Annotated in this window: 46 protein-coding genes, 1 tRNA gene and 3 pseudogenes; 21 read left to right on the top strand and 29 right to left on the bottom strand. The window is 63.4% G+C overall.

What is annotated here, in order from left to right; translation table 11 throughout:
- Positions 1-940: HAMP domain-containing sensor histidine kinase (locus N5C25_RS01755; protein ID WP_279936222.1), on the top strand; the 940-nt coding region annotated here is incomplete at its 5' end.
- Positions 941-1,213: 273 nt separating this feature from the next.
- Here the strand turns inward: N5C25_RS01755 and N5C25_RS01750 are convergent.
- Positions 1,214-1,534: a DUF6122 family protein gene (locus N5C25_RS01750; RefSeq protein ID WP_005411369.1), complete on the bottom strand. Its 321-nt coding sequence runs from the start codon at positions 1,532-1,534 to the stop codon at positions 1,214-1,216.
- A 37-nt stretch (positions 1,535-1,571) separates the two neighbouring features.
- Entirely contained in the window at positions 1,572-3,461 is a 1,890-nt protein-coding gene (gene speA, locus N5C25_RS01745; RefSeq protein ID WP_279936221.1) for an arginine decarboxylase, read from the bottom strand.
- Between the two features lie 191 nt (positions 3,462-3,652).
- Here speA and speE point away from each other — a divergent pair, with 191 nt between their 5' ends.
- Entirely contained in the window at positions 3,653-4,504 is an 852-nt protein-coding gene (gene speE / locus N5C25_RS01740) for a polyamine aminopropyltransferase (protein WP_251102148.1), read from the top strand.
- 118 nt (positions 4,505-4,622) lie between these two features.
- Here the strand turns inward: speE and N5C25_RS01735 are convergent, their stop codons facing one another.
- A complete protein-coding gene (locus N5C25_RS01735) occupies positions 4,623-5,528 on the bottom strand; it encodes an aspartyl/asparaginyl beta-hydroxylase domain-containing protein (protein WP_279936223.1) in 906 nt (301 codons plus the stop codon).
- A gap of 435 nt (positions 5,529-5,963) precedes the next feature.
- Here N5C25_RS01735 and N5C25_RS01730 point away from each other — a divergent pair, with 435 nt between their 5' ends.
- The 3 genes from N5C25_RS01730 to N5C25_RS01720 all read left to right on the top strand — a co-directional run bounded on the left by N5C25_RS01730 (position 5,964) and on the right by N5C25_RS01720 (position 8,289).
- Positions 5,964-6,623: an RIO1 family regulatory kinase/ATPase gene (locus N5C25_RS01730; protein ID WP_279936220.1), complete on the top strand. Its 660-nt coding sequence runs from the start codon at positions 5,964-5,966 to the stop codon at positions 6,621-6,623.
- A 117-nt stretch (positions 6,624-6,740) separates the two neighbouring features.
- Positions 6,741-7,388 carry a hypothetical protein gene (locus tag N5C25_RS01725; RefSeq protein WP_279936219.1) on the top strand — a complete coding sequence of 216 codons (648 nt, stop codon included), beginning with the start codon at positions 6,741-6,743 and terminating at the stop codon, positions 7,386-7,388.
- 91 nt (positions 7,389-7,479) lie between these two features.
- Positions 7,480-8,289, top strand: a complete 810-nt coding sequence (locus tag N5C25_RS01720; protein WP_279936218.1) for a trypsin-like serine protease — start codon at positions 7,480-7,482, stop codon at positions 8,287-8,289.
- A 216-nt stretch (positions 8,290-8,505) separates the two neighbouring features.
- Here the strand turns inward: N5C25_RS01720 and N5C25_RS01715 are convergent, their stop codons facing one another.
- Complete coding sequence (locus N5C25_RS01715) at positions 8,506-8,844, bottom strand: P-II family nitrogen regulator (protein WP_005411374.1); 339 nt, start codon at positions 8,842-8,844, stop codon at positions 8,506-8,508.
- A gap of 155 nt (positions 8,845-8,999) precedes the next feature.
- On the opposite strand from N5C25_RS01715, the gene N5C25_RS01710 reads away from it, so the two are divergent.
- Positions 9,000-9,251, top strand: a complete 252-nt coding sequence (locus N5C25_RS01710) for an accessory factor UbiK family protein (protein WP_005411375.1) — start codon at positions 9,000-9,002, stop codon at positions 9,249-9,251.
- A 126-nt stretch (positions 9,252-9,377) separates the two neighbouring features.
- The gene (arr, locus tag N5C25_RS01705) at positions 9,378-9,812 is read left to right on the top strand and encodes an NAD(+)--rifampin ADP-ribosyltransferase (protein WP_180870399.1); all 435 of its coding nucleotides are present in this window, start codon (positions 9,378-9,380) and stop codon (positions 9,810-9,812) included.
- 520 nt (positions 9,813-10,332) lie between these two features.
- Here the strand turns inward: arr and N5C25_RS01700 are convergent.
- From N5C25_RS01700 to N5C25_RS01690, 3 genes are all read right to left on the bottom strand, one after another.
- The gene (locus N5C25_RS01700) at positions 10,333-10,617 is read right to left on the bottom strand and encodes a hypothetical protein (RefSeq protein ID WP_180870395.1); all 285 of its coding nucleotides are present in this window, start codon (positions 10,615-10,617) and stop codon (positions 10,333-10,335) included.
- 314 nt (positions 10,618-10,931) lie between these two features.
- A complete protein-coding gene (locus N5C25_RS01695) occupies positions 10,932-11,297 on the bottom strand; it encodes a hypothetical protein (RefSeq protein ID WP_279936217.1) in 366 nt (121 codons plus the stop codon).
- 55 nt (positions 11,298-11,352) lie between these two features.
- A complete protein-coding gene (locus N5C25_RS01690) occupies positions 11,353-11,955 on the bottom strand; it encodes a DUF998 domain-containing protein (protein WP_279936216.1) in 603 nt (200 codons plus the stop codon).
- Between the two features lie 643 nt (positions 11,956-12,598).
- On the opposite strand from N5C25_RS01690, the gene N5C25_RS01685 reads away from it, so the two are divergent.
- Positions 12,599-12,955, top strand: coding sequence for a hypothetical protein (locus tag N5C25_RS01685; protein ID WP_279936215.1), 357 nt, complete (start codon positions 12,599-12,601; stop codon positions 12,953-12,955).
- Positions 12,956-13,000: 45 nt separating this feature from the next.
- Positions 13,001-13,530, top strand: a pseudogene (locus N5C25_RS01680) (cold-shock protein).
- 587 nt (positions 13,531-14,117) lie between these two features.
- Here N5C25_RS01680 and N5C25_RS01675 read toward each other — a convergent pair.
- Entirely contained in the window at positions 14,118-15,041 is a 924-nt protein-coding gene (locus N5C25_RS01675; RefSeq protein ID WP_251102154.1) for an RHS repeat-associated core domain-containing protein, read from the bottom strand.
- A gap of 540 nt (positions 15,042-15,581) precedes the next feature.
- Between N5C25_RS01675 and N5C25_RS01670 the strand changes: the two are divergent.
- Positions 15,582-16,488, top strand: a pseudogene (locus N5C25_RS01670) (YifB family Mg chelatase-like AAA ATPase); the annotation flags it as partial.
- Between the two features lie 402 nt (positions 16,489-16,890).
- Here N5C25_RS01670 and N5C25_RS01665 read toward each other — a convergent pair.
- The 4 genes from N5C25_RS01665 to N5C25_RS01650 all read right to left on the bottom strand — a co-directional run bounded on the left by N5C25_RS01665 (position 16,891) and on the right by N5C25_RS01650 (position 22,136).
- Positions 16,891-17,757 carry a S41 family peptidase gene (locus N5C25_RS01665; RefSeq protein WP_080398753.1) on the bottom strand — a complete coding sequence of 289 codons (867 nt, stop codon included), beginning with the start codon at positions 17,755-17,757 and terminating at the stop codon, positions 16,891-16,893.
- Positions 17,758-17,897: 140 nt separating this feature from the next.
- A complete protein-coding gene (locus tag N5C25_RS01660) occupies positions 17,898-20,303 on the bottom strand; it encodes a lantibiotic dehydratase (protein ID WP_279936214.1) in 2,406 nt (801 codons plus the stop codon).
- A 368-nt stretch (positions 20,304-20,671) separates the two neighbouring features.
- The gene (locus N5C25_RS01655; RefSeq protein ID WP_080398755.1) at positions 20,672-21,757 is read right to left on the bottom strand and encodes a lanthionine synthetase LanC family protein; all 1,086 of its coding nucleotides are present in this window, start codon (positions 21,755-21,757) and stop codon (positions 20,672-20,674) included.
- Positions 21,758-21,869: 112 nt separating this feature from the next.
- The gene (locus tag N5C25_RS01650; RefSeq protein ID WP_058978957.1) at positions 21,870-22,136 is read right to left on the bottom strand and encodes a hypothetical protein; all 267 of its coding nucleotides are present in this window, start codon (positions 22,134-22,136) and stop codon (positions 21,870-21,872) included.
- A gap of 397 nt (positions 22,137-22,533) precedes the next feature.
- Between N5C25_RS01650 and N5C25_RS01645 the strand changes: the two genes are divergently transcribed.
- The 3 genes from N5C25_RS01645 (at position 22,534) to N5C25_RS01635 (ending at position 28,015) form a co-directional block, all read left to right on the top strand.
- Entirely contained in the window at positions 22,534-24,642 is a 2,109-nt protein-coding gene (locus N5C25_RS01645) for a peptidase domain-containing ABC transporter (RefSeq protein ID WP_262214396.1), read from the top strand.
- Positions 24,639-25,883, top strand: coding sequence for an HlyD family secretion protein (locus N5C25_RS01640; RefSeq protein ID WP_262214397.1), 1,245 nt, complete (start codon positions 24,639-24,641; stop codon positions 25,881-25,883). Before N5C25_RS01645 ends, N5C25_RS01640 begins: the two co-directional genes overlap by 4 nt.
- A gap of 632 nt (positions 25,884-26,515) precedes the next feature.
- Complete coding sequence (locus N5C25_RS01635; RefSeq protein ID WP_279936213.1) at positions 26,516-28,015, top strand: YifB family Mg chelatase-like AAA ATPase; 1,500 nt, start codon at positions 26,516-26,518, stop codon at positions 28,013-28,015.
- 124 nt (positions 28,016-28,139) lie between these two features.
- Here N5C25_RS01635 and N5C25_RS01630 read toward each other — a convergent pair whose 3' ends face one another.
- The 3 genes from N5C25_RS01630 to yidA all read right to left on the bottom strand — a co-directional run bounded on the left by N5C25_RS01630 (position 28,140) and on the right by yidA (position 32,147).
- On the bottom strand, positions 28,140-28,526 hold the full coding sequence (locus tag N5C25_RS01630; protein ID WP_155030261.1) for a hypothetical protein: 387 nt from the start codon (positions 28,524-28,526) through the stop codon (positions 28,140-28,142).
- 95 nt (positions 28,527-28,621) lie between these two features.
- Positions 28,622-30,934, bottom strand: a complete 2,313-nt coding sequence (locus tag N5C25_RS01625; protein WP_279936212.1) for a TonB-dependent receptor — start codon at positions 30,932-30,934, stop codon at positions 28,622-28,624.
- Between the two features lie 379 nt (positions 30,935-31,313).
- Positions 31,314-32,147 carry a sugar-phosphatase gene (gene yidA / locus N5C25_RS01620; RefSeq protein ID WP_279936211.1) on the bottom strand — a complete coding sequence of 278 codons (834 nt, stop codon included), beginning with the start codon at positions 32,145-32,147 and terminating at the stop codon, positions 31,314-31,316.
- Positions 32,148-32,296: 149 nt separating this feature from the next.
- Between yidA and N5C25_RS01615 the strand changes: the two genes are divergently transcribed.
- Positions 32,297-32,959 carry an exopolysaccharide biosynthesis protein gene (locus tag N5C25_RS01615; protein WP_111097120.1) on the top strand — a complete coding sequence of 221 codons (663 nt, stop codon included), beginning with the start codon at positions 32,297-32,299 and terminating at the stop codon, positions 32,957-32,959.
- Between the two features lie 131 nt (positions 32,960-33,090).
- Here N5C25_RS01615 and N5C25_RS01610 read toward each other — a convergent pair whose 3' ends face one another.
- Both N5C25_RS01610 and N5C25_RS01605 read right to left on the bottom strand, forming a co-directional pair.
- Positions 33,091-34,401 (bottom strand): sorbosone dehydrogenase family protein, encoded by a 1,311-nt coding sequence (locus N5C25_RS01610; RefSeq protein WP_279936210.1) that lies wholly within the window; start codon positions 34,399-34,401, stop codon positions 33,091-33,093.
- Positions 34,394-34,834 carry a DUF2231 domain-containing protein gene (locus N5C25_RS01605; protein WP_279936209.1) on the bottom strand — a complete coding sequence of 147 codons (441 nt, stop codon included), beginning with the start codon at positions 34,832-34,834 and terminating at the stop codon, positions 34,394-34,396. Before N5C25_RS01605 ends, N5C25_RS01610 begins: the two co-directional genes overlap by 8 nt.
- A gap of 309 nt (positions 34,835-35,143) precedes the next feature.
- On the opposite strand from N5C25_RS01605, the gene N5C25_RS01600 reads away from it, so the two are divergent.
- Together N5C25_RS01600 and N5C25_RS01595 are read left to right on the top strand one after the other, a co-directional pair.
- Positions 35,144-36,910, top strand: coding sequence for a S8 family serine peptidase (locus N5C25_RS01600; RefSeq protein WP_279936208.1), 1,767 nt, complete (start codon positions 35,144-35,146; stop codon positions 36,908-36,910).
- A complete protein-coding gene (locus N5C25_RS01595) occupies positions 36,910-37,488 on the top strand; it encodes a DNA breaking-rejoining protein (RefSeq protein ID WP_345781904.1) in 579 nt (192 codons plus the stop codon). Before N5C25_RS01600 ends, N5C25_RS01595 begins: the two co-directional genes overlap by 1 nt.
- Before the next feature lie 164 nt (positions 37,489-37,652).
- Here the strand turns inward: N5C25_RS01595 and N5C25_RS01590 are convergent, their stop codons facing one another.
- Both N5C25_RS01590 and N5C25_RS01585 read right to left on the bottom strand, forming a co-directional pair.
- Entirely contained in the window at positions 37,653-38,954 is a 1,302-nt protein-coding gene (locus N5C25_RS01590) for an aminotransferase class V-fold PLP-dependent enzyme (RefSeq protein ID WP_279936206.1), read from the bottom strand.
- Positions 38,954-41,356: a TonB-dependent receptor gene (locus tag N5C25_RS01585; protein WP_279936205.1), complete on the bottom strand. Its 2,403-nt coding sequence runs from the start codon at positions 41,354-41,356 to the stop codon at positions 38,954-38,956. Before N5C25_RS01585 ends, N5C25_RS01590 begins: the two co-directional genes overlap by 1 nt.
- A 201-nt stretch (positions 41,357-41,557) precedes the next feature.
- Between N5C25_RS01585 and N5C25_RS01580 the strand changes: the two genes are divergently transcribed.
- Genes N5C25_RS01580 through N5C25_RS01570 form a run of 3 tightly spaced genes read left to right on the top strand, consistent with a single transcriptional unit; the run spans position 41,558 to position 44,204 of the window.
- Positions 41,558-42,385, top strand: a complete 828-nt coding sequence (locus N5C25_RS01580) for an AraC family transcriptional regulator (RefSeq protein WP_019661612.1) — start codon at positions 41,558-41,560, stop codon at positions 42,383-42,385.
- Positions 42,386-42,398: 13 nt separating this feature from the next.
- Entirely contained in the window at positions 42,399-43,478 is a 1,080-nt protein-coding gene (locus N5C25_RS01575) for an alpha/beta fold hydrolase (RefSeq protein ID WP_279936204.1), read from the top strand.
- Between the two features lie 54 nt (positions 43,479-43,532).
- Positions 43,533-44,204, top strand: coding sequence for a VOC family protein (locus N5C25_RS01570; RefSeq protein ID WP_279936203.1), 672 nt, complete (start codon positions 43,533-43,535; stop codon positions 44,202-44,204).
- 1 nt (position 44,205) lies between these two features.
- Here the strand turns inward: N5C25_RS01570 and N5C25_RS01565 are convergent, their stop codons facing one another.
- The 4 genes from N5C25_RS01565 to N5C25_RS01550 all read right to left on the bottom strand — a co-directional run bounded on the left by N5C25_RS01565 (position 44,206) and on the right by N5C25_RS01550 (position 48,759).
- On the bottom strand, positions 44,206-45,618 hold the full coding sequence (locus tag N5C25_RS01565) for a TPM domain-containing protein (RefSeq protein WP_279936202.1): 1,413 nt from the start codon (positions 45,616-45,618) through the stop codon (positions 44,206-44,208).
- Between the two features lie 141 nt (positions 45,619-45,759).
- Complete coding sequence (locus N5C25_RS01560) at positions 45,760-47,484, bottom strand: peptidoglycan-binding protein (RefSeq protein ID WP_207048857.1); 1,725 nt, start codon at positions 47,482-47,484, stop codon at positions 45,760-45,762.
- A 122-nt stretch (positions 47,485-47,606) separates the two neighbouring features.
- Entirely contained in the window at positions 47,607-48,182 is a 576-nt protein-coding gene (locus tag N5C25_RS01555; RefSeq protein ID WP_279936201.1) for a hypothetical protein, read from the bottom strand.
- A 52-nt stretch (positions 48,183-48,234) separates the two neighbouring features.
- Positions 48,235-48,759 carry a hypothetical protein gene (locus N5C25_RS01550; RefSeq protein ID WP_019661618.1) on the bottom strand — a complete coding sequence of 175 codons (525 nt, stop codon included), beginning with the start codon at positions 48,757-48,759 and terminating at the stop codon, positions 48,235-48,237.
- 206 nt (positions 48,760-48,965) lie between these two features.
- Between N5C25_RS01550 and N5C25_RS01545 the strand changes: the two genes are divergently transcribed.
- Complete coding sequence (locus tag N5C25_RS01545) at positions 48,966-49,592, top strand: YiiX/YebB-like N1pC/P60 family cysteine hydrolase (protein ID WP_019661619.1); 627 nt, start codon at positions 48,966-48,968, stop codon at positions 49,590-49,592.
- A gap of 55 nt (positions 49,593-49,647) precedes the next feature.
- On the opposite strand, the gene N5C25_RS01540 is transcribed toward N5C25_RS01545, so the two are convergent.
- The 3 genes from N5C25_RS01540 to ubiA form a co-directional block, all read right to left on the bottom strand.
- A complete protein-coding gene (locus tag N5C25_RS01540) occupies positions 49,648-49,812 on the bottom strand; it encodes a hypothetical protein (protein WP_005414774.1) in 165 nt (54 codons plus the stop codon).
- A gap of 273 nt (positions 49,813-50,085) precedes the next feature.
- Positions 50,086-51,510 carry a TIGR00366 family protein gene (locus N5C25_RS01535; RefSeq protein WP_170935760.1) on the bottom strand — a complete coding sequence of 475 codons (1,425 nt, stop codon included), beginning with the start codon at positions 51,508-51,510 and terminating at the stop codon, positions 50,086-50,088.
- Between the two features lie 272 nt (positions 51,511-51,782).
- The gene (gene ubiA, locus N5C25_RS01530) at positions 51,783-52,676 is read right to left on the bottom strand and encodes a 4-hydroxybenzoate octaprenyltransferase (protein WP_021201974.1); all 894 of its coding nucleotides are present in this window, start codon (positions 52,674-52,676) and stop codon (positions 51,783-51,785) included.
- Between the two features lie 149 nt (positions 52,677-52,825).
- Between ubiA and N5C25_RS01525 the strand changes: the two genes are divergently transcribed.
- Positions 52,826-52,902 (top strand) — tRNA-Arg (locus N5C25_RS01525).
- A gap of 122 nt (positions 52,903-53,024) precedes the next feature.
- Here N5C25_RS01525 and N5C25_RS01520 read toward each other — a convergent pair.
- The 3 genes and pseudogenes from N5C25_RS01520 to N5C25_RS01510 all read right to left on the bottom strand — a co-directional run.
- Positions 53,025-53,483 (bottom strand): annotated as a pseudogene (locus N5C25_RS01520) (RHS repeat protein); the annotation flags it as partial.
- Positions 53,484-53,558: 75 nt separating this feature from the next.
- Positions 53,559-53,894 (bottom strand): hypothetical protein, encoded by a 336-nt coding sequence (locus N5C25_RS01515; RefSeq protein WP_152904907.1) that lies wholly within the window; start codon positions 53,892-53,894, stop codon positions 53,559-53,561.
- Positions 53,895-55,362: 1,468 nt separating this feature from the next.
- On the bottom strand, positions 55,363-55,692 hold the full coding sequence (locus N5C25_RS01510) for a hypothetical protein (RefSeq protein ID WP_239667442.1): 330 nt from the start codon (positions 55,690-55,692) through the stop codon (positions 55,363-55,365).
- Between the last annotated feature and the right edge of the window lie 2 nt (positions 55,693-55,694).

Below are 55,694 nucleotides of genomic sequence, written 5' to 3'. Positions count from 1 at the left end.
CGCACGCGTGCAGCAGGTGCGACTGCCACGCGCCAGCGAACCGCTCGTAGCCGTGGTCGCCACCGATCGCAGCGCGCTGGATGCCGATGTCGCCGCGTTCCGCAAGCGCACCGCCATCGCGCTGGGCGTGCTGGTCGCTGCGTGGCTGGCGGTGCTGGCCAGCCAGGTGCGCTTCGGCCTGCGCCCGCTGCATCGCCTCGGTGTGCAGCTGGAACAGGTACGGCGCGGCGATGCGCAGCGCATCGATACGCAGGGATTGGGCGCGGAGGTCGCGCCGCTGGGTGAAGAACTCAACGCGCTGCTGGACCACCAGCAGCGCATGGTCGCGCGTGCGCGCACCAGTGCACAGGATCTGGCGCATGCGCTGAAGACACCACTGAGCGTATTGGCCACCGAGGCCGACGGCGACGGTACGCACTGGCGCGCCACCGTGCGCGAACAGAGCGCACGCATGCAGGCCAGTGTTGACCGTTACCTGGCGGCAGGGTTGGCCGCAGACCATCGCCAGCGCAGCGACGTTGCGACTGTCGCGCAGGCGCTATGCCGGTTGATGGCACGCGTGCATGGCGAACGCGGCATTGCGTTCACGGCAGCAGGTATCGATCCAGCGTTGCAGTTCGCCGGCGCCAGTGCGGATCTGGAGGAGATGCTGGGCAACCTGCTGGACAACGCCGGGCGCTGGGCACAGCGGCAGGTCCAGGTCAGCGCGGAAGCCGACGACGGCCAGTTGTGCATTGAGGTCCGCGACGACGGCCCCGGCCTGGCTGCAGACGCGCTGGAACGGGTCACCCAGCGTGGCGTGCGGCTGGATGAGCGCGAGGGCAGCAGTGGATTGGGACTGGCGATCGTGGAGGATATCGCCGCCAGTTATGGCGGGCGCCTGGCGCTGGAAAATGCGCAGCCCGGCCTGCGCGCAACGTTGTGGTTGCCGGTGGGGTGACGCGACCAACCCAACAGTGGGTAGTGCCGGCCGCTGGCCGGCATCTCCGTGGTCGCCAGGAACGCCCTGCGGAAGCCGGCCAGCGGCCGGCTCTACCAAGCGCCAATCCGACCGGTCGCCGTGCACCCGGTAGGTGTCGACCTTGGCCAACCCAACGGTGGGTAGTGCCGGCCGCTGGCCGGCAACCACGTGGTCGCCGGGAACGCCTTGGGGAAGCCGGCCAGCGGCCGGCTCTACCAAGCGCCAATCCGACCGGTCGCCGTACACCAAGCATCAACGGTGATGCATCCACCAGCAATCAATCGCGTCCAGCACGATGTGGATGATCAGACCGATACCGAACAACCGCGTTTTCTTCGGCACGCACAGCCCGGCATAGACCGCGATGGCCGGTGCGGTGTGCAGCGGGTGGAACCCGATGCTGCAGCGGTTTGGTGCATAGATCGGGTCGGCCAGCAGATGGTCCAGGTCGATGATCCAGCCCAGCAGCATCAGCAGCCACGCCGAGGCAAAGCGCTTGCGCCAGAACAGCCATGCCAGCAGGGCTGGCACGGCGGCATGCAGGAACAGGTGGAAGATCGCGCGCGCGCTCATCGGCAACGGTGGCACCGGGCGGGCCCGGTGCCGTCCATCACACCAGCGGTTCGTCGGACAGGTAGGTGTAACCGGTCAGGCCGGCTTCCAGCGCGTCCGACAGTTCCTGCGCGCGTTCCGGCGACAGCTGGGCCTCGGCCACGCGCTGCGCATAGGTCGCACGCAGTTCGTCCAGGCGGTAACCCACGTAATCCAGCATCACGTCGGTGGTGTCACCACGGCGCTGCTGGGTGATGGCGTATCCATCGGCATCGGCCAGCACTTCCACCGCGTCGGTATCGCCGAACAGGTTGTGGATGTCGCCCAGGATTTCCTGGTAGGCACCGACCATGAAGAAGCCGATGCGATAGCTCTCGCCCGGCTTCATCTTGTGCAACGGCAGCGAGCTGTCCAGGCTCTCGTTCTCGACATAGGTTTCCACCATGCCGTCCGAGTCGCAGGTCATGTCGGCGATGATGCCGCGACGGTCCGGAGCTTCGTCCAGGCGCTCGATCGGCACGATCGGGAACACCTGGTCGATTGCCCACACGTCCGGGATCGATTCGAACACGCTGAAGTTGACGAAGTACTTGTCGACCAAGCGCTCGTTCAGTTCGTCCAGCACCGGGCGATGGCTCTTCTCGTCATAGCTCAGGCGCGCACGCACGCCGTGGGCAATGGCGTAGAACAGATCGTCGATGCGCGCACGCTGCGGCAGGTCGATCTGGCCCAGCGCGTAGCTGGCCAGGCCTTCGGCATGGAAATGCTGCGCTTCCTGGAACAGCTCCACCGCCGGGCGCACGTCCAGTTCGTCGTGGATTTCGCGCAGGTGGCGGATCGCCGCCGGTTCGTCGTCGTGCTGGTCCGGCACGCGGCCTTCCTGCGCCTCTTCCACTTCCGAGACGTTGGCGATCAGCACCGCGTGGTGCGCGGTCATCGCGCGGCCGCACTCGGTGACGATGCGCGGCGGGGTCAGGCCGAACTCTTCGCACGCATTGGCCAGCGGCTGCACGATGTTGCTGGCGTAGGAATGCAGGCCGTAGTTGATCGAGCAGAAGCTGCGCGAACGGGTGCCTTCATAATCCACGCCCAGGCCACCGCCCACGTCGACGTGGGTGATCTTCGCGCCCAGGCGCGACAGCTCCACGAAGTAGCGGGTGGCTTCGCGCATGCCGTTGGCGATGTCGCGCACGTTGGAGATCTGCGAGCCCATGTGGAAGTGCAGCAGGTTCAGGCAGTCAGCGTACTCGGTGTCACGCAGCGACTTCCACAGGTCCAGCAGCTGGCGCGGTGACAGGCCGAACTTGGCCTTGTCGCCACCGCTGTTCTGCCACTTGCCGGCGCCCAGCGAGGCCAGGCGCATGCGCACGCCCAGGCCCGGCTTCACGTCCAGCGCCTTGGACTCTTCCAGCACCAGCTTCAGCTCGGACGGCTTCTCGATGACGATGAAGGTCTGCAGGCCCAGCTTGCGACCGATCAGGGCCAGGCGGATGTACTCGCGGTCCTTGTAGCCGTTGCAGACGATCAGGCCACCCGGGCGCGACAGCGCCAGCACGGCCATCAGCTCGGGCTTGCTGCCCGCTTCCAGGCCGAAGCCCTCGCCGTGGTGGCCGGCCAGGGTGCCGGCCACGCCGCGGGTCTGGTTGACCTTGATCGGGTACACGGCGGTATAGCCGCCGCTGTACTCCCAGTCCTGCTGGGCCTGGGCGAAGGCCGCCTGCAGCTTGCCCAGGCGCTGGCCGAGGATGTCCGGGAAGCGCACCAGCAGCGGCAGCTTGGCACCGGCCGCGCGCGCCGCGTCCACCACCTTGGGCAGCGATACCACCGGGCCGTCCGCCCCGGTCGGTCTCACCACCATGTGCCCGGCCTGATCCACGTCGAAGTAACCGTCCGCCCAATGCGGGATCGAGTAGGTCTTGCGGGCTTGGTCGAGGGACCAATCGGTCATTTCAGTCGGCCTTGTTGGCAATAAAAGGGGGGGCATGATAACGCCTATGTGCCCACAGGTTCGTTATCATGCGCGCCCGCGCCCGTGACAGGTTCCAACCTGAACGGGCCGATCCGTCCGGATGTGGCATCTGTGCCACGCGGCCCCGCCCGCCAGCCCGGCTCCACCCCTCCGAACAGGACTGTTTTCCCATGACTGACAGCAACAACTGGTACATCGAACACTTCGAGCGCACCGGCTCGGCCATCGGCTACCGCATCACCGGCAAGCTGGACGAGGTCCAGTCGCCGTTCCAGAAGATCGAGATCTTCCAGACCACCGACTGGGGCAACCTGATGACCATCGACGGGGCCATCATGCTGACCAGCAAGGACAACTTCTTCTACCATGAGATGATCAGCCACCCGGTGCTGTTCACCCATGCCGCGCCCAAGCGCGTGGTGATCATCGGTGGCGGCGACTGCGGCACCCTGCGCGAAGTGCTCAAGCACAGCGGCGTGGAGAGCGTGACCCAGTGCGACATCGACGAGCAGGTCACCGTGATGGCGCGCAAGCACTTCCCGGAACTGTGCGACTCCAACGACGACGCCCGCGCCGAACTGCTGTTCGACGACGGCGTGGCTTACATGGCCAACTGCCCGGCCGGCAGCGTGGACGTGGTGATCGTCGATTCGACCGACCCGGTCGGCCCGGGTGAAGGCCTGTTCAACAAGGCCTTCTACGAGAGCTGCTTCAAGGCCCTGAAGGACGACGGCATCCTGGTGCAGCAGTCCGAGTCGCCGCTGATGCAGCTGGAGCTGATCAACGAAATGCGCACCGAGATGGGCAAGGCTGGCTTCGGCTCGTTCAAGACCCTGCCGTTCCCGCAGCCGTGCTACCCCACCGGCTGGTGGAGCGTGACCATGGCGCGCAAGGGCGACAGCAGCTTCGACTTCCGCCAGGCCGACTCGGCCGCCAAGACCTTCAACACCCTGTACTACACCGCCGCGCTGCACACCGGCGTGCTGGTGACCCCGCCGTTCGTGCAGGCGGCACTGAAGTAAGGCGTGCCGACCAACGGTCGGCATCCACCCATGCAAAAGAAAAACCCGCGCTGGCGACAGCGCGGGTTTTTTCATGTTCCGGTAGTGCCGGCCGCTGGCCGGCAACCTCATGTAACGATCAAAGCGCCCAGATACCGGCTATCAACGCCACCACCAGGCCCCACTTGATCAGCTGGTAGGCCACCACGCTGCGCTCGCGCAGCGCCTTGGCCTTCAGGCGCACCTTGTAGACGCTGCCAAAGGCCTTGTTGACGCCGCCGGTCGGGTCACCCGGCAGGTTCGGCGAGGCACCGCCGGCCAGCAGCGTGGCCGCCACCGCACGATTGAACAGGCTCGGCAGGCCGAAGCGCAGCGGGCGGGCGATGTCGCAGAACAGGATCACGCGGTCATCGGGCGTCTCGTTGTGCGCGTGGTGGATGTAGGTCTCGTCGAACATCATCCACTCGCCATCGCGCCAGCTCTTCTTGATGCCGTCCACTTCGATGTAGCAGCCGTCGTTGTTCGGCGTGGCCAGGCCCAGGTGCAGGCGCAGCGAACCGGCGAACGGATCGCGGTGCGGACGCAGTTCGCTGCCCGACGGCAGCTGCGCGAACATCGCCGCGCGCACGTCCGGCAGCGACTCCAGCAACGCCGTGGTCTTCGGGCACATCGCCTTCGCCGACGGGTGCGACGGGCCGTACCACTTCAGGTAGAAGCGCTTCCAGCCACGACGGAAGAACGAATTGAAGCCGGCATCGTTGAACGTGCTGGAGGCGGCGATCTTCTGCGCGTCGCGCAGCGCCAGCGCCTCGTCGCGGATCATCTGCCAGTTCTGGCGCAGCGGCTCCAGCTGCGGGAACTCCTTGCCCGGGTCCAGGAACGGCGTGGTCGGTACCTTCGAGAACATGTACATGACCACGTTGATCGGGGCCATGAAACTGGAGTGGTCCAGCAGCTGGCGCGACCAGCGCGCGCGGACCTTGCCACGGAAGTGGATGTACAGCACGCAGGCCACGAACAGCGCTGCAATGACGATTTTGATGATCAAAGCACTTTCCTCCAGCCGCGGCCGGAACGGGAAACGGGGCGATGCACGGCCAGGCGGCCAGCACCGGTGGGGAACGCGGCAGGGGACGGGGACGTGCCGGAGGGGGCGGCCGCCGATGTCGCGGATTAACAGCTTATGGTCGGCAGGCCGTGCGCCGGGGTCAAGTTGCCCGTGCGCCGTGTTCATCCGGTTGCGAAGGAGGCGCAGGGCTGGGCGCGCAAGCTGTTGATGCTAAAGGCCAACCGGAATAAGTGAGACAGAATTGTCCGATTCTGCGCGACGAACTGTTCCAGCCACGACCCCGACATTTCTCCGACAAATCGTGGAATAGCGAACTGGCGAGTACTAAAATTAACGAAAACTTAGTAACTCCCTGTAACACCGGTTCGCTTGACGCATTGCGCCACCCACCGGGTCGTCCGAGACCCCGACATGCATCTTCCTGCCCTGCCATCCTCCTCCTGCGGCGATGACGCCGCCTCCCCGCTGCTGCTCAAGCGCGGCGAGCGTTTCCTGGCCCCCGACGTCTACCGCACCTGCCTGGACGGGCGCGAGGCGGTCATCAAGGACTATTCCCGTTACCGCGGCACTCCCGTTTCGCTGATCGCGCGACTGATGGTGCGCCGGGAAGCCCGCATGCTGCAGCGCCTGGGCGGCTGGAAGCACGCCCCCGCGCTGCTCGGCACCCTGGGTGGCCTGGCACTGGGCATGGAGTTCATCCCGGGCCAGACCCTGAGCAGCGCGCAGGCCGTGGGCAATGAAGTGTTCGAGCAGCTGCAGCACGCGCTCAGCCGCCTGCACGCCGCCGGCATCACCCACAACGACCTGCATGGCACCAACGTGGTGGTCAGCGGCGGCGTGCCGGTGCTGCTGGACTTCACCTCCGCCTGGCGCGCCCCGCGCTGGCTGCGCCGCAACCCACTGAGCCGGCAGATGCGCCGCAGCGACATGAAGAACCTGCTGAAGATGCGCCAGCGCGTGACCGGCCAGGCCCCGAGTGCCGCGCAGGCCGCGCTGGTGGCCGACCCGGGCTGGGTCGCCGCCGTGCGCCAGGGCTGGAAGCGGTTCTACAAGTGGGCCAAGCGGCGGTAAGCGCTGTTCGCCCTGCATTGCTTGCGCGACTGCGGTTTGCCCCTGCGTTTGCCCCGGGCCACACGCCCGATGTGCTCTGCGATACTCGTCGGCACGCCACTCGCAAGGATGCTGGGGATGCCGACACCTGAACACACCCGCCTGCTGACTGCAGCCGCAAGATCCATACTGCGCCCCTTGGGCTGCGTGCAGAAAGGCCGTTCGCGCACCTGGCTTGACGACCAAGGCTGGTGGGTCGGGGTGGTCGAGTTCCAGCCTTCGGCATGGGACAGGGGCAGCTATCTCAATGTCGGCGCCTGCTGGCTCTGGGAAGAAAAGGACTACCTGTCCTTCGATGTGGGCGGCCGCGTTGCCGGATTCCAACGCTTCACCGAAACCGCCGAGTTTGCCTCGGCCGCACAGACACTGGCCGAGCGGGCCGCAGCCGAGGTACTGGCGCTGCGTGACCGCTTTCCCACCCCGGGGCACGTGCGTACATTGATGAGTCATCACCCCAAACCGGGCATCCGCGAACACATCCATGCAGGCATCACCGCCGGGCTGGCGGGGGCTTATGACGAGGGTCGCAGGCACTTCGCACTGGCCGCTACGGAGACCCACCCAGCGCCATGGGTCGAGGTGCTGAAGCAACGCTGTGCTGAACTCACGCCGCTGCTGCAACCTGATCGCGGCTTCGAGGCAGAGATCGGCGCCATCGTGACGCGTACCCGCCGCGCGCTCGGTCTGCCGGAGTGGCGGTCGTCACCCCTCATTCCGCCCGGTTGATCACGCCGGGACGGCACTTCGTCGCACACGGGTGTTCGCGCCATCCGATCCCGGCTAGGGTCATCGCCTTCCACGCACAAGACTGCGAACCATGCGCCGCTGGCTCCTTCTCGCCTGGGCTACCCTGCCCTTCTCCGCCGACGCCATTGTCATCCGCAGCGATGTGGATGACAGCGCCTACCGCGTATCGGCATCCTCATTCCCGGCCTTGGCCGACCTGCCCGGGGAGGGCCACGGCGTCCTGATCGCGCCGCGCTGGGTGGTGACCGCCGCACACGCCGCGCCCATGGAAGGCATGGACGCCGAGGTGCAGATCAACGGTCGCCCGTACCGTGTCGAGCGCGTGTTCGTGCATCCCGGTTACCGGCGCATGCCCGAAGCGCTTGGCCAGGCGGCGCTGGTGTCAGGCAACCCAGGCCCCATCCACGCCTTCCTGGCCGCCTCCGATGACATCGCCCTGATTCAGCTGGCCGCACCGGTCAGCGACGTTGCGCCGGTTCGCCTCTATCGCGGGCAGGCCGAAGCGGGAAAGATCGCTACTCTGGTCGGCAAAGGGGCCACGGGCACCGGCATGACCGGGCTGGCGCCGGGTGGATCGCACCGCGGCGTACTGCGCCGCGCCGAAAACGCAGTGACAGGTGGCAATGGCCGCTATCTCTGGTATCGATTCGACGGGCCGGACGGCGGCCTGCCACTGGAGGGCGTGCTCGGCAGCGGTGACAGCGGCGGCCCATTGATGATCCACGGCGCTCATGGCTGGGAGCTGATCGGCCTGGGCTCGTGGATTACCGCAGTGCCGGAGCATGCGCTTGAAGCCGGCTACTACGGGCAGGTGGTGCACAACGTGCGCATCTCGCGCTATGCCGACTGGATCGACACCATGATACACACCGCTCCGTAGAGTCGAGCCTGCTCGACTCAAGCAACCCGCCGGCCAAGCGACAGAGCCGTATAGCCTGGTGGCATTGAATGCCTGACGGGGTACAGCCGACTGCTAGTCGACTGCTCTTCCCGTCCGTGACCGAAATGCCCGCGCTGTGCGCGATAGTCGACTAACAGTCGACTCTACCCCGCAGCGTTCCCGGGACCAGTCGCGTTCGCGCATCCGGCGATGCGCTTACAACGCGTCCGCGTCCAGCTCACCGGTACGAATACGCACCACGCTGCCCAGGTCGTACACGAACACCTTGCCGTCGCCAATCTTGCCGGTGCCGGCGGCCTTCACGATGGCCTCAACCACCGCCTCCACCTGGTCATCGGTCACCGCCACTTCCAGCTTCACCTTCGGCAGGAAATCGACCACATACTCCGCGCCACGGTACAGCTCGGTGTGGCCCTTCTGGCGACCAAAGCCCTTCACTTCCGTCACCGTGATGCCGGTGACCCCACGCTCGGCCAGCGCTTCGCGCACGTCGTCGAGCTTGAACGGCTTGATCACCGCCATGACCATCTTCATCGTCTATCTCCTGTCTTCCGGCGTGGAGGATAGCGCCTGAACGCGGCCCGTGCGAAGCCGCTGCCGCCTGTCCGGGCAGTGGGTGCCGGCAGTATCCTTGTGCCCGAATGGCCTGCCCGCGCCGGATGCACGGGCCCACCCCCACGGAGCACCCCATGATCGACCTGAATCAAATCGATGACCTCGCCCGTCGCCTCAGCGACCTGGTGCCGCCGGGCCTGCGCGAATCGCGCGAGGAACTGCAGGCCACCTTCAAGAGCGCGCTGCAGGCCGGCTTGGCCAAGCTCGACCTGGTCACCCGCGAGGAGTTCGAAGTGCAGCGCGCCGTGCTGCTGAAGACCCGCGAAAAGCTGGACGCGCTGGAAACGGCCGTGCGCGAGCTGGAAGGACGCGGCGCGGCAGAATAAAAAAGGGAGGCGCACCGCGCCTCCCGTTTACAGATTATTTCCCGGATAGGGCCTTGCAGCAAGGCCCACCGGGCGCCCTAGACTCGCCGGCCTGTCGATCCGGCAGGACACGCAGGGGCAGTGCCGATGGCGCAGGACACCGAATGGACACCCGTTTCGCATGACACCTGCGACCAGATCGCCGGGCCGTTCTATCACGGCACCCGCGCTGACCTCGCCGTGGGCGAGCTGCTGAGCGCTGGCTTCCGCTCCAATTATCGCGACAGTGTGGTGATGAACCACATCTACTTCACCACCATTGCCAAGGGCGCCGGGTTGGCTGCGGAGATGGCCCGCGGTGAAGGGCGGCCGCGTGTGTATGTGGTCGAGCCGACCGGGCCGTTTGAGGACGACCCGAATGTGACCAACAAGAAGTTTCCCGGGAACCCGACGCGGTCGTATCGGAGTGCGCAGCCGTTGCGGATTGTGGGGGAGATTGTGGAGTGGGAGCTCTACGACGCGGAGTTCGTTCGGCAGTTGAAGGCGTTTGTTGCTTCGGGGAGTGGGGAGATCATTAATTGATGGAGTGACGACGCCCGATTTGACCCGCGGGAGAGCAACAAAGCAGCTTTTCGGCTGGAAGCAGTCGTTCGCAGCAGACACTTAGGCGCGAGCCGCGAAGCGGCCTAGGCTTGAACGAATTGTTAGGCGGTGGGCGCAAAGAACTCACTTATGCGTGCCGGGTCGCCTCGGTCTAAGGCATGACTCTCAAGAATATGTTGCAGCGAATGAGAGCCTGATGCCAGCCAATCCTCTACGAGCTGGTCAAACGCGGGCGTGCGCTCGATGTCCGGAGCCAGCCGACGGATATAAGCATCCGCAATAGTTTGGTAGTCAACGCCACGTTGCTTGGCGATCTGACGGACTACCCGAACCCTCACCCTACGAAGAGGCTCAGGTTTTTCGGGTTGGTAGCCACTACGGATACCTTCAAGAACCCGAAGAACGTCCTCTATTTTTTGACTCATCGTCACGACCTCTACAAGCTGCCCAACGCCTGAGTTAAGGCGAGCCACGAAGTGGCTTCGCCTTGAACGATTTTTCAGCCCGGGAAGTAGCCAACGATCTCGGTGATCGCCTCCTCACTGAAACCTTCTTCAGTGAGTTGCTCCCGCACCTCGTCAATAGTCTCTCCGTCAATGTCTATGGGGCTTCCTTTGGAGCTCGGGGGAATAATCAACGTACTAGAATCATCGCCAAAAACGTCACCTGCGTCGTCCTCCCCTTGCGTTGTCTTAACGCGATATCCACCGTCTGAGTACGTTTGAACGATGACGCGACGCTCCTCAACAAAGCCGTCGTGGTGTGTGATCCATGTTCCGGACATAAGCAATCGATCTCCATTTATTGCCATAAAAAGGCCTAACCAACTAATAGACGTATCCATAGGCACAGCTATACGATTTATCTACAAGGCAGCGTACGGCAAGCTATCCCCTTGTCACGGCTCGATCTTAAGACGGCCGGGACCGGCTAACAACACCACGTAAAACCAGACTGGCAGCGTGCTAGGGTATAACTCTCGGGCAAGTGTCTTCTTTGGGCGCATGGCGCTCTGCGCGCAGGACCGGACGCTCGCAATGCCAGAATCAGGCCGAGCCACCAAGCGGGTTGGTCTCAAAAGATGTGCTGGGCCAGCCCCTACTTGAACATCTCCAACAGATCCTTGTCTTCATGCCGCTGCTCCCACGTGGAGAGAAAACAGAAGCTCACACCACCTTGCATGGCAGCCTTCTGAAACCCCGCCAGTTCATCCTTCGTAACCGGGTACTCAACCGGATCAAAGTGCAGAATCCCCCACGGCTTGACGAAAGAGAACCCGGGCATGAGTTCCGAGAAGATCGCCTTGAGCAGGGGCCGGATATTCGAAAAGTCCTTGATTGGGCCCGCGCGATTGCCAAGGGCATGACACTGGCGACGGATGGTCCTGTCTCCACCGACCAAGCGCGCAGTGAAATGGTCCTGGTGCACTTGGACGTAGATCAGCTGGCGGCGAAAAATCCTCATCCTGTTCTCAACTCCACACGCCTAATAGTCGTCCCTGTGCCTGCGTGCCTATCCATCAATGCGCAGGCTGCGTCCGCAGCGCGCTTGAACCGCGGCGCACCAGGTACCACGCAACCAGGAACGGCCACAGCGAGTTGATCGACGAGAACAGGCGCTGGGTCAGCCCCCTGAACCCATCCGGATCCGCTCCCACCACGTTCAACCAGAGATAGACGATGCCCGCGATGCTCACCATAGCAGTCACGGCGTACGCCCTTCGGTTGGCAGACCACGCGCTCAGTTCGATGTGCGACATCGCCGGTGCAATGATGTTGGCGATACCGATGGTGTAGAAGCCGTGCATCGGATGGCCCATGGGCCAGAGCCCGTTGGTCAGCATGGAAATGCCAAAGACCAACCAGCAGATTGCACCTACTGCAATCCGGCGACCGGACTCCCGCCATACCCCGATGGAGAACGCCACGAAGCCCATACCGGAGCCGATAGCCGCAATCCTGCCGCAGATGCTTGCAAGCGTTGGCGCCTGCAGCAGCTCGCTGGCGTGCTGTGCAAGCGGGTTGTAGCCCGGCGCGAATACGGCGGCAACGCTGGTCCAGAACAGGAACCAGGGAAGCGGGACCAGACCCGCGCAGAGAAGCAGTCGGCTGCGGCGTGACACGTGCAGTGGTCCTTGTTTGGCCTGCGCCAGTGGGTGGAATCCAATCGAACACTGCAGAACCTTCCTACTGCGGGCAGGACGATCTTGATTGACTACAGCAGTAGTCAGATTGCGCGTGGCGCTCGATAGGTTCAATAGGCAAGAAGTCATCTAAACCAACTAGCGGGTGTCGCAGCGGTTCGGTTGCATGGGCGATCACACATGTCCGATGGGCGAGTACTGTCGCATTTGCCGCGCCTTGCATCTCTGGCGGAAGGTTCTGACGACTCCGTTCCAGAAGTGCCGTTCCGCTTGGCACGCCAAGGCTCTCGCCGCTTCCGGTGCTATGCGACAATGCCAAAAGCGTCTCGGGTTTTGGCGGCATTGACCCCTACCCGTTGGCATTCCGAACAACAGCAGGTAATCGTTACTGCGCCACCGTGCATCGGTGGTCGGGACTCGAAAGCCCGTTTTGTTGGGAAGTAGTTTGCGCTTGCCAGCCGGCACCACCGCGCGTGGTGCCGGCTGGCAATCCGTCTGCCGGCTATGGCGGGCGGGGCGTGGGGGTCTTGTACCCGCCGGTTCCCAACATCCGGTTTTCGAGCCACGCTCTGCCCGCCACCTTTATCGGTGGCGGCGTCCGCCTGCTTGCACGGAGCCCGCCATGACCACACCGCACTCCCCTCCTCCACGCCCCATCCAGGAAGCACCGTCACCCGCGCCTGCGCTGGACCCCAACAGCCTCATCGCCGTCCTGCACGCCATCGGTGCGGGCGCTGCGGCCGACGGCCAGCCCTGGCCCGAGCGGCACCACCTGCGCAGCCGGCAGATCGCGTTGTCCGACGCCGACTGCGCGCTCACCGGCCAGCGCATCGTGCAGGAGATCCTGCTGGCGGCCGAGCGCACGCGCCAGAACAGCGAGCCGGAGCAGTACGTGGGCGACCGGGTGATGGAGGGGCTGGTGATGGCCGATCTGGCGCTGACCGCCTTCATCCACGAGCGGATGCGCCCCAAGGACTGAGCGCGCTTATGGCGCGGACCTTTCTGCCTGTGTGCGGGGTGACGTATGAAGATGCAGGGCGTGGCCGCTGCGGTGGTGTGCATCGCAGTGATCGGCGCGATGTGGGTAGAGCGGCCCGAGCCCGCGGGCGATCAGGTGTGGGCCTACCAGAAGCTGCAGCCGGCCGATTACCGCCTGCTGCACAGTGATGCGCTCGGCTTCGTGACCGCGAAGGCCCGCGAGGGCTTTGAACTGCACACGCGCCATGCCGGGGCGACGTCCTTCGAGATCCGGTGCAAGGCGTGCTGGTGATGGAGGTGGAGAACGCGCCCTCGCGCGTGCTGATCCGCATGCCTGCCGATGCCCGCTGGCGGGCACCGAATATCGAACGTCTGCGCATCAGCTTCGAGCGCTGGCTGGATCTGCACCAGAGCCAAGGGCGGTTGCTGGTGGAAAGCGCGGGGCCTTCGTGGGTTGAGGCCCGGTTTGGGCGCTTCAATGGGTTGGTGCAGGATGAGCAGCGGTGTCTGCTTGGGGCCCGAGGACACCGCCAAGCCGATCCCACCAACTACTTCAGCGCTGAAGTGCCATCGTAGGCTGACGCTCACAGTGGCGCTGCGTCTGAACAGCAAGGGGCCGCCCGATGCTCGATCGCGAGGGGCCAAGCTCCGCCACAACTACTTCAGGAGGCTGGCGGTCGAAGCCCTTGTAGGCGGTGCACGTCTCTCCCGTCTGGCCAATGGGATACGTTGAACTCTCCACCTCTTCCCCGCACCCCGGCAGGCCCATGGCGAGCGAGAGGGCCATCAGTACTCGCAAGCCGCCAGGGACTTGAAGTGAACGCAGCTTTTCCAGCAGCCAATGTGGAGATTGGCATGCTTTCACTTGAAGGCCGGTGAACCTCCCCGCAAAAAGCACAAGCCGCCCATTGGGCGACTTGTTCTCTAGTGCAAACGAGATCACGGAAGGGGGCACGCCTATCGCCTTCGACGCGAATTTTCCCACCACTGCTTCAGCGCAAGAAACAGATGAAGGAATAGGAAGATCACCGCGAAGTAGCCCCAAATACGCAATCCCGTATGCATAGCGTCCGGGTAATTGCGGTACGTGAGAACTGCGAAGTAAGAAACGCCAAAGACCGCAGCGAGAAGCTGAGTGCCTATGAGGCCTTTCAACAAGGGACTCATTTTTTCTTCTCCAGTTCCTTCTGCACGATAGTCGCCCCTGCTCCCGCCAGGCCCTGACCCGCTTGGGACGCCGCACCCTGGAGTGCCGATTGCCTGGGAATGGCAGTTCCGGTTGACGCAGTGGCACTTGCCATGTTCGGCCCACCTGGGCCGCGGGATTGACTCAGCCGTTGGAGTGATCCGCGTGCAGCTGGGCCTGCGAAATCACCCATGGCAACGCCAACCCCGGAGGCTGCCAATCCACCCGCTGCACTGCCAATCGCATTTGAAGCGACGCCCTCCGCCGTGATGGGTTGCCCTTTGATTGCGCTCTCTGCGGCGGAGCCAGCACCGCCCGCCACCGCATTGACCACGGTCTGTATGGCAACCGCACGCCCTACCGAAATCGTGCCGGAACCCACTGCCGCAACGGCCACTCCACCAGCGCCTCCGGAGACTGAGCCAACCGCAGCAGCAATGCCAGCCTCCACTTTGTCGATAGGCTTATCCGGATTCATGGCTTTCTGGACCGCGATGTCTGCGAGGCCGCCCAGGACGGCGCCGTAGATGAATGGCATTACCGGAACCCTTCCGTCCGGATCGGTGAAGGAGTACGGATTGCCATAAGCGTAGCTGTATCGATTGAAGTGTTTCGTGCTTGAATGCGTAGAGATCGGATCCACCGAGAGGAAGAGTCCCAACTGGGGATCATAGTAGCGCTGCTGCATGTAGCTCAGCCCAGTGGCAGCGTCGCTCACGTGTCCCGTATATCCAGGTCCATCCGCAACCTGCCCGCCAACAACGGCCCCATAGGGTTCGTAGTCATAGCGCTTGACCACGTTGCCATTGGCGTCGGTCTCGGCAACCACCGAACCAAGCGCATCGGTATGAATGTAGGTGACCGTCTCGGCACTTGCCGATGGCGTCAGCGCCAGGCTCATCATTAGTGTGCAACAGAGTCAGGCCCCCACGGGGCCCCGTTCGGGAATGCGCTTCGCCACCCCCCAAAGGACGAGGGAAACACGACGATCAGCCTCCTCAAACGTTTCCATTCCCCCCATCCCCTTGAAAGAGCCTTCCAGCAAGATTCCGTCTTCATATCACAGCCCCCGATGGCTGGGGAAGTCACATTGAAAACCAATGCGAGTCGATGTGAATCAAGCGGTGGCTGTTGCCACGCTGTTTTTCCAGAAGCATCCATGGTTGCACCACCTGGATGCCCCAAGTGGAATTGGCGTAGCGCTTGGAAATGCGTGGCCATGTGTAACCGACGCTATTCAATTTGAGTAGCACGTCAATTTGAGTAGCACGGCGAATTGGCGTCCATCGTTCACTTGATGGCCGAATCTTGCTTCCGCAGAGGAGGAAGGCATGCCCCAACCGTCTGCCGGAATCCCCCTAGCCGCTTCACCAGCAATTCCCGATGGTTGGCCGCAGCTCACCTGCCGCACCATCGAACATCCATCTGCAGGAAACCTTACATGAGCCTGGCGCTGGTCCACAGCCGTGCACGCGCCGGGGTCGATGCCCCGCTGGTGCGGGTGGAAGTGCATCTCTCCGGCGGCCTGCCTGTCACCCAGATCGTGGGCCTGGCGGAAACCAGCGTGCGCGAATCCCGCGAGCGCGTGCGAGCCGCCCTGCTCTGCGCGCGCTTCGACTTTCCGCAGCGGCGCATCACGTTGAACCTGGCGCCTGCGGACCTGCCCAAGGAAGGTGGTCGCTACGACCTGGCGATTGCCTTGGGAATTCTTGCGGCCAGCGGACAGGTCGATCCGCAGTCGCTGCTGCAATACGAGTTCCTGGGCGAGCTTGGCCTGACCGGTGAGCTGCGGCCGGTGGCCGGTGCGCTGCCCGCCGCGATTGCAGCCGCCGAAGCCGGGCGCATTCTGGTGGTGCCGCCGGGGAATGCCGCAGAGGCCGCGTTGGCCGAGCACGCTGATGTGCGTGTGGCGCGTACGTTGCTGGAATGCTGCGCCGGGCTGGGCAATCCGCGCCTGTTGCCACCCGTGGAGCGCGTGGACACGACACCATTGCCACTGCCCGATCTGGCCGACGTGCGCGGGCAGGCGCATGCACGGCGCGCGTTGGAAGTGGCCGCTGCCGGTGGGCACCATCTGTTGTTGATCGGTAGTCCTGGCTGCGGCAAGACACTGTTGGCCTCGCGCCTGCCCAGCCTGTTGCCGGATACCGAAGAGACTGAGGCGCTGCAGCTTGCCGCGATTGCGTCGGTGAGTGGCGAAGGGCTGGACCCAAGACGTTGGCGGCAGCGGCCCTTTAGAGCGCCCCATCACAGCGCGAGCGCGGCGGCGCTGGTGGGTGGGGGCAACCCGCCCTGCCCCCGGTGAAATATCACTGGCCTACCATGGAGTCCTGTTCCTTGATGAGCTCACCCTTAGGCTGTCAAGTTGTATGACAACCATTTTCGCATTGCGCACTCTCGGCCCGTTACAGAAGCAGAACAGCCTTCTCGAGTGGACCGCGATCCATGTGGAGTTGGTAGACACTGATGAAGCCCCTCCTCGCACTTGGTCCAAGCAACTGTGCAACGACAGCTACTTGAGGCACTTCCCCTTCGAGGCGTCATCTCGGCGAACCGCACGGGCGAGCGGACATGCCCTTCTTGTTCGTTGAAAGAAATTTCGCCGTTCAGGACATGGGTCCCCTTGACCGGTATCGGCCAAGGGATGCTTACCGGACGCAGCAATCGACCCTTCCTACCGCTCTAGCGAAAGGCGACCAGCTGCTATGGTTGAGTAATGCTAGTGGAGATCTACATCGCGCCCTAACGGTCTATCGACAGCCGCTTTGAAGCCATTCTTCGGCGGCGACAAGGGTGAGATCCTTCTCTTCAGATCGTTCCTGAGAGATCCAAACGTCGGGCCTTAGACGACCAGGAACGGTAACCCCATCACGACCGGCAAGCCTGGCCGTAGTAAGGAAAAGAATACTCCCGTCTCCCAAAGAGAATGCCTCCCTAGCGTCAGCCATTCCTCCGGTAGGCTGGCCAAACAAGCGTGCCTTGCTGCGCGTAGAGAAGACAGAGGCAACGACTTCGCCGGAGCTCAGCGTACCGGGTCCAATGAGCACAGCCACCGGCAAATCGGAAAGCATGGATTTCCCATAAGCCGGAATTGCACCCATCGACTTCTCCCCAAGAAAAGCTCTGTTCTCCCGGATCCCCCAAGCCTGGCGCGTACCATCCCCAGAAACAAAGTATCCGAGTCGCCCCTCGCCTACGAGCGGTGCGATCGCAGAAATCATTTTCCACATGCTGCCTCCGCCATTCTCACGAAGATCCAGAATCACCCCGCATTCCGCCGCAGCGCCCCCATTGCTGACATCAGCGTTGGCTTTCGCGGCAATCGCTTCGTCGAACTCAGTGAGTGTAGGCAACTTGACGTACATATAGTCGTCGATCGAAGCCACTTCAATCCGCCTAGGGGTACCGTCGCCCTTGAAGGCAGACATCTTCTCCTTGACGGTCACAGGATCAACCAGCATGGAGTGCTCATCACCTAGAAGACGCAAAGTCGCATTGATCTTCAGAATGACATCGGACTTCGTGGCCCCCATACTCACCAAATGCCGAAGCTCGCTCTTGGCCACATTCCAGCGAGGGTCAGCAGCATACGGAGAGCGCTCATCAATTTTCTCCATCGCAACACCGGCGAATCCCGCTGGGGTTCGAGTGCGGATTCTATCCTGAAACACCAAAGCCGCAGCCAGTATGACGGCGACAGCCGCGGAAATTGAAGCTACTGATAATCTATTAATGTTAATTAGTCCGAGACTAGGATTTATGATGCGCGTGTTGCGCCTGAAATTTGCTGAACAAGCGAATGGATAGTCTCGTAGGCTGCCCATTCCCGCCTTCTAGGATTCGCACCCGAGAGGCGTGCGACAGAAATGTGAGCTATCTCGTGAAAAAAGACTTCGATTGCATTAGCGCGGGACTCAAGATGCTCGTCGTCTTCCACGATTGAACGGTCCGACTCTGCACCACAAAGCCGACCTACCAGATCGAGGACGTCGGCACTGCCACGAGTGGAGTTCCGCACCTCCCGCAGATAGGCCCTATCTTCTTCGGATAGACCAAACTCCTGCTGGAAGTATCGGCGGGCCCGCAGCAATCTGTCGACCAACTTCGCTCGCCCGCATCTGAGATCTTGCGCGACCTGGAGCACAGCACGAACTGCTGAAAGCGAGTGATCTTTCGCGACATCAGCGCGCAGCCCAGCAAGCCGTCTCTCGCTGTCAAATGTCCAGTAATCCTCCACCTCATCAATAAGGCTGCCATACCTCGAAAACTCGGGAAGATAGCGCCTCTCGGAAACGTCAAGCATCGACAGCCCGCCAGCGCCAATACAGCTACGAAGGACAGCCTCCCTAACCCTTTGATGAAGACAACGAGAAATATGGATACGAAATCTCAACGTGACCCCATAGAATAGGTAGTGCCATTTCGGGCGAGTAACTCCGGAATCTCGCACCGTAGCCAGGGCCTCTGAAATTGCTCTCGCGCCGCAAGCGCGGAGGCCAGCGCTTGTGCCCTTCATCTCAAAGAACAGCCAGTCTTCATCCCCTGATCTCTGGAACTGATCAAAACGCCCCCCCCGTCCTTTAATCATTCCGGCAAAGTCGCAAACGACGTATTCGCCGTGATCGGAAGAGACGGAGTACGGGTTCTGATTTGGGCTCTTCTCAATCCAGAGCTCACCCTTTCGTTCCAGCTCTTCGTGGAAGACCGAGATCGAGTGATGCGACTTCCGATCAAGAGTGAGAACCCTATCTCCGCCGCCGTAGCGCAGGAATCTGGGCAGCGCCCTCCCATGCAATACGTTAGGCAACTCCATTCGGCCATCACGGATGAAGTCAGAAGCAGCCACCTTCCATTGCTCGGGGGATAACTGAATCGAGCCAAACAGGATGGATGGGTGGTACTCAGCCGAACTTACTGATCGTATCCAGTCATCGGAGAATCCCCGCGCTTCCTGAATTTCGATGAGGTTGAGAAACGAGGATACAGCTCCGCCATCCAAGCCAGGAGTAAGTGCATTCCCTAGCAATGGAACGACCTGAGTCGACGTACCTGCGAGCCTAAGTACGACATGGCCAGAGCAAACGCTGACCTCCAATTGGCCCAATGAAATTCGACTTTGACTAGGACCCGAATTAGTACCCGAGATATCAATGACGTGGCTTGTGAAATTTGGATAGCGCGCGATGTCCGCCACCGAGTCTGGCGCGATATCCACCACTTCGGCAAATACGAGGTCAGACCTCTCATGGGAGGCGATCGCTCTTCGAATCTCCAACAAGCGGGAGTCATCCTCCGAAAGTCCGCGCATGACCGGCCTGAAGATGCCTGCGCTCGACCACCGCCGTAGTGTGTATACCTCACGCCCCCCTGAGTTCTTTTCAAGCAAGCTTATGCCGCCGGTGGCGCTACCGCCCCTACGCATGACGTCTTTGATGATGTCGTCAATACGAATCTCGAACTCGTTCGTAAGCCGGTCCAACCGAGATCGGACTCTACTGGCAACTTCGCTCGCGCTCGCAGAGAGGTCTGATGAGCGTGTGTAAACCTTGGCGAGCTTTGGCGAGAAGGGTAGACCAACTTCGGCATCAAGGACCATAAGAAGTGGAACCCAAGCGCCGCCGTGCCTGTGCTCAAAGTCCGCTTTGAAACGCGCAAGTGGATCAGAGCAACTATGGATCGCCGCCGTTGCCTGCCTCACTTCTTCCGCAATATGGGAGGGCGGGGGCTCGGCTGCAGATGACAATCGAGAAATCACGTGGAGCGGCCGTTTGCTTGAAAAGTCCTGCCCCCCCAAGGCAGTCTCTTCTTGATCCAAGAGAGACACGACTGAAGGGAAAGCTTGGCCCGAATCAATGGTGAATAAGCGCAGAGGCTTCCCGAGACCGGGCTTCTTCGCCTTAAGCTCGACGAGCAGGCCACGCTTCTCGAGAGAGCAAACATACTTACTAGCGTCCTCAATAGAGCAATCTGCTAGCTCCGACACGAAGGTACGCATATCATCGAAAGTGACCTTGTGGCTGTCGCTGAGATGCTTAAGTATGAGGTCGAGAACTTCCGTGCGTGAGATGCACTCAAGAACCTCTGTTCTCGCCTCGTCCTTCTCTCGGCAATAGTATCTGACCTCGCCATCAACTACATAGGCAGTTGGGCTGAGGATGAGCATTCTTTTGACATCGGTGTTTAAGGCACCCTGCCCGCCTGCGACAGACGAGGAATGGTGAACTTCGACGTATCCTTCAGCATGGACGCTAGATGCATGATCAAACCAACCAAGCATTCCAGTGGGCGTCGCCCGGAACGCAAATCTAGATGCATACTTGACCAAGGATGCCAAGGATCGGCGATCCAGATCTCCTGAGAGAAGGCGACCATGAAGGGAAGGGTTCGCCAATGAAAGGCTGGCCCTAAAGTCTTGGTAATCCCAGAGATCACTCTCAACAAGACCATCATGGAGGGGAATACTGCCTCCGGCGTCGGAGAGAATTCTGCTCGCAGCGTAACCACTCCATCGACGCTGGAAAATTAGCGACATTACATGTCTCCTACGAATAGAGCTTTCCAGTACGCTGGCGCCTCCGGGAACCGCTGGGTGATCCACCACAGCAGGAGGCCCCACTGCCCTCCCAGGAGACTGAACTCACCACATGATTGATCTGGACCCAAGCTGATTATCTGAGACTGAAGGATGCCGGTCGCAGTGTCCGTTGCCTCATTGATAGCCAGCTTCGTTGAGCTGAAGGATCCGCCCGTGAGGCGCTCTATCTCGGAGAGCATCAGAGCAACCCCTGCGATTCCATGGCAGAGACCATAGTCCTCGACGCCCCATAGATGCCTTTCCCGCCCATCTACTCCGCGCATGATCTCCATTGCCGCCGAAGTGAAGCGCACTTCGCTGAACAGGACTCCTGCCCCAGCAAGAACTAGTGCCGAGCACAGCGGGCCGTAGCACCACGCTAGCCGCCCAAACTTTCCATCGTTAGCGCTGTAACCGACAACGAATTTCTGTTCCTCGATCACCGAGCAATAATCTTCACAAGCCCGGCGCAGCGCGGCACAGAAGCGATCCGACACATCGGCCGCCTTTCGGCGCGCCACCGTAATGCTGGCAAGCAACGTGCCCGCCACGCCATGGGAAATACCGAGATCCTCACCAGGACGAACAGGCCTATGCAACATCGTCTCAAGCTCGAGAGCACAGGCCTTTGAGAGTTGTGACTTCTCACTGGTTGCCGCGTAGATGGCAATTCCGCTCAATCCAGTGATCATATCCAAAGGCGCGTGAAGTAGCCGCTTGGGAAGTAGAATGCTGTCGTAGCCGTCCAATTGATGCTGGATCGCTGCGGAAGCGGCGAAGTGCCTTAGCGTCCAGAAGGCTCCCGCGAGCCCAGTGAAGAGTGCCGGCCCCATTTCAGCGTCTTTCAGTTGTTGCAGCACACGGTCGATCTCCTTGGAAAGGAGAGCTAACTCATCGCGTCCTCCATCTAGAGCAAGACACGTTCCTAGCAGCACGACTCTACCTGAATCCCCTCGCGCTAGTTCGGCGGTCCTACTGGGTGGCGAATGTGCCACCGCTCGCGCGATCGCTGCCACAACCGATGCGCTATCTTGGATGTTCATCAAGAAATTCCAGAACTACTCAACGCAACTCGGGCGGGACCAGCGGATGATCAAGCTGTCCGGCCGCGAGGAAGGGGGCAGGACGCCCCCTCCCAAATGGACTAATTGCTAATTAGGCGGGACCAGGGCTGCAGACATTCATCGTGGTCGGTGCCGGGCTATCGTTATCGCCTCCACCACTGCTACCGCCACCGTTACCGCCGCTGCCGCCGCCGCCACCGAAAGCGGTGCACCAAGCAGTGGGTTGGTCGCCACCACAGCTGAAGACCGACGGCGTACCGATGATGTCGGTGAGCCAGCCTCCACCAGCAACCTGCTTCATTTCCTCTTCGCTCAACCCCTGCAGACTGCGCGCATTCAACTCAAGCTTCTTGTTCATGACAACTCCTTTTTCTTGGACAAAACGTCCCTGCATTCGCCAGTCCATCTGGCAAATTGGTGGCGGCCAGAGCTATGGCCTGAGATCAAAGCATGGAGCTGGCCTCGGTGGGCGACAGCGAATCTTCTGTGTGATGCCGACTGGGACTACGCCTAGTCTGTGTACTACACACATGGCACTCCTTGCATGTTCTTTCGGCGTCCGTGCCGCGCATCATTAGGTTCGCTATGAACCTACGAGATCACCTTCGAGAACGCAAGGAAAAATTGAAGTTGACACCAGCACTGTGATGCTCAAGAGTGGCTGCCGGCTTGTCACGCAAGGGCCGGAGTTCGATCGCGATTAGCGGCAAGTGCGCCGCAAGCCGCGGACTCCATCAGCAGTTGGAGCAGAGTACATGGATGTTGTGAGGCAATCAGAGTCGGCCGAGTGCGGGCTGGCTTGTATGGCAATGGTCTGCAGTCATTTCGGAAGAAAGGTGTCCTTGCGAGAAGCGCGCCTTTCCTATCCCAATGCGGCTCGGGGCATGACTTTGCATGGCCTTGTTGAGCTTGGTGGTCGGCTGGGGCTTGACTGTCGTCCCCTGAGGGTGGACATGGATCAGCTCAAGCTGCTTGCACTTCCATGCATTCTGCACTGGGAGTTCAATCACTTCGTTGTTCTTGTCGACGTCGGGCGGCGATCGGCAACGTTGCTGGACCCCGCGATTGGTCGGTACAAGGTGCCTCTCGCTGAGTTCTCTAGAAAGTTCACTGGCATTGCTCTTGAAGCTTCACCATCGACGAACTTTCAAGCGGCTCCAGCACCGCGCCGGGTCTCGTTGCGACAACTGACTGGAAACTTAGTTGGACTCAAGCGTGCCCTCGCATTGATCCTCGGCATATCCATCGCACTCCAGACGTTGGCGATGGTTGCACCCTTCTACATGCAGTGGGTGGTCGACTACGTATTATTGTCAGCGGACAGCGATCTTCTAACCATCCTTGGCGTGGCTTTCGGAGCATTGGTTGTTCTTCAGGTTGCGACTGGCATCTGTCGAGGCTGGGCGATTACGCATCTATCCAGCACCGTCAACATGCAGTGGACGGTAAGCGTGTTCCGACACTTGACTCGACTTCCGCTCGATTTCTTTGAGAAGCGGCAGTTGGGCGATGTAGTGTCGCGCATGGGCAGCATCCAGGCGATCCAGAAGACCATGACGACGACCTTCGTCGAAGTATTTGTTGATGGCCTGATGGCGACCATCACGCTGCTAATAATGGCCATCTACAGCTGGAAGTTGACTCTTGTCACATTGCTAGCACTGTGCACGTACTTTATCGCCCGCCTTGCTTCCTTCATGCCCCTACGATCAGGCACTGAAGCGCAACTAGTGGCTGGAGCAAAGCAGCAAAGCTTTCTGCTGGAGTCTATTCGTGGCATCCAGTCAATCAAGATCGGTGGCAAGGAAGGCAGCCGAAAGTCTGGGTTCCAGAACCTGGTCAGCGAATCAATAGGACGTGATCTTTGGGTCTCGAGATTCTCGCTTTTGTTTACCGGCGCGAATCAGCTGATCTTCGGTCTGGAGAAGGTCGCGGTCATCTGGATCGGCGCCTCACTTGCAATGAAGGGAGTGTTCTCCGTCGGCATGCTTGTAGCTTATCTCGCGTATAAGGACCAGTTCGCATTGCGCGTATCGGCACTTATTGATCGCGCCGTTGAGTTCAGGATGTTGCGCTTGCATGGAGAGAGACTCGCGGAGGTCGTTCTCACCGAACCGGAAACAGACGATCGACCCGGATATGGAATTGATCTAAGTAGTGGCGTAAAACTTGAGATTGAAGGGCTGAGCTTCCGCTATGGAGATGGTGAACCTTGGATTGTAAGGAACTGCTCCTTCACGGTAGAGCCCGGTCAGTCTGTCGCGATCATTGGCGCTTCCGGTGCGGGGAAGACAACGCTTATAAAACTACTCCTCAGCGTCCTTAGACCAATCGAAGGAACAATCAAGGTCAATGGCCACAACATCGATGACATGGGTGTATCAAGATACCGCTCATTGATTGGTGCAGTAATGCAGGATGACCAGCTTTTCGCAGGATCGATTCGCGAGAACATTTCGTTCTTCGATGACAACATCGATGAGAACAGGATCCTTGAAGTGGCGAGGCTTGCAGCCATTCATGAGGACATAAGCGGACTGCCAATGGGTTATGAAACTCTGATTGGTGATATGGGAAGCACACTATCGGGTGGCCAGAAGCAGAGGATTGTTCTAGCACGTGCTCTTTACAGAAAACCGAAACTGCTGATCCTGGATGAAGCCACGAGTCACCTCGATGTGCGTCGAGAGCACTTGGTGAACGAGGCTGTTAAACAGATGGACCTAAGTCGCATCATTGTGGCTCATCGCCCAGAGACGATTGCTAGCGCTGATCGCGTCATTGTTCTTGAGAACGGACTGGTAAGCGATGTCGCTCAGTACGATCGTTCGCCCCTCAGATTTGTGGAGGAGGCGACGTCATGAGCGCACTTTTTCGAAGGGAGGCGATAGACGCTAGACGCGATTCATGGCTTGGAACGATATCTGTCTCGCAGCCCCTGAAACTCTGGGTACTAATGCTGATTTCACTAGCTGCCGCGATAGGCATCATCTCCATCGGATGGTTTGGGGAATACAGCAAAAGATCCCGGGTGACGGGACAACTTGTGCCTGACTTGGGTTTGGCTACGGTGGTGGCACCCTCAGGTGGTCTCGTATCGAGCGTGGCCGTCGAGGAAGGTGGGTCTGTGCGGAGCGGTGCAGCCCTTGTCCTGATGAGCATTCCTCGTGCTATTGCCTCAGGCGAGGATTCTCTCGATGTGGTTCAGAAGCAGATGACTATTAGGCAGAACGAACTTGGTGAAAGCATGAAGGCTCAATCGAGCCAGATCATACTGCAGCGAACCGGCCTGCTGGATCGCGAGCAGGGGCTTGCTAGAGAGATCGCTAACCTTGACCTCGAAATTGGGACTAGGCGGGAGCAGGTCCGGATCGGCAATGAGGTCCTGGGCCGCTATCGGCAGCTTGTGGGCCAGCAGTACGTGAGCATTGTGCAGCTGAATCAGCAAGAGCAATCCGTGCTTGAACTGACGAATGCCATGCAGGTCCTTGAGCGACAGAAGATTGCGTTAAGTAGAGAACTGAGTGATGTTCGCCAATCCATCCACGAGATACCATTTCGCCAGCGAGCTCTTTCCGCCGGAGCAAACGGCGACTTGGCACAGCTTCGTCAGGAGCAGGTGCAGACACGCGCCGGCGGAGAGGTTTTGGTTCGAGCGCCAGTAGCAGGTTTGATTGCCAGCAGGCTGGTAGAGCCAGGGAAGTCGGTTGTTGCAGGCGAACCCCTCCTGAGTCTTTTGCCTGAAGGGTCTATGTTACAAGCTCAGCTTCTTGTTCCTAGCTCGGGAATAGGCTTTGTCCGGGAAGGGGACTTAGTCCTTCTGCGTTATCAGGCCTACCCCTACCAGAAATTTGGAGCCCATGAAGGTCGCGTTCTGAAGATCTCCAGAAGCGCGATCAGCTCTGCGGAGGCTTCTGTATCAGAACCGGTTTACAAGGTTCTTGTTTCCCTGCGCAGCCAGACCGTCCAAGCCTATGGGCTACAAGAGCCGCTAAGGCCGGGTATGCGGGTTGACGCTGACATCGTTGGCGATAGACGAAAGATCTACGAATGGGTGCTGGAACCTCTTTACTCTGTCTCTGGGCGCCTGTTCGGCGCCAGTTAGAACTAGCACGCAGAGGCCCGGCGATTCCTTCCGCTTACCTCTAGCAATGCTGCAGGTTTGGCCCGAGGGGGCCGATACGACATCCACGCTGAGGCGTCACTTGGGGCCCAGTGATTCAGAAGCAGACTGACATGGCAAAGCCCTCCCCTCAGTAGAGGGCTCTGGAAGCGAGTTTTCATTGTGGCGGATCCGGCCCACAATTGCTGGGCGTCGGCGGCTGGCATCAGCCCACCTAAAATCTCCCTCGGTCGTTCCTTGTAGCATTCTCATCGCTCCAGCATTGGCGTCCTGCATCTACTCAGCTGCCGCTCGTGCTGCGTGTGTACGCCCTCCGACATTGCTGGCAGGGCGTTCCCCAATCTGCGCTTGCATTCCTCAAGCCAGTCCGCAAATTCCCCCCTAGCAGATCAAACTAGCAGCTAGCACCAGCCACAGCCACAGCCACAGCCATCCTAGATCGATGGCGCGATCTTGGCACTTCAGCGAGGCGACTCCTGATGCGCAGCGATATCTGTTCAGGGAAAAGGATCGCCCTTGACCAGAATCCCCCTAGGCGTCTCACCCGCAATGCCCGATGGCGCCATGCCGAATGCCTGCCGCACCATCGAACATCCATCTGCAGGAAACCACACATGAGCCTGGCGCTGGTCCACAGCCGTGCACGCGCCGGGGTCGATGCCCCGCTGGTGCGGGTGGAAGTGCATCTCTCTGGCGGCCTACCCGCCACCCAGATTGTCGGCCTGGCCGAGACCAGCGTGCGCGAATCACGCGAGCGCGTGCGTGCCGCCCTGCTCTGCGCGCGCTTCGACTTTCCGCAGCGACGCATCACGCTGAACCTCGCACCCGCCGACCTGCCCAAGGAAGGCGGGCGTTACGACCTCGCCATCGCGCTGGGCATCCTGGCGGCCAGTGGCCAGGTCGATCCGCAGTCGCTGCTGCAGTACGAGTTCCTGGGCGAGCTGGGGCTGACCGGCGAGCTGCGACCGGTGGCCGGAGCGCTGCCGGCGGCGATTGCTGCGGCAGACGCCGGGCGCATTCTGGTGGTGCCGCCAGGGAATGCCGCCGAGGCGGCGCTGGCCGAGCACGCTGATGTGCGCGTGGCGCGCACGCTACTGGAGTGCTGTGCCGGGCTGGGCAATCCGCGCCTGCTGCCACCCGTGGAGCGCGTGGACACGTCACCGTTGCCGCTGCCCGATCTGGCCGACGTGCGCGGGCAGGCGCATGCACGGCGCGCGTTGGAAGTGGCCGCTGCCGGTGGGCACCATCTGTTGTTGATCGGTAGTCCTGGCTGCGGCAAGACACTGTTGGCCTCGCGCCTGCCCAGCCTGTTGCCGGATACCGAAGAGACTGAGGCGCTGCAGCTTGCCGCGATTGCGTCGGTGAGTGGCGAAGGGCTGGACCCAAGACGTTGGCGGCAGCGGCCCTTTAGAGCGCCCCATCACAGCGCGAGCGCGGCGGCGCTGGTGGGTGGGGGCAACCCGCCCTGCCCCGGTGAAATATCACTGGCCCACCATGGAGTCCTGTTCCTTGATGAGCTCCCAGAATGGAACCGCAGCGCGCTGGAAACCCTGCGCGAGCCACTGGAGTCCGGCCACATCCGCATCGCCCGCGCGGCGCGCAGCGTGCAGTACCCCGCGCGGTTCCAACTGGTGGCTGCGATGAATCCCTGCCCGTGCGGCTGGGCCGGTGACCGCAGCAACCGTTGCCTTTGCAGCGACGAGCGGATCAACCGCTACCGTGCGCGGGTGTCCGGTCCGTTGCTGGACCGCATCGATCTGCATATCGGCGTAACGCGAATGGACGCGGTGGAGCTGCGGGAGAGCACGCCGCTGGGTGAGCCCAGTGCTGCGGTACGTGCACGGGTGGAAGCCGCCCATGCCCGGCAGCAGGCACGTGGCGGGCTCAATGCACATCTGCCGCCGGCGGCGCTGCGGGCGTGCACGAAGCTGAGCGAGGCCGATCAGGATCTACTTGAGCAGGCGATTGAACGTCTGCAGCTTTCCGCACGGGCGATGCACCGGATTCTGCGCGTGGCGCGCACGATTGCGGATCTGGCGGGTTGTGAAACGATCCAGACGGCGCATCTGGCTGAGGCGATTGGCTATCGGCAGTTGGATCGGGGAAAGCCTTAGAAATGCCGGTCGGGTTGGCTATTGGTAGAGTCGACCGTTGGTCGACTCTCGCGCGAAGCGCGGCCTTCTGAGAGGTAGATGCGAAGAGCGGTCGACTAACAGTCGACCCCACCAAGGGCAGGCATCAGGCTGCCGAATGCAACCGTCCCCGCTTCGCCAGCAGCGCCACCCGACGGCTGACCAGCGCGTGCAGCTCCGCCAGCTCCGACGCCCGGCCAGCCGTCATGTTCCCGCCAAACAGCACCCGCGACAACGCCGCCTCGTCGCTGTCGTCCGGGTGCTGCCAACGGTCGCGATACACCTTCTGGCACACCAGCCACGCTTGAGGCAGCCCCCCGCCGGGTAGCGGGCGGACCATGCGTTCGTAGACCTGCCAGAACTGGTATTCGGCCCGCAGGTCGAATGCGAGCGCCACGGACAGCGCTTGCCGGGGCCGTACTGGGCCTCGGATGCCGAACAACCGGGTTGGCGGGGTCTGCTGTGCCATGCCAACAGAATGACCCAGCAACATTGTGGGAACCTTGCGTCGCCGTCAGAAAATCCCTGTTGATTGCGCAAGGCGTGCTTCTGGCAGGGGTCAGCTATCCACGCATGGCGTGGATCTACTCAGAAGGTCATCGAGGTACTGAACATCAGCTGTCGTGGCGCGCTGCGCTGCAGGGTCTGGTAATCCCCCGAGAACGACGAGCCGGCAATGGTGGCGGTGCCGATGTTGTGGCGGTTGAACAGGTTGCTCACGTCCAGCCGCAGCTCCAGCCCCGGCACGGCGCTGTCGGCACCGAAGCGGTAGGCGGCATAGGTGTTGACCTGCCAGAAGGTCGGCACGCGGATGTCGTTCTCGTAGGTGAAGGGCTGGCGCAGGTACGAGGTGCTGGTGGCACCAAAGCGCCAGTCACCGAAGTGCGCGGACAGGTCGCTGACCAGCGAGATCTGCGGGTAGCCCGGCTGCGCGTTGCCCTTGATCGGGTACACCGTGTCGCCCACCACGAAATCGCTGTCGTAGTACGAACGGGCCATGGCCACGCCTTGGTAGAACTGCAGGTGGTCGGTCAGGTCAGCGGTGATGCCGAGGTCGGCGCCGATCACGTGCATCTTCGGCATCAACCGCACGGTGTTGATCTGCGCGAACTGGGTGCCGATGGCGGCCGACAGCAGGCGGTTGCGGATGTCGTTGTAGAACACGTCGCCGGTGATCGTCAGCCGGTCGACGCGATGCGATGCGCCCACGGTCAGGTTCCAGTTCTTCTCCGGGCGTAACGTGCCCGCCACGCGGTCAAATTCTTCCTGGTCGGTGATGGTCCAGGCCGAGGCGGTGTAGCCGATGTTGCCGCGCTGGGCGACGCGGTAGCCGTTCATGGTGTTGGCCAGGTCGATGAAGGCATCGGTGGATTCGGTGGGGCTCCAGAACAGCGAGACGTGCGGCAGGAAGTTGCTCTTCGCGCGCAGCGTGCCGTTCACCGGCCGGCCCTTGGCATCGCCGAGGCCGCCGCCGCTGGTGCGGAAGTCCACGGCCTTGAAACCAACGCCCAGCTTCAGCGTGTCGTTCAACACGATGTCGTCCTGCAGGTAGAACTGGCGCGAGCGGGTCACCCAGCTCGATGCGTTGTCGGTCTTGAACGCGGGACCGTACACATCGAACGGACCGGTGGCCTTCAGCGGCGGGCCCTCGCCCAGCAGTGGCTGCTGGTACCACTCGGTCTTGGCCGCAGCCTTGCTCTTCTCCTGCCAGAAGCCGGCCGTGAAAGTGTGCGCGCCGGTCTCGAACTGCAGGTTGACCATGCCGCCCAGCCGGTTGAGGCGTGGCGTCTGCACCTGTTCGGAGAACGGCGCACCGTTGGGCGATGGCACGGTCGGGTCGGTCAGCGTGGCCTGGGTGTGGCTGTTGGCGTTGTACAGCTGCACGTTGCCACTCAGCGCCGGGGTGATCTGGAAGCGATGGTTGATCGATGACACGCGGTCGCGGGTGGTCTGGCCGGTGTCGTACGGAATCAGTTCGGACAGCTCACCGCAGGTGTAGGCGCCGCAGGACTGGTCCGCATTCTCCGGCGAGGCCACGTACCAGGCCCACGCATAATCGGGATAGAAGATGTCGGCCTTCCAGCCCAGCTTGCGGATCATGTCGAAGGAGATGTTGTTGTAGCCCCAGACCTTGGCCTTGCTGTCGGACAGGAACACGGTGACATCGCCCCAGGCGACGTCCTGCTGCAGCTTCAGGTCGCCGCGCAGGAGGTTCTGCGTGCCCTCGCCCTGGTACTTGTCGGCGGACACGCGCTGCAGGTCGACCAGCACTTTCGGGCCATGCTCACCGAGCTGGCCGCTCTGCCCGGACACGGTGGTGACCAGCGTGTTGTTGCTGCCCACGCCCTGCTTCACGCGCAGGCTGGGCGTGTCCTGCAGCTCGCGCAGGCGGTATTCCAGGCTGCCGCCGTTGACGCTGCTGGAGAACACGCTGACCGGCGCACCACCGGGGCTGACTGTGATCGCGCCGATGCCATCGGGCACGCCCACGTTCACCACGCTGGTGCCGGTGAGCGAGAGGAAGCCGTTGTCGTTCAGCGGCACACCCTCGAAGGTGATGCCCATTTCGTTCATGCGGAAGCCGCGCACGAACAGGCTGGTGGCCGAGATATCCAGGCCCAGCCCGTCGGTGGCGGTGTAGCTGGCGCCCGGTACCTGCTTCAGCATGGCCAGGCCGTTGTTGCCGGTGACCATCGCGTCGAGGTCTTCGGCCTTGATGATGTAGCGGTTGGGGCCGACCACCTGGGTCGGTGCCACGGCCGCGCCGCGCGGCGTGACCTGCAGGGCGTTGAGCGTGGTGGGCGTGTCGAGCGTGGCGTCGCGCGTGTCTGCGGCGTACGCAGGTGCAGTGATGGCCGCGATGATGGCCAGGGCGAGGCGCGTCGTGGGTGGGGTGTTCATGGCAGTAAATCCGTGTGCAGGGAGAGAGCGGCGCAGGCGCACGCCCAGCGCGTTGCAGCACCGGTGTCGGCGCCCTGGCTGGCGATGCGGTTGCGTTGGGGGTGACGGCGCAGTGCGCGCCGGTCAGTGGCAGAGGAAGACGATCCTCTGCCTCAGAATTCGATGGCGTGATTTCAACGTGCGAAATTCTTGCATCGCACTGCCGCATCCGCCATTGCACCGTGGTACAGCGCCGATGGCGGTGGGGATGGGTGGGCTATACGTGGGTATAGCTTCGGCGTGGTGGGGGCCGACCTTGGTCGGTGCTCGTGTGCCAACCAAGGTTGGCACCCACCGGGGCGGATGAGGTTGGCAGCTACCAGAGCATAGGGACGCGCGGTTACTGCAGGACGAAGCGCTCAATGGCGCGCGCCACGCCTTCGTCGGCATTGCTGCTGGTCTCAAACCGCGCCACCGCCTTCACCGCGTCGATGGCATTGCCCATCGCCACGCTGGTGCCGGCGTACTGCAGCATGGTCAGGTCGTTCTCCTGGTCACCGATGGCCATCACGTTGGCGCGGTCGATGCCCAGGTGCTCGGCCAGTTTTTGCAGGCTCGGCCCCTTGCCCGCGCGGTGGTCGAACACTTCCAGGAAGAACGGTGCGCTCTTCAGTACCGCGAAGCGCTCGGTCAGCGCGCTGGGGAGGCGCGCGATGGCGGCATCCAGCACCTCAGGTTCGTCGATCATCATCAGCTTGATGAAAGACATCGATGGGTCCATGTCTTCCACGCGGCGATACGACAGCGGCATCCGCGAAAGATGCGAGTCGGCCACGGTGTAGTAGCTGATGTCCTGGTTGGGCGTGTACATGCGCTGGCTGTCCAGCGCCTGGAAGTGCACGCCCAGGTCGCGGGCGACCTGCTCGCAGAACAGGAAGTCGTCGAAGCTGAGCGGATACTCGACCACGGTTTCGCGCGTACCGATGCGCTGCACCAGGCCGCCATTGCAGGCGATGCAGTAGTCGTCGTTGCCGGTGATGCCGAGCTCGTGCAGGTACGGCGCCAGGCCCGGAACCGGGCGGCCACTGGTCAGCACGATGTGCACGCCCAGCGCGCGCGCCTGCGCGATGGCCTGCCGAGCGCGTGCGGTGAGCTGGTGCGATGGGTCCAGCAGCGTGCCATCCATGTCGATGGCGACCAGTTCGATGGTCGATTGCCTGCGGCCCATGTCCATTGCGTTCAACTCGTGCGGGGCACGCCAGTTTACCCCCTCATGCCCGGTTCACCTCTTTGCCCACGTTGGCCGGGATACTTCAGGGGCCTGTGCGTCCCCCACCGCAGGACGGCCCGCTGACCGCCCTTCCCTGGAGAACCTTGCGACGCATGACCTACCGTGCCCCCGAAACCAATGACAGCGCGCCCCTGGCCCAGCAGATCGAGCAGATGATCGACGAGCTGCCCGGCGACCAGGTGCGCGTCGGCACCCTGCTCAGTGCGCTGGGCGATGAAGGCCTGCTGCTGATCGTGATCCTGCTCTCGGCCATCTTCATCATTCCGGTGTCGATTCCCGGGCTGAGCACCGTGTTCGGCGCCTCGATCCTGCTGATCGGCCTGAGCCGGGTGCGCAACCGCCCGCTGTGGGTGCCGCAGAAGCTGGCGCGCCGCGAGATCGCCACCGACAAGCTGAAGGCCAACCTGGGCCGTGCGCTGAAGTGGGTGCACCGCATGGAGCGGCTGTCGCGGCCGATGCGGCTGGCGGTGATGGTGCGCTCGAAGAAGATGATGCGCCTGAACAACCTGATGCTGGTGTTCGCGACCCTGCTGCTGATGGCGCCCGCCGGACCGATTCCTTTCAGCAACACGCTGCCGGCACTGGCGCTGATGTCGTTTGCGATTGGCTTCATCCAGCGCGATGGCGCGGCGGTGGCGGCCGGTTATGGTTTCGTGGTGGCAACGGTGGTGTATTTCGGCGTGCTGTTGGGCGGCGTGGGGTTTGCCGCCGAGTCGGTGTTCAGCGGGTTCCGCAGCAGTACCGCCGAACTGTAGAGCCGAGCCCATGCTCGGCTGCTGTTCGCTCGGTGCACGGAAACCCGCGCGCTGCGCGCGTAAGCCGAGCATGGGCTCGGCTCTACAAAGGCCGGATCCACAGCAGTCGAGCGTGGCTCGACGCTACACAGCTATTTCGCCGACACCCGCCACACCACGTCGCCCACGTCGTCAGCCACCAGCAACGCACCCTCGGCATCCATCGCCATGCCCACCGGTGCGCCCATCAGGGTCTTCTCGTCCTTCGAGGCGAAGCCGCTGACCACGGTCTGCGGCCGCCCGGTCGGCTTGCCATCCTTGAATGGTACGTACACCACTTCGTAGCCGCTCAGCGGTGAACGGTCCCAGCTGCCGTGTTCGCCGATGAAGGCACCGCCGTGGTACTGCGCCGGCAGTGCCTGGCCGGTGTAGAACAGCAACCCCAGCGGCGCCACGTGCGAGCCGATCGCGTAGTCCGGTGTGATCGCCTTGGCCACCAGGTCCGGCCGCTGCGGCTGCACGCGTTCGTCCACGTGCTGGCCGTAGTAGCTGTAGGGCCAGCCGTAGAAGCCATCCTCCTTCACCGAGGTGAGGTAATCCGGCACCAGGTCGGCACCGATCTCATCGCGTTCGTTCGCAACAGCCCACAACTTTCCGGTGCTCGGCTCCCAGTCCAGGCCGGTCGGGTTGCGGATGCCCGAGGCGAAGATGCGGCTGCCACGGGTGGCCACGTCCACTTCCAGCACCACCGCACGGCGGTATTCGACGGCCAGGCCGTTCTCGGTGATGTTGCTGTTGGAGCCCACGCCAACATACAGCTTGCGGCCATCACGGCTGGCCAGCAGTTCCTTGGTCCAGTGGTGGTTGATGGTGCTGGGCAGGTCGGTGAACTCGCGGCCCTTGTCCGACATGCGGGTTTCGCCGGGCACGTAGTGGTACTGCATGATGTTGCCGGTGTTGGCCACGTACAGCGTGTCGCCGATCAGCTGGATGCCGAACGGCGAATGCAGGCCCTCGATGTAGACATGCTGGGTCCACGTGTTCGTTCCCGGCGCGCGGCGCAGCAGGGTGACCCGGTTCCCGCCCTTGCCGGCCTTGCCCGAGCGCGCTTTGACCTTGCCGGCAATCCACTGCTTGGGCGTGGTGACCGGTTCTTCGCCGGGGCCGTTGCCTTCCACCACCAGTACGTCGCCATTGGGCACGGTCAGCAGGCGCCGCGGATGCTGCAGGTTGGCGGCGATGCGCTCGATCTTCAGGCCCTCGGCCACCGTGGGGGTCTGTCCATCAGCCCAGCCGACGCCCTTGGGCACCTGCATCGGCGGCATCAGGAAGTTGGCCGGCTTGGGCAGCGGCGGCTGCGGGCCCGACTGGTCGGCGGGATGGTATTCAGCCTTGCCGGCGCAGGCCGACAGCATCACGGCCAGCGCCAGGGCGCCCATGGTGGGCAGGATGTGCTTAGCCATGACGACCTCCCTGGAGCACCGGCGGCTGCAGTGACAGCAGGATCAGGCCCAAGGCAATCAGGGCCACGGTCAGCGCCGACAGGGTCGTGCCCGGCACCGCAACGGCGTACGCATCGCGGCTGTGCACGAAGGCGTTCCAGATGGCCAGCACCACCGCGACCAGGTTGAGCAAGAAGTCGATGCGGTCGATGCGGGTGGCCGTGCCGTTGCGGCGCCAGACCGCGAACAGGTTGATCAGGCGCGGCACGATGGCGATCAGCAGGCCGAAGGTGATCAGCCAGGCGGCTGCCTTGCCCCACATCACCTCGGCGCTGTTGAGGTAGATCGCGTCGAAGATCAGTGCGCCGACGAAGAAACCGAAGGGTATCGGGTTCAACAGGCTGAACAGTGTGGTGCCGAGGCCGCGATGGGCCTGGGCGAGCGGATTGACCATCATCGTGCTCCGTGCGGAAGGGTGCACGGGCTGTAGTAGCACAGCGCGATGTGAGGGCGCGCGATGACACATGGTAGATCCACGCCATGCGTGGATGCGGGTGCCAGCCAGGGTTGGCGTCCACCAGATGCGGGGCTCGGCAGTCGTCATTACCCCGTGGCATAAGCGTTTGTGACGCAATCGGCACATCTGCAGATTGGGTGTGTGAAGAGGTAGGGGGTTCTTCGTTGTGTCGCGTTTGGCTCGTTGCGATGGGGCAGTTCCGCCCCGCCGTCCTGCCATGCCGATTCACAACAGAAGGATTCGTGTATGAAGCGACACACGCAACGCTCCGCGCCACCGCGCTCTGCGCGCCTGGCCCTTGCCACTGCCCTGGTGCTGGGCAGCCTGGCCGTCACCGCCCAGGCCCAACAGGCCGATCCACTGGCGGGGATACAGTGGCACCTGCTCAACACCGGGCAGACGGTCCCGGCTGACACCCTGCCGGTGGCCGGCAACGACCTGAACGTGGATGGCCTGTTCCGCAACGGCATCCGCGGCCAGGGCGTCACCATCGCCATCGTCGATGATGGCCTGCAGATCGCGCACCCGGACCTGGCCGCCAACGTGGCGGCGGTGGCCGGCAAGAACTTCACCAATGGCTCGAACAACCCCACCCCGACCAACCCGGATGTCGACAACCACGGCACCATGGTCGGCGGCATTGCGGGCGCGGTGGGCGCCAACAACCTGGGCGTGCGCGGTGTGGCGCCGGCGGCGACGCTGAAAGGCTTCAACCCGATTTCGCGCTCGGCCCTGGGCAACCAGCAGAGCAACATCGAGTACGCCTGGTGGGACGGCGCGGAGTCGGCCGACGTGCAGGTGTTCAACAACAGCTGGGGTGCCGGCCCGGGCAATCCGAACCTGCCGCTGGCGTACAGCGAAAACACGATTCGTTCGTATGAGCAGGCACTGTCGGGCACGCGCGGTGGCCGTGGCGGCATCTACGTGAAGTCGGCCGGCAACAACTTCAACAATGCCTCGATCAGCCAGACCCAGGATGTCTGCACCACCGACACCAAGAACCGCAACACCGGCTGCGTGCCGGCCGGACGCGATCCGCGCAACAACCTGTTCAACGTCATCACCGTAGGCGCGGTGCGTGCCGACGGCGTGCGCTCGTCCTACTCCTCCACCGGCTCGGCGCTGTGGGTCTCGGCCTTTGGCGGTGAGTACGGCCTGCAGGCCCAGTACGCCCCCGGCCTGGTGGCACGCGCCTACGACCCGGCCATCGTCACCACCGACGTGACCGGCTGCGCGCAGGGCAGCAACAAGAACACCAACCGCCAGAACACGCTGGACAGCAACCTGTCGGCCATCGACAGCACCTGCAACTACACCGCCAAGATGAACGGCACGTCCGCGTCGGCACCGATGGTGTCGGGCGTGGCCGCACTGGTGCTGGAAGCCAATCCGAACCTGTCCTATCGCGATGTGAAGTACATCCTGGCCACCACCGCCACCCGCAACCACCCGAACCAGCCGGCGGTGACACTGGCCGACGGGCGCACGCTGGTGCCGGGCTGGACGGTGAACGCTGCCGGCCGGGCCTACAGCAACTGGTATGGCTTCGGCGTAGTCAACGCTGCACGTGCAGTGCAGGTCGCCGAGAACTTCCAGCCGCTCGGTGCGCTGGTCGACAGCGGCTGGCGCAACACCACGCGTACCGTGGCCATCGGCAACACCTCGGCTGCCGCCGCACGCCTGACCTTCCAGCTGGCCAACGGCGCGCGCAACATCGAAAGCGTGCAGCTGGGCTTCCGGGTCAACCACCGCAACACGCGCCAGCTGCAGTTCGTGCTGGTGTCGCCCAGTGGCACCCGCAGCGTGGTGCAGCCGGCGTTCACCGCGATCGGTTCGGGCACGGGTGGCGCGCAGAGCAACTTCACCAGCTGGGACCTGCTGTCCAGCAATGCCTTCCTGGATGAGAATGCCACGGGCACCTGGACGCTGGAAGTGACCGACATGGGGCAGGCCGCGACCGCTGCATCGCGTGGCAACCTCGAATTCTTCAAGATCCGCGTTCTGGGGCACTGATGATGAAGACGACCATTCTGTTGAGCACGCTCGCCTTCGCGGCGATGACCTCCCCTGCCTGGGCACAGAGCTCGGGGCAGACCCCTCCGGCCAGGACCCTGTCGACCGTGGATGCGCAGGAACTGAAGGCATCCGCTACCGGCCGCACATTCGACGTGGGCGGCACGCGTTTCCAGCTGTCGCCCTCGGCAACGGTAAAGCAGGCCAGCGGCGGTCAGTTCACGATCACCCCGCAGGCGGCGGCGACCACCAGCTCGCGTACCAAGCGTTCGCTGGATGGCGCAGCGGCGGCGCCTGCTGATGCCGGTGCCGGCAAGTTCGCGGCGGCGGTCTCACGTGACGGCGCGCCGGTGGTGGCGACGTCGCGGGTCAAGGTGTTCTTCACCGATGCGGCCTCGGCCCAGCGTGCGGCCACCGCCACCGGCGGCACCGTGGTGAAGGTGTCGAAGGCTTCGGGCCAGGCCATCGTGGAGTATCCGTCGGTGAACGCGGCGCTGGATGCGACCACCAGGCTGCTGTCCATCGCCGGTATCCGCGCGACCGAGCCGGACGTGGTGCAGTGGGAAGAGACCAAGTAAGGCGTTGAGTGGTGCCCCTGGCCGGTTGGCTCTCCTGGCCGGCCGGGGGATGGGTGTGCCGAGGGGTAGGCCCCACCCGATCGGTAGTGCCGGCCGCTGGCCGGCAGCTGCTCGTGGCGACGATCATGAGGTTGCCGGCCAGCGGCCGGCACTACCGTATATGGTCAGGCCAGGGCGGAGAGCGCCGTCACCAACGCATCCATCTGCTCGGGCCGGGTGAACACCGACGGTGTCACCCGTACGCAGGCGCCGGAGTCCAACCCGTCGCGATGGGTGGTGAACACGCGATGCTCATCCAACAGGCGCTTCTGCAGCGCAATGTTGTCTGCCACGCTGGTGCGTCCACGCAGGCGGAAGCTGGCCAATGCGCTGGCCAGCGCCGGGTCCGGCGAAGACAGCACTTCGATGTGCGCCATCTGCCGTGCCGGCAGCGTCCAGCGCTCACGCAGGTAGCGCAGGCGCGCCTGCTTGTTGGCGGCACCTATGCGCTGGTGCAGCGCGATCGCTTCTGGCAGCGCCAGGTAAGCGGCGAAGTTGACCGTGCCGGTGTGTACGCGGCTGCCCACGCGGCCATCGTCGGTCTCGCCCATGTACGGGTCGAGGTCCGCAACGCGGCCCTTGCGCACATACATCGCGCCGACGCCGACCGGCGCACCGATCCACTTGTGCAGGTTGATGCCGACGAAATCGGCCTTGAGCTGCGGCACCGCGTAGTCGATCTGGCCAAACCCGTGTGCGGCATCAACGATCACGTCGATGCCGCGTGCCCGCGCACGTTCGGCGATTTCGGCCACCGGCAGCACCAGTCCATGGCGATGGCTGACCTGGGTCAGCAGCACCAGTTTCAGGCGTGGCAGCCGCGCGAACGCGGCCTCGTAGGCCTGCAGGATCTGCGCATGATCGGGCACCACCGGCAGCGCAATGCGCTCGACCTGCACGCCACGGCGCTGCTGCAGCCAACGCATCGCACCGATCATGCTGTCGTAGTCGATGTCGGCGTACAGCACCTGGTCGCCGGGCCGCAGGCGGTTGTAGCCACCGATCAGCGCCAGCATCGCCTCGGTGGCGCCTCGGGTCAGTGCGATCTCATCCGCGCCCACGCCCAGCAGTCCGGCCACCTGCCGCTGCACCGCCATGTACTGCGCCGGGAACTCACGGCGGCCGTACCAGGCGTTGCCTCGGTTCACTTCAGCGGTATGGCGCTGGTAGCTGGCCAGCGTCTCGCGGCCCATCGCGCCCCAGTAGCCGTTCTCCAGGTGGTTCACTTCATCGGTGATGTCGAAGTGGCTGGCCACGGCGGCCCAGTAGCCTTCATCGCGGGCCAGCGCGTCCGGCGCCACGGTCGTTGCGGGAATCTGCATGGGCGCAGCGTAACCCGCGGCAGCCATGGCGGGCAGTGAAGACAGCGCAGCTGCGGCCGGCAGCAAGGCGCCGGCACGCAACAGGGAGCGGCGGGCCGGGTCCATCAGAAGCTCAGCCGGTACTGCGCGTACAGATTGGCACCGTCGGTGTCGTACGGCGCGTTGCGCGAGTAGACCAGGCCACGGCTGGCCTGGAACGTGGCCTCATCCGGGTAGCGATCGAACACATTGTCGGCGCCCACGCGCAAGCTGTGGTGCTCGTTGATGCGATAGCCCACGGCCAGGTCGAGGAAGCTCATCGCACCGAAGCGCTGGTAGATGTCGCCCGCCGCGTTGCCGCTGGAATCGGTCCAGGCGCCGTAGTAGCGCATGCGCGCCATCAGCGACCAGGCACCGATGTCCCAGCTGCCGGTCAGACTGCCCTTGTGCTCGGGCAGCCGGTCTTCGAACAGCACGCGCTGGGTTTCGTTGGTCGCCACCGAGGTGCTGCCATTGTCCACGCGGGTGCGGTTGTAGTTGTAGGCCAGGGTCAGCGTCATCCGGCCGGCACCGAGGTCGCGCAGGTAGTTGCCGACCACGTCCACGCCGGTGGTGGTGGTATCGAAGTCGTTGGTGAAATAGTTCACCGAGGTATAGCCCAGCGGATTGGGCGTACCGGCCGGAATGGCGAAACTGGCCGACTGGCTGAAGCGGTCGGTGAGCTTGATCTGGTAGACATCCACCGAGCCGGACAGACCCAGGTCGGTGCGCCAGGTCAGGCCGAGCGAGGCGGTGCGTGATTCTTCCGGCTTCAACGGCTTGGCTCCAAGCAGCTGCGCCAGCGGATCGTTCGGCGACAAGCGGCCGCTGGTGAAGATCTGCAGCGTGCGCGTGTCCAGGCCCTGGGTGGTACTGGTGGTGTTGAGCTGCGCCGGCGTCGGCGCACGGAAGCCGGTGGACACGGTACCGCGCAGGGCTACATCCGGCGTGATCGCGAAGCGCGCCGAGAGCTTGCCGTCCAGCGTGCTGCCGAAGCTGGAGAAGTCCTCGTAGCGGCTGGCCGCACCGATGCTCCAACGCTCGCCCAGCGGCACTTCCATGTCCACGTAGGCGGCCTTGCTGCGCTGGCTCCACTGCCCGGCCTGGCTGGCCGAGAAGCCCGGCGCGCCGTTGGAGTTGGCCTCCAGGCCTGAGGTGGCACCCGGGCCCACCGCATACGACGCAGGGTCACCGGCACGCACCTGGTAGGTCTCCTGGCGGAATTCGCCACCGAAGGCGACGTTGATCGGCTTGGACAGCGCGGCCACGTCCCATTCGTAGTTGAAGTCGGCGTTGGCGTTCTTCTCGGTCTGGGTCAGGCGGCCGAGATCGAACGCGGTCGGGCTGGCGGGACCCAGCGAGGCGTTGATCGAATTCGTCAGGCTGTAGTCGATGGCATTGCGGCCATACGAGGCGCTTACATCCCAGCGCAGCTTCGGCGTGATCTCACCGCGCAGGCCACCGACCAGCTGCAGGTCGTTCTGGACGTTGCCGTACTGCGGGCTGAAACCCACCGGGTAGATCGAGCGCAGGTTCCAGCCCGGGAAGATGACGGTGGTGCGGTAGGCGCCGGTGGTGGTGTCCGGATTGCGCCAGTTGAAATCACTGACGCCATCGCTGTGGCTGTAAAGACCGAACGCATACAGCTCCAGCGCGTCGCTGGCGTTGGCCTTCACGTTGAAGCCGACGCGGCGACTCTCCAGTTCCGGCTGGCCCCAGCGCTGCACCGGGTTGGGCACCTCCAGCTCCGGATGTACAGCCTGGAAGGCGATCGCATCCGGGCGCTGGCGGGTACGCGAGGTGGCCTCTGAATTGGACGACTCGGCGAACAGCACCAGGCTGCCATAGTCGCCCAGCGACCAGCCGGTGCGCGCACTGAAGTCGCGCGAGGCACCGTCGCCCTGCGCGTACTGCGAATAGCCGGCGGTGATCCCGGTGCCGGGGCCGTCCTCAAGAATGATGTTGATGACACCGGCGATGGCGTCCGAGCCGTACTGCGCCGATGCGCCGTCGCGCAGCACTTCGATGCGCTTGATCGCGCTGGTCGGAATCTGTGCAAGGTCGGCCGCCTGTGCACCACGGTTGCCGAGCAGCGCGCTGCGGTGGAAGCGACGCCCGTTGACCAGCACCAGGGTCTGGTCCGGCGACAGGCCACGCAGCGTAGCCGGACGCACGAACACCTGGCCGTCCGCCATCGGCAGGCGCTGCACCACGAATGATGGCACCAGCTGGGCAAGCACGTCCTTCAGATCGGTGGATTCAACGGAGCTGATGTCTTCCTTGCTGAACACGTCCACCGGCGCCAGTGTTTCGAACTGGGTGCGGTTGGAGGCACGGGTACCGGTGACCAGCATTGCATCAAGCTGGGTGGGCGCGGCGCGGCTGCCGCCTGCGGCATCGACCGCATCGGCCTCCGCTGCGATCGCGCCTCCTGCGCTGGCCATGGAAAGGGCGAGGAGGATGGAACGCGAAAGCTTCGAACGATGCACGGCAGGACTCCGGGAGGACGCGACAGGGCCAGCACCTGCAGGGATATCCCAGGCCTGGACAAGGCGCGCAGTCTCGGCGCGATCTGTGAAGGAGGCATGACGTCAGTGCGACAGCTTGAGTCCGAGCAGGCGCAAGAACTGCTAAACGCCGCGCCTGCCGATCCGCTACTGTGTCCAGCATCGGATTCATGGAACGACAGGATGAGTGCGGCAGGCAAGGCGGTGTGGTACATCGAAACCCATGCGGAGCAGCCGCTGGCCTTGGCCGATATCGCCGCTGCGGTGGGACTGTCGCCATTCCATCTGTCGCGCCTGTTCCAGGCCCGCACCGGCACGTCGGTGGTCCGTTACCTGCGTGGGCGCCGCTTGACAACGGCCGCGCAGCGGCTGGCCAACGGCGCATGCGACATCCTGCAGGTGGCGATTGGCGCGGGCTACACCACTCATGCCGCGTTTACCCGTGCCTTCAGCGAACAGTTCGGGCAGACACCGGAACGGGTACGCCAACAGGGCACCGATGGGCTGGCGCTGGTGCAGGCGATCCGCGTGGACGAGGCGCCGGCTGCCTGCGCTGAGGCGCCACAGCTGCTCGACACCCCGGCCTTCCAGCTGGCCGGCATCGGCATGCGCCATACCCGCAACAGCGGCGGTGCCATTCCCGGGCAGTGGGCCCAGCTCAACCGGGAATGGCCGGCGCCGGCCCCGGTCAGTTTTGGGGTGTGCTGCAACAACGACGACGACGGCGGCTTCGACTATATCGCCGCGCTGCCGATTGGTTCACTTGGCCCTGTACCCGCGCACTGGCAGCGCGTGGATGTGCCCGCACGACGCTACTTGGTGGCCTGGCACGGCGGGCACATCTCGGCCATCCGCTCGACCTGGTTCTGGTTGCTGGATCACTACCTGCCCAGCGCCGGCCTCAGCCTGGCCGACGCGCCGGACCTGGAGCGCTACGACGCCCGGTTCAACGAGCACACTGGCAACGGCGGCGTGGAGATCTGGCTGCCGGTGGACGAACGTCCCTGCTGACATGGAGCTGAAGATGCGCGTGAACATCACAATTGTCGGGCTGCTGCTGATGGCAGCGGCGCTCTCCGCCCACGCAGGCGACACCTGGAAAGCCGGCGAGCGCCATGGCACCACGACGGTGGCCAGTGCCGCCGTGCGCGATGCGCAGCACCGCAACACCCTGCGCTACACGGTGTGGTATCCGGCACCGGCCGATAGCAGCGAAGTCGAGGTGACCATCGGGCCGCCTGGCACGCCCCTGTTCGATGTTGGTCGCTCGGCGATGGATGCGCCGCCCGCAGGCGCTCGCCTGCCGACACTGCTGCTGTCGCATGGCAACGGCGGCAGCGCGCGCATGATGGGCTGGCTGGGCACCGCGCTGGCACGGAAAGGTTATCTGGTGATCGCGGTCGATCATCCCGGCAACAACGGTGCCGACCAGATGACCCTCCATGGCAGCATGTTGACCTGGCTGCGCGCGGATGATCTGCGCGCCGCACTGGCGGCCGTGCAGGCCGATCCAGTGCTGGGCCCGCACGTCGATCCTGAACGCCTGGGTGTTGCCGGTTTCTCGGCCGGTGGCTACACCGCGCTGTTGGCGGCTGGGGCGCAACCGGACCTGCAGCGACTGCTGGCGTTCTGCACGGCGCATCCGGATGACGGCGTCTGCCGGCCTCAACAGGAAGCGGCAACGCACACGATGGAGGCGCGTGTTGCCGCTGCGGCGTCGGCCGAGCTGTCGCCGTGGATGTCCCACGCCAACGACGCACGCGCCATTCCCGGCGTGCGCGCGGTGTTCCTGCTGGCACCGGCGATCATCCAGGCCTTCGCGCCCGAGCAGCTGTCCTCGTTGCGGCTGCCCGTGTCGATTGTGCTTGGCGAGGCTGACACGGTTGCGCCGCCACAGACCAATGGCGCGGCCGCGCGGGCGCTGATTCCGGACGCCGAACTGCAACGTTTGGCCGATGTGGGCCACTATGATTTCCTGGCCGCGTGCACCGCGACCGGGCAGCAGCGGCTGCAGGACCTCTGCAGCACGTCAGTGCCAAAGGCAAAGACCCACGCGCAGACAGTGGACGCAGCAGTACGGTTCTTCGACCATTCACTGCGCTAGTGGCCGCCGGGCGTGGCCCGGCGCTACAGTGGGCGCGTCCACGGAGAATCGATCATGCGCCTGCTGCACCTCACGCTGCCGGTATCCGACGTCGCTTCCGTGGCCGCGTATTTCCATGATGTGCTGCAGCAGCGCGTGGTCGGCAACCATGTGCACATCGGCTGGAGCACCATCGAACTGCAGCCGGCGGGTGATTACCCCGTCGGTGGCGTGCACCTGGCCTTCAACGTACCGGACAACCGCTTCGGCGAGGCGATGGCCTGGTTGCGCGAACGGGCCCCGCTGCAACGTAATCCTGAGGGCCTGGATTACTTTGCGCTGGAGAGCAGCTGGCAGTCGCAGTCGGTGTACTTCACCGGTCCTGATGGCCTGATCCTCGAGTTGATCGGCCGGCGCCGTCTGCCAGTCAGCACGCGCGCAGGCGCCTTCCATGGCAGCGAGCTGACCTGCCTGAGCGAGGTTGGCCTGCCCAGCCATGATGTCGACGCGGTGCGCGAACAGTCCAGCCAGCGCTTCGGCCTGCAGCCGATCAGCCCGCCGTCGCCGCAGTTCGCGCCGGTGGGCGACGACGAGGGCCTGCTGATCGTCGTCGCCGCCGACCGTCGTTGGTTCCCCGAGCAGAAAGACCTGCCCAATGCGCAGGGCGTGCAGCTGCAGGTGGGTGATGTGAGCGGCAGCGGCGAACTGCGCGATGCCGCGCTGGGCTGGCGGGTGTGGGCGGCCTGAACTACCAGCTGCCCGAAGCGCCGCCGCCGCCGCTGCGACCACCACCACCGGACCAGCCGCCGGAACTGCTCGAGGACGAACTCGACGACGAGGTGCTGGACGAGGAACGGTAGCCTTGGGACGACCTTCGTCCGCTGCGTGCTTTTTCGCCGGGCAGCAGGGTGAACAGCCAGATGAAGTACAGGAACAGCGTGCCTACGCTGGACACGATCATCGCCAACACGCGTGCGTTCCCGTCGCTGGCCCGGTCGATGGCCAGCAGCGCGCCCAGCGCATAGGCGCCGGTCAACAGCACCAGTACCACCAGCCGCACGGCGAAGCTGTTGCGGTTCTTGCGCCAGCGCGCGCGGCCGGCCTGCACCAGGAAGAACACCAGCATGGCGGCAAGGGCGACCGCCAGGTTCAGCAACGTGTGCAGGGCAAGGCTGGGCGGCAACTGGCCACGGACCAGCATCACCGCGAAGAAACCGATACTGACGGCCAAGATGCCGCACAGCACGATGCGCACACCACGGCTGCGACGCCAGCACCATCCCAGCAGCGCCGCCACCGGTACAGCAGGTAACAGCACGAAGAACAGCGCAGGCAGCACATGCCGCGGCAGCAGCAGCGTCGCCGAAACCAACCCAGCGGCCATCACTGCCGTTACCAGCAGCGGTCTACCCCAGGCAGGCAATGTCGGCCAATTCGGCCTGGGCATTGCCGCATTGGCTGCCAATGCCTTGCGCCGCCGCTCACGGCGTTTACCGCTGAACTCGGCCTCGGTCCTGGTGGCCAGCAGGCGCGGCGGTGATCGCCACAGACCGGCCAGGAACCCCACCAGCAACGTCAGGGCAACGACCGAATCCCCTGTGCGCCAATCCGCTGGCAACAGGTTGCGTGCGGATGAATCTTCCCGGGGCGGCAGCGGCTCGCCATCGATCAACGCCACCAGCACCTTGCTGCCGTCCAGCAGGCCCTGGTCCAGGTCTCCCTCACGCAGGCGCGGCACGATCGCCTTGTCGATGATGCGCGCGGCATAGGCATCGGGAATGGTGCCTTCCAGGCCATAGCCGGTCTGGATGCGTACGCGCCTGTCCTGCACTGCCACCAGCAGCAACACCCCGTCATCGACACCGGCGCGGCCCAGCTGCCACTGTTCGAAGACGCGCTGTGCATAGGCTTCGATGCCGTCATCGCCAACACTGGGCACCACCAGCACCTGCAGTTGCGCGCCTTTGCGTGCCTGCAGCTGCAATGCCTGCTCGCGCAGCGTGGCGCGGGTGCTGGCGGACAGCGCGTTGGCGGTGTCCATCACCGGGTCATCCAGTGCCGGGATCGCGGCCTCCGCCAGCACTGGCAGCGGCAACAGGCAGAGCAGCAGTGCCAGCCCTACCCGCTGCCATGCGTTGCGCCACCGCAGCACCCGGCTCATGTGGACGCCATGCTTTGCAATGGCGGCGTGCTGTGCATCATGCGAAACGGCATCCGTGTATGTCCTTGCCCCATGAACGGAAAAGCCGGCCGGATTACCCCGGCCGGCCTCCTTTACCACACACCTCTTCACACGCAGCGGTCAACGGCCCATGGCCACGCGCTGCTGCTCGTCCTGCACGTGTTGCTGCGAAGGCTCATGCTTGGCCAGCATTGCAGCGCTGGTCTCCTGCAGGCTCGGTGCCGTCTGGGTCATGTCCACCGCAGTACGGAAGCCGGGAACGGTGCCGATGACGAAGGCCTTGCCATCCTGCACGGTGACGCCCTGCAGCTTCTCCGGTGAATCGATGCCGGCGGCCTTGGCCTGGGCGGTCACATACGCGCTCATCTCGTTGCAGATCATGCCCGGCATGTGGCCACGGATCGCATTGTGCAGCGGCGTATCCGGATGCGCCTTGTCGCCCAGTTGCGGCCCCTTCGGCGCCGCCTCGGCATGGCTGCGGCCTTCGGCCAGCTTGCCCAGCGTCGCCGGACCCGCCACGCCATCGGCGGTGAGCCCGTGCTGCTTCTGGTAGGCGATCAGTGCGTCCCTGGTATTGGCACCGAACTTGCCATCCTCGCTCAGCGGATTGCCTTGGCCGTCGCGCACGCCCAGGCGGTTGAGTTCCTTCTGCAGCGCAGTCACTTCCTCGCCCTTGGCCCCCTGGCGCAGCACACCGTTGTGGTCGGCGTCATGCGAATGGCCACCCTTGCCGGTTTCCTTCAGCTTGCCGTGGTCCCAGAAGTCCTGCGGGCTGAGCAGCTTGCCGTGCGGATCCTTCAACTGGTAATGCACGTGCTGGGCATACTGCCCCGCACCGCCCGGGCCACGCCCGCCCATGGTGCCGATCGGCTCGCCCGCCTTGATCGGCTGGCCTTCCTTCACCTGGGTCGAGTGCAGGTGCAGGATCTCGTGCGAGTTGCCCTGTGCATCCCTGATCTTCACCGTGCCGTAGTCGCCACCGACGAACGTCACCGTTCCGGAGATCGGCGCGTGGACGGTCGGGTGCTGCAGATTACGGCCGTGCTGGCCGCCGACATAGTTGAAGTCGGTGCCACCGTGCGGCTTGTGCGCGCGGTGTTCGCCGAACTCACCGGTAACGTGCGGCTTGACCCCGTTCTGCGGGGGCAGCATCACCTGCATCGTCTGCTCGAAGGTGCGGGTCTGGCCTTCGGCATGCGCCGCTGCCGGCTTGGCCTGCGCGTGGGTGGCCGCAGCTGCGGCGGGGGCCGCGTGGCTGCCATGGGACTGGCCGTGGGTCAGGCCCAGGCGCTGCTCCACGAACCGCTCGTACTTGTCCACGTACGGCATCACCTTCTTTTCAGACAGGGTGAGGCCGCCGTAATCGCGGGTCGGGCCGTCGTGGTGGTACTTGTAGATGTACTCCTCACCCTGGCCGCGCTTGTGCGCCAGCGTGCGGTTATCGATGTAATGGTCAACCAGTGCGTCGGACTGTGCGCCGACGTCGAAGCGGTTGCGGCTGTTGAGGTGGTAGTGGTTGCCGGTCTTGTCGATGAACTGGCCCAGGCCCGAGGCCGAGGTGGTGCCAGCGGCGGCATCGGGGTTGAAGCCCGATTCAACGCGGGCGATGGCCAGCACGTGCGCGGTTTCGCGCGGGGTCAGGCCCTTCTCGCGCGCCGACTCGATGATCGTGTCGATCACCCGTGACTGTACTTCCGGGGTCGCATCGCCCCACCGGCGGGAATTGCCATGCAGGCGGCCGTCGCTCTGGTCGATCGGCTCCCGGTAGTGGCTCCACGGTTTGATGCGGTCACTGCTGTAGGCCGCCCCGCGGGGCTGGACCATGTCCTGGTAGATGTCTGCCATGTCTGTGCTATCCATTCTATGAAAAAGGGGATTTCCTTAAGGGGTACTGCTCCTGGTACTTCTGGTACTGCGGTACTGCGGTGCTGCGTTCACAGCGCGCGTGCGACGTCCTGCCGCTGCGCTCAGTCTTCGATGTAGTTCACCTCCGGGTGCTTGATGCCGAGCGAGTCGATCAACGTCTCGTACTCGTCGTTGTTGGGCTCCTGCTCCTCGCCTTCCGCGCCGCGCAGCGGGGGTGTGCTGTGGGTCAACTGGCGGCCACTGGCGTCGTACAGGTAGTACCACTCGCAGAAGCTGCAGCCGAACGGCAGTTCACCGTACTGCACGACGAAGTACGGCGTACCGCTGCGGTCCTGCACGCAGGCCAGGCCAACGGCGGTATAGCCGTCCATCTCCTTGGGCGCAGCAATGCCCTGGCGTGCGCCGTCCTTTTCGATTTCCAGCGTGGTCAGCCGGGAAGCGTCCGTGTCTTGGGTGGGCTGGGCCGCCAGGTGCAGGCGGGTGCCTTGGCAATCGATATGCATGCCGGTCTCGTCGCGCGTAAGAGAGGTGGGAAGGTCCGCAACGGCAGCCGCTGGTGCGGCCGGCGACGCTGCCGGGTCAGTAGAAGCGGGGGCCGCCGCCGGTGCAGCCGCCTCAGGGCCGCTGCAGGCAGCAAGCATCAGGGCCAGCACGGGGGCAACGGGAGACAGACGCATGCGGTGCTCCTTGGGTGAATCACACGACCGCCCGCAGGCGGTCGCTCAGGGGTCAGATCGATTCGTCCTCACGCTTGACCAGTTGCCAGCACGGCTTCTGGGCAAAGGTGTAGATCTGCTGGTCGCTGGTATCGGGGGTGCGCATCTGCACCTGTACCTGGCCGTCGGGCAGGCGGGTGACCTGCATCTCGCGGCCCTGGCGTTGCAGCGTGGCCGGGTCCGGCATCACCGGCCATTCGACCTTGGCAAGCGGCACCTTCTCCTCCACCTTGCGTGGCTCCGGCTCGGCGTCGCCATCGATGTGGCTGTCCAGCAGCGGATCGGCAGTGGACGTTTCCTGCAGCGCGATCTCGTTGCCGAAATGCTTGAGGAAGTCGTCGAAGACCGGATGGGGGCAGCTGGCAGACGCGTCTGCCGGGGCCGCGGCAACCGGCGTGGCCGGCGTCGTGGCGGCGGCCGTGCTGCTCGGAGCCGGTGCGGCGGCGTCAGTGATGGCAGCCTGGGGCGCAGGCTTGCAGCCCGACAGCGCAAGCCCCAGGGCAAGCGCAAGCAGGGCAACGGGGCGGAGCTGGTTCAAGGGATCCTCCTGATTCCGGGCGGTCGCGCGCGGTTCCGGCGCGGTAGGGAGGCAAGGATAGCCATGCCTCTGTCGATTCAGTTTCAACATCCGCTGTCAGGAATATCCCGACATGCTGAATTGAGACTCATATCACACTTGGGCTGAAATCAACGTCATCGCAGCAGCCGTTAGACTACGCCGCACACGCTTCGACCCTGGCCCCCATGCGCGCATTCCTGCTTGCCCTCTCCCTGCTGGCGCCAACACTGTGGCCTGGTGTTGTGGCCGCACTGGAGGTCCGGGAAGGCGACCTGCTGTTCGTCACCGCCGGCCGCAGCGGCCTCAGCGCGGCCATCGACGATGCCACCGGCAAGCAGCACGGCCCCAGCTTCGACCACGTGGCCCTTGTCGCCTTGGCGTCGCAGGGGTGGGAGGTACTGCACGCCGACGAGAAGGGATCGCGCCGGCAATCCCTGGTCGAGTTCCGCCAGGACGCCCGCGCCAGGCAGCGGCAGATCGTGGTCTATCGCCTGCAGGCACCGCAGCAGGCCGCCATCAAGGATGCGATCGCGACCGCACGCACGATGCTGGGCAAACCGTACAACACGTCATACGTGTTGAACGAGGACAGCTACTACTGCTCGGACTTCATCGAGCGCGCATTCCGTGCGCACCATGTGTTCGCGTTGCAGCCGATGAACTTCCGCAACCCGCAGACCGGGCAGATCGCCCGGCACTGGGTGGATCTGTACCGCGGCATGGGCATGGACGTGCCGCAGGACCAGCCCGGCACCAATCCCAATGACATGTCGGCGGCGCCGGTGTTGCAGCGCATCGGCGTGCTGGAATAAGCGAAGCCCCGCACAGGGCGGGGCTTCGCGGGTTGCCCAGGCTGGGGCATCGAAGTCACTCTTCCTCGTCCTGCCCACCCTGCTGCTGGTTGCGCTGGTTGCGCTGCTGCTGTTCCTGCTGCTGTTGCTGCTGCTGGTCGCGGCCGCGCCCCTGCTGCTGATCCTGCTGGTTCTGCTGGCCCTGCTGCTTCTGGTTCGGGTTCTGGTTCTGCTGTGCCATGTCCGATCTCCAAAGCCACGCGCGGAATGCGGTGGACGGGACCATCGTCTGCAGCGATTGGTTAATCACACGTGGGTGGCCGGCTACATTCGTGTGTACGCCTGTGAATGAACGCGCGGAACCTCTTGCGGCACAAGCGCCTGAAGGATTCATGCGGGTTCGGCATGTGCTCATGCCGTCATCGGCGTTGCACGCATTCATGGCGCTCGCAGCCGGAGACACGCGCTGAAGGAGGCTGGCTTCCCAACTCACGCAGGCAAGCCAGCCCAGCATTCAGGGCATCACCGGCGGCACGTACGCCAGGGTCATCCCCAGCAGCCACAACAGGCCCAGCACCAGCGGAATGTGCACCAGTAGCTGGATGAAGGTGAAGCCGACGATGTCGCGTGCCTTCAGCCCCAGCACGCCCAGCAGCGGCAGCATCCAGAACGGATTGATCAGGTTCGGCAGCGCTTCGGCGGCGTTGTAGACCTGCACCGCCCAGCCAAGGTGCGCCTTCAGTTCGTTGGCGGCCTGCATCACGTACGGCGCCTCGATGATCCACTTGCCACCACCGGAGGGCACGAAGAAGCCCAGCACGGCCGAATAGACACCCATCACCAGCGCGAAGGTATCGGTGCTGGCCACGTGCACGAACAGGCTCGACAGCCGGTGCGCCAGCGTCTGCCCATCGCCGCCAGCGGCGTGGGTGAGGATCATCGCGATGCCGCCGTACAGCGGGAACTGGATCAGCACGCCGGTGGTGCTGGGCACCGCCTTGGCCACCGCGTTGAGGAAGCTGCGCGGTCGCCAGTGCAGCAGCAGGCCCAGCGAAATGAACAGGAAGTTGTAGGTGTTGAGGTTGGCGATGGCGGTGACCACCGGCTTGTTGGCGAACTCGTTGAACAGCCAGCCGAACGCCAGCAGCGAGAGCAGCACGGTCAGCAGCGGGCTGTATTCCAGCCACTCGCCCGGGCGCGTGCGCTGCTGCAGTGGCTCCGGTTCGGCCTGCGCGGCACCGGGGAAGTCTTCAGCGGTGCGAGCGCTGCCGGCGGCCGGTGCGGTCAACCAGGCGATCAGCAGCGAGACGAGGATCAGCACCGCAGTCAGCGCGATCGACTGCCACAGGAAAATGGTTTCGGTGAACGGCAGCACGCCAGTGATTTCGACCAGCCCTGGCGGCATGCTGGCCGGGTTGGCCTGCAGCTGCGCGGCCGACGAGCTCAGGCCCATCGCCCACACCGCGCCCAGCCCCAGGTAGGCCGAAGCACCGGCCGCGCGGTAGTCCATGCGCAGCTCGGTGCGGCGTGCCAGCGCACGCACCAGCAGGCCGCCGAACACCAGCGAGAACCCCCAGCTGAGCAGCGAGGCCAGCATGCTGACCAGGCCCACGTACACCACTGCACCGCGGCCGGTGCGCGGCACGCGGGCGAGGAAATCGATGAAGCGAGCGACCACCGGCGCGGTCGCCACGGCGTAGCCGCCGATGACCACGAAGGCCATCTGCATGGTGAAGGGAATCAGGCTCCAGAAGCCGTCGCCGAAGGCGCTGGCGGTGGCCTGCGGGGTCGAGCCGAAGCCCATCGCCGCCAGCGCGACGATGACCACGCCCAGCACCGCGAACACGTACGCATCGGGGAACCACTTTTCCGCCCAGGCAGCCGAGCGCAACGCTGCGCGCGCCATCCAGCCGTCCTGTACTGCTGCCGTCGAGGCCATCGCCTACCCTCCCAGGTTCGATGGATCGATTCTGGGCGGTGGGGTGCAGGCTGTCAGCCACCTATTGGTCGTAGTGGCGGAGAAGGGTAGTGCCGGCCGCTGGCAGGGAACCTCGGAATCACAAACGGGTGCAGCCGGCCAGCGGCCGGCTCTACCATGCCCGGGAATCGTCGTAGAGCTGGCCGAGGACGGTAGTGCCGGCCGCTGGCCGGCAACCTCGGGATCACACACGGGTGCAGCCGGCCAGCGGCCGGCTCTACCCCACCGTAGGTTCAACGCAGCGCCAGGTCCACGGCGATGCCGGCGAACAGCGCGGCACCCACCCAGTTGTTGTGCAGGAACGCCTTGAAGCATGGACCGCGTTCGCGGTTGCGGCAGATCCAGAACTCGTACACCACCAGCACCGTGGCCACGGCCACACCGGCCAGGTAGTAGCCGCCCAGCCCGCCGCGCACGCCAACCAGCGCCATGGTGGCCAGGAACAGCGCGTACAGCACGCCCTGGATGACCAGATCGAGATCACCGAACAGGATCGCGGTGGAGTGCGAGCCCATCTTCAGGTCGTCCTCGCGATCGACCATGGCGTACCAGGTGTCGTAGGCGGTGGACCACAGGATGTTGCCGGCATACAGCAGCCAGCCCAGCATCGGCACCTCGCCCTGCACGGCGGCGAACGCCATCGGGATACCCCAGCCGAACGACATGCCCAGGTAGACCTGCGGCAGGTGGGTGTAGCGCTTCAGGTACGGATAGCTGGCGGCCAGGAACACACCGATGAAGCTGAGGCCGATGGTCAACCCGTTCAGGGTCAGCACCAGGCCGAACGCAACCAGCATCAGCACCGCGAACAGCGCCAGCGCGGCGCGGCCACTGATTGCGCCGGTCGCAAGCGGGCGGGACTTGGTGCGCTCCACGTGCGGGTCCAGCCAGCGGTCGGCGTAGTCGTTGATGACGCAGCCGGCCGAGCGGGTCAGCCACACGCCGGCGGTGAACACGAACAGGGTCCACAGCGGCGGCAGGCCGCCTGCGGCCAGCCACAGCGCCCACCAGGTGGGCCACAGCAGCAGCAGCGTGCCGATCGGGCGATCAGCGCGCATCAGACTCCAGTAATGCCGCCAACGCGGCGTCGCCGGCGACTGCGGCGAAATGAGGGGGGTATCAGCCATGGCGATAGGATACTCCTGCGCCTCCGGCAGGGCTTTGCCCGTGGGGGGAGATTTGTTCGGCGAAACTGGATAGAATGCCGGTCCCGCACCGCCTCATGGCGCTGCGATGCCCGCCCCGGCACTGGTCGGTGGTGCGGCGGTTCTACAACGCGCCCGTAGCTCAGCCGGATAGAGTAGTGGCTTCCGAAGCCATTGGTCGGGGGTTCGAATCCCTCCGGGCGCGCCATCTTCCCTCTGTCTTCTGCCATCACCCGTCACCACGGTATGGTGCGCTGGTCGTGGATTCATTCGGCTTCCCGATCCTCCATCGACGTTCCGCGCGCTGCCTGCCCGATGATCCGCCGGGGCGTAGGTCAGTTCCGGCACGCCGGTACCCGGTAGATTGATCAGCGCTACCGGGTAGTTGTCCAGCCAGATCGCCCGCTGCTGCGCCTAACTCGTGGTCGAGTAGTCGCCAAGGCACTGCCCTGCTTCGTCATACAGAGTGGTCTGAGTCGCGCCACCCACCGGGGTGCGCAGCGGGCGCTCACCACGGTGGTTGTAGGCGTAACTTTCCACCACGGCATTGCCCTGCCTCACCGCGCTCATGCGGTTGGCATCGTTGTAGGTGAACACCTTGCTGCCGATGCTGGTGGTGTTGCCTGCCGTGTCATGGTTGCGCGCTTCTCCGTCCACCGCCGTCAGCCGATGGCTGGTCGCCGGATAGGTCTAGCTGGCGGTGCCTGCCGAGCGGGTCAGTGCGGTGCAATTGCAGGTGGCGTCATACGCCTAGGTTTCGATCGGCGTGCCGGTCGTGCCGTCCGGGCTGGGCTGGGCTGGGCGTACGTGGTCAGGTGGACAGAGCTTAAGGCAATGATTTCAGACCAATGGAGGAGGGTTTGATCACTGCATAACCCAGATCACGACCAAGGGAATCAGCAATATAAGATATACAAGGGACGAGGCCCAGAACGCCAAGAGTAACAACCTGCGCGCTCCTGATGCGCCGTTGCACACCCGCTTCCATCCGCAGATCGGGTACTTGGTCAAGAAATGATCTCGCTCCAGGATCGCAGGCCTGCCAAGGGAATCCCACAGTTCAGGCGAATTTTTCTTTAACTCCCAAACCAGAAAAATTCGCGCAACGAATGCCATCAACAACGTTGCGATAGCAAGCATGCAAAGGGCTTCGAAAACTGATTCCAATGACATTCGAAGAACTTCCTTGTCGAGTTCCATCGTGACAGGGTAGCGGACTGCTTTACCGAGGTCATCAGTCGCTCGACATCATGGCTACTTTGCGTTCCAGACTGCAGCCAGTTGCCGAAGGCAGAACAACTCTCATCCTTACCCCGCTCTGCAGCTAAGCCACGAGCAGAAGAGCAGTCGAACGACTTTCAATTCATTCGCACTGAACGATGCTGACTCCAGCCTACTTGAATCCCTTACAACCGCGCCTTCTTTCCGCCTCGGCGAAGGGGAGTTTTTCTCTTCCCAATCAGCATCGAAGCAACAATAAACATGGCGCCACCGATGATCCACGCCACCCCAATCATTTTATTGTAATGCTCCTGCCCTACAAGTCGAATAATCGACATGTATAGATCACAGTTCACTCGGCAAGGCCCAGTCCCAACCAATGCGCCGCCGATTACTGCCAGGCCAAACGCTATGGTAACAAGCCCAACCACTACTCCGAATGCTCGCAGAATCATTCAGCTACCTCCGCGACCGCCAGTTTGTTATGGAGTCTCGAACCAGATCAATCAGATCAAGAGGACCCGTCTCGGAATTAGATAGCAGAGGATGCGAGAGATCTGAATAATATGGAGTTAGACACTGACACCCTATTGAATGGACCTGCGCAACGGTGGGATTCGATGGAAAGCCACCCCTCATGACGTCGCCACTTGTGCGCCCCTGGGTATCGCGCACGTAGTCAGCCACACTGGCCGAGTAGTTGCCCAGCCACTGCCCCGCCTCGTCATACAGGGTGATCTGTGCCGTGCCACCGGTCGGGGTGCGCAGCACGCGCTCGCCGCGATGGTTGTAGGCGTAGCTTTCCAGTACAGTATTTCCTTGTTTCACCGCGCTCATGCGGTTGGCACCCACATACTTACGGTAAAACTGGAAACAGCTGAAAATCACTACTTACACATTTCTCTCGCTCTGGCGAGAACGGCCGCACTTGCTCGTCTGACCTCGAGCTTCCGTACCAACGCGGAACATTCAGGGAGATTTCCAGTCTCCGCTTCATAGATCACGAGTTCACCAGCCCAATCTACTCCATCCAAGTAGAGCACTGCACAATCACCAGCGACCGTACTAATGCGCATCGCACGAACACTCTCGGCGCTCGTGCCTGGCCCCACTTCACCCTCGCACATCCCACCGTAGTACGAACTACTCAGATCCGCATAAATGGGCTTCAGCTGCAGCTCTCCTAAACGGTCATTCTCGCATCCGCCAAGGGCGAGCACGCAGACGGATGAGAGGGATAACGAGCGCAAGAATAGATCTCCTGCATCGAGACAACCCCTGCACAGCCCCGATTTGCGCTGATTATTTACCATTACCCGCCGCCAGAGGGACAGGTGGAATCCCCCCTCCTTCCGGCTTGAATCAATAATCTGCACTCTCCATGCGCTCGCAAATGAAATTCCCAATTTCCTCTTCCCGCCTCAAACCCACTTCACATAACAAATCTTCAGAGCGCCCCTGAGCACCCTCCGAAGATCTTGGCAGGCTTCTTATTCAAGCTCACAGCAACCACTCGATGCACCTGCTCCCCACAACTTCCCATTACCCCATACAAGATGAGAATCCCACTGTCATTTACGTAGCCGACAAAATTTCCGCCTCCTGCATCCGAGGCCGCTCTGACGAGATAAATAGTCTCCCCCTCTGCCGGCACTAACCCATTCAACTGTAGAGGCGCGAATTTCTCAGCAGCATCCGATGCGTGAACGATGCTCAAGTTTTGAGCGAGCATCCACTGAGCAATCGAATTTTCACTCTGCGGATTCAAGGTGGCCAAGC

Source organism: Stenotrophomonas sp. GD03958 (assembly GCF_029839005.1).
GTDB classification, from domain to species: Bacteria; Pseudomonadota; Gammaproteobacteria; order Xanthomonadales; family Xanthomonadaceae; genus Stenotrophomonas; species Stenotrophomonas hibiscicola.
The sequence above is the reverse complement of the archived record's forward strand: the minus strand, read 5'-3'. Positions and strand labels throughout refer to the sequence as shown.

What these genes read in the sequence shown, in the direction of transcription:
- N5C25_RS01545 (WP_019661619.1), top strand. Translation starts at nt 48,966, where the DNA reads ATGCGCGCATTCCTGCTTGCCCTCTCCCTGCTGGCGCCAACACTGTGG.
- N5C25_RS01555 (WP_279936201.1), bottom strand. Translation starts at nt 48,182, where the DNA reads ATGCGTCTGTCTCCCGTTGCCCCCGTGCTGGCCCTGATGCTTGCTGCC.
- N5C25_RS01750 (WP_005411369.1), bottom strand. Translation starts at nt 1,534, where the DNA reads ATGAGCGCGCGCGCGATCTTCCACCTGTTCCTGCATGCCGCCGTGCCA.
- N5C25_RS01660 (WP_279936214.1), bottom strand. Translation starts at nt 20,303, where the DNA reads ATGCTCATCCTCAGCCCAACTGCCTATGTAGTTGATGGCGAGGTCAGA.
- N5C25_RS01590 (WP_279936206.1), bottom strand. Translation starts at nt 38,954, where the DNA reads ATGGACCCGGCCCGCCGCTCCCTGTTGCGTGCCGGCGCCTTGCTGCCG.
- N5C25_RS01600 (WP_279936208.1), top strand. Translation starts at nt 35,144, where the DNA reads ATGAAGCGACACACGCAACGCTCCGCGCCACCGCGCTCTGCGCGCCTG.
- N5C25_RS01595 (WP_345781904.1), top strand. Translation starts at nt 36,910, where the DNA reads ATGATGAAGACGACCATTCTGTTGAGCACGCTCGCCTTCGCGGCGATG.
- N5C25_RS01625 (WP_279936212.1), bottom strand. Translation starts at nt 30,934, where the DNA reads ATGAACACCCCACCCACGACGCGCCTCGCCCTGGCCATCATCGCGGCC.
- N5C25_RS01560 (WP_207048857.1), bottom strand. Translation starts at nt 47,484, where the DNA reads ATGGCAGACATCTACCAGGACATGGTCCAGCCCCGCGGGGCGGCCTAC.
- N5C25_RS01685 (WP_279936215.1), top strand. Translation starts at nt 12,599, where the DNA reads ATGACCACACCGCACTCCCCTCCTCCACGCCCCATCCAGGAAGCACCG.
- N5C25_RS01610 (WP_279936210.1), bottom strand. Translation starts at nt 34,401, where the DNA reads ATGGCTAAGCACATCCTGCCCACCATGGGCGCCCTGGCGCTGGCCGTG.
- N5C25_RS01655 (WP_080398755.1), bottom strand. Translation starts at nt 21,757, where the DNA reads ATGAACATCCAAGATAGCGCATCGGTTGTGGCAGCGATCGCGCGAGCG.
- N5C25_RS01635 (WP_279936213.1), top strand. Translation starts at nt 26,516, where the DNA reads ATGAGCCTGGCGCTGGTCCACAGCCGTGCACGCGCCGGGGTCGATGCC.
- arr (WP_180870399.1), top strand. Translation starts at nt 9,378, where the DNA reads ATGGCGCAGGACACCGAATGGACACCCGTTTCGCATGACACCTGCGAC.
- N5C25_RS01700 (WP_180870395.1), bottom strand. Translation starts at nt 10,617, where the DNA reads ATGTCCGGAACATGGATCACACACCACGACGGCTTTGTTGAGGAGCGT.
- N5C25_RS01645 (WP_262214396.1), top strand. Translation starts at nt 22,534, where the DNA reads ATGGATGTTGTGAGGCAATCAGAGTCGGCCGAGTGCGGGCTGGCTTGT.
- speA (WP_279936221.1), bottom strand. Translation starts at nt 3,461, where the DNA reads ATGACCGATTGGTCCCTCGACCAAGCCCGCAAGACCTACTCGATCCCG.
- N5C25_RS01605 (WP_279936209.1), bottom strand. Translation starts at nt 34,834, where the DNA reads ATGGTCAATCCGCTCGCCCAGGCCCATCGCGGCCTCGGCACCACACTG.
- N5C25_RS01615 (WP_111097120.1), top strand. Translation starts at nt 32,297, where the DNA reads ATGACCTACCGTGCCCCCGAAACCAATGACAGCGCGCCCCTGGCCCAG.
- N5C25_RS01565 (WP_279936202.1), bottom strand. Translation starts at nt 45,618, where the DNA reads ATGAGCCGGGTGCTGCGGTGGCGCAACGCATGGCAGCGGGTAGGGCTG.
- N5C25_RS01720 (WP_279936218.1), top strand. Translation starts at nt 7,480, where the DNA reads ATGCGCCGCTGGCTCCTTCTCGCCTGGGCTACCCTGCCCTTCTCCGCC.
- N5C25_RS01710 (WP_005411375.1), top strand. Translation starts at nt 9,000, where the DNA reads ATGATCGACCTGAATCAAATCGATGACCTCGCCCGTCGCCTCAGCGAC.
- ubiA (WP_021201974.1), bottom strand. Translation starts at nt 52,676, where the DNA reads ATGGCTGATACCCCCCTCATTTCGCCGCAGTCGCCGGCGACGCCGCGT.
- N5C25_RS01665 (WP_080398753.1), bottom strand. Translation starts at nt 17,757, where the DNA reads ATGGAGAAAATTGATGAGCGCTCTCCGTATGCTGCTGACCCTCGCTGG.
- N5C25_RS01535 (WP_170935760.1), bottom strand. Translation starts at nt 51,510, where the DNA reads ATGGCCTCGACGGCAGCAGTACAGGACGGCTGGATGGCGCGCGCAGCG.
- N5C25_RS01695 (WP_279936217.1), bottom strand. Translation starts at nt 11,297, where the DNA reads ATGAGGATTTTTCGCCGCCAGCTGATCTACGTCCAAGTGCACCAGGAC.
- speE (WP_251102148.1), top strand. Translation starts at nt 3,653, where the DNA reads ATGACTGACAGCAACAACTGGTACATCGAACACTTCGAGCGCACCGGC.
- N5C25_RS01650 (WP_058978957.1), bottom strand. Translation starts at nt 22,136, where the DNA reads ATGAACAAGAAGCTTGAGTTGAATGCGCGCAGTCTGCAGGGGTTGAGC.
- N5C25_RS01570 (WP_279936203.1), top strand. Translation starts at nt 43,533, where the DNA reads ATGCGCCTGCTGCACCTCACGCTGCCGGTATCCGACGTCGCTTCCGTG.
- N5C25_RS01575 (WP_279936204.1), top strand. Translation starts at nt 42,399, where the DNA reads ATGCGCGTGAACATCACAATTGTCGGGCTGCTGCTGATGGCAGCGGCG.
- yidA (WP_279936211.1), bottom strand. Translation starts at nt 32,147, where the DNA reads ATGGACATGGGCCGCAGGCAATCGACCATCGAACTGGTCGCCATCGAC.
- N5C25_RS01640 (WP_262214397.1), top strand. Translation starts at nt 24,639, where the DNA reads ATGAGCGCACTTTTTCGAAGGGAGGCGATAGACGCTAGACGCGATTCA.
- N5C25_RS01540 (WP_005414774.1), bottom strand. Translation starts at nt 49,812, where the DNA reads ATGGCACAGCAGAACCAGAACCCGAACCAGAAGCAGCAGGGCCAGCAG.
- N5C25_RS01675 (WP_251102154.1), bottom strand. Translation starts at nt 15,041, where the DNA reads ATGAGCCTGGCGCTGACGCCATCGGCAAGTGCCGAGACGGTCACCTAC.
- N5C25_RS01580 (WP_019661612.1), top strand. Translation starts at nt 41,558, where the DNA reads ATGAGTGCGGCAGGCAAGGCGGTGTGGTACATCGAAACCCATGCGGAG.
- N5C25_RS01515 (WP_152904907.1), bottom strand. Translation starts at nt 53,894, where the DNA reads ATGGAACTCGACAAGGAAGTTCTTCGAATGTCATTGGAATCAGTTTTC.
- N5C25_RS01725 (WP_279936219.1), top strand. Translation starts at nt 6,741, where the DNA reads ATGCCGACACCTGAACACACCCGCCTGCTGACTGCAGCCGCAAGATCC.
- N5C25_RS01730 (WP_279936220.1), top strand. Translation starts at nt 5,964, where the DNA reads ATGCATCTTCCTGCCCTGCCATCCTCCTCCTGCGGCGATGACGCCGCC.
- N5C25_RS01630 (WP_155030261.1), bottom strand. Translation starts at nt 28,526, where the DNA reads ATGTTGCTGGGTCATTCTGTTGGCATGGCACAGCAGACCCCGCCAACC.
- N5C25_RS01715 (WP_005411374.1), bottom strand. Translation starts at nt 8,844, where the DNA reads ATGAAGATGGTCATGGCGGTGATCAAGCCGTTCAAGCTCGACGACGTG.